Below are 56,959 nucleotides of genomic sequence, written 5' to 3'. Positions count from 1 at the left end.
TGCTCGACCTGCCGCCCGATCTCCTGGACCGTGGCCCCGAGCTCCTCGGCCGCCGCGGCGACGGTGTTGACGTTCCGGGCAGTCTCGTGGGCGGTGCTCGCGACGCTGCTCGACCGCTGCGAGGTGCCCGCGACCGCATCGCGCATGCCGCCCGAGGCGACCTGCAGGCCGGCCACCGAGCCGGCGACCCGCGCGACGATGCCGCCGACCGACCGCTCGAAGCGCTCGGCGAGGTCGCCGAGGAGGGCGCGGCGCGCCTGCGCCTCGCGCAGGCGCGCCGCCTCGGTGGTCTTCAATTGCTGCGCGGCTTCCTCGAGGGAGACGTCGCGGATCGTCACCACCGCCCGGGCGATGTCGCCGATCTCGTCGCGCCGGCCGCTGCCGGGCACCTGCTCCAGCGCCTGCCGGGCGGCCAGGGCCTTGAGCGCGGCGGTGAGCGCGCCGAGGGGCCGCGCGATCGACCGGGCCAGCAGCAGGCCGAGGATGGCGGTGCCGGCCAGCACCCCGAGCCCGACCAGCGCCAGCGTCCGCGACAGGGTCGAGACGGCGCCGATCGCCTCGTCGAGGCTCTGCTCCGCGATCACCGTCCAGGGCGCGCCGAGCACCGACACGACCGAGGACGCCGCCAGGTGTCGGCCGTCCGCGCCCGAAAAGTCGAACGGCCGCCCCTCCGCGAGGCGGGCCGGGGCGATCCCGAGCGCATCGAGGGGGCTGCCGGCCTTGGCGTCCGGGTTCAGCGGCGGCCGGGTGCGCAGCAGGCCGTCGGCGCCGGTCGAGAGCGTCTGCCCGGTCTCGCCGAGGCCGGTGCGCTTCGACAGGGTGGGGTCGAACAGGGCCGGCCCGACCCGCATCACGACGTAGCCGATGCGCTCGGCCGCCTGCGCCGTGCCCATGGCGACGTTGGCGCGCTTCGTCACCGCGCGGCCGATGAAGGCGGAGGGCCCGGCATCGACCGGATAGGCCGCGAAATCCTCGAACAGGGCGGCCTCGGGGTCGGCGGCCTTCAGGCGCTCGAACAGCCGCGCCAGCCCGGTTCCCCGCAGCGCCGGATCGGAGACAGGCCGCGCGAAATCCTCGCCCTTGGTGGTGGTGTAGACGATGCGCCCGCCCTCATCGAGCACCATCAGGTCGGCGTAGCCCGCCTGCGCCAGCAGCTTGCGGGCGACCTCCTGCACCTTCGCGTGCCGGCGCCCGTACATCGTGTTGGTCGCCGTGCCGTCGAGCGCGATGCGCGCCGCCGCCGTCTCCGGCGCCCGGAAGGCGGCCAGGAGGCCGGCATAGTCGGGCTTGGACGGGTCGAGGGTCTCGATCAGGTCGGCGACGTTCGACACCACCTGCGGGTGCGCCGCCACCGTGAGGAAGTCGGCCTGCATCCGGTCGGCGACCAGCTCGACCCCGTCGCGCCGCGCGTCGGCGGCAAGCTGCAGCCGCTCGCGCGCCGCCTCCATCAGCCCGGCGCGGGCCTGGTGCCAGCTGAAGCCGCCCATCGCCGTGGCGCTGAGGAGCGCGAGCCCGATGGTCATGGCGGGCAGGCGCGCCTCGAGACGTGAGAATGCCGACATCGATCCGTCTCGAAAATGCTCGGAGAGCTTGAGCCGGTCCTTAGGCAGGCGCGAGTTAAGATTCCCTGCTCGTGCGAGCCGCACGAGACAAGACGACGATCCTATAAAACCGTATCGATTGGGATTATCGGCGGTCTTCGCAGCCGCATCCGCCCGCGCTCGACTGCCCGGGCCCGGCCCGCGCCGCGCGAATGCAGGCGGGCGGGCGCTCGATACGGCGGGCGATTCAGGCCCGCACGCGCTCGATCCGCGCGCCGCAGCGGGCGAGCTTGGCCTCCAGCGCCTCGAAGCCGCGGTCGAGGTGGTAGACCCGGTTGATCTGGGTCTCGCCCTCGGCCGCCAGCCCCGCGATCACCAGCGACACCGAGGCGCGCAGGTCGGTCGCCATCACGGGCGCGCCCTTGAGGCGGTCGACGCCCTCGACGATGGCGAGGTCGCCCTCGAGGCGGATCCGGGCGCCCAGGCGCGCCAGCTCCTGCACGTGCATGAAGCGGTTCTCGAAGATGGTCTCGCGGATCTGCGACTGGCCGTTGGCCAGGGTCATCAGCGCCATGAACTGCGCCTGCAGGTCGGTGGGGAAGCCCGGGAACGGGTCGGTGGTCACGTCGACCGCCGCGATTCCCGCCCCGTTGCGCCGCACCCGGATGCCGCCGGGAACCTGGGTGATCTCGGCGCCGGTGGTGGAGAGGATGTCGAGGGCCGAATGCAGCAGGTCGGCGCGGGTGTTCTCCAAGACCACGTCGCCGCCGGTCATCGCCACCGCCATGGCGTAGGTGCCGGTCTCGATCCGGTCGGGCAGCACCTCGTGGCGGGCGCCGTTCATGCGGGCGACGCCCTCGATCACGATGCGCGGGGTGCCGGCGCCCTGGATGCGGGCGCCCATCTTGGTGAGGCACTCGGCGAGATCCACCACCTCCGGCTCGCGGGCGGCGTTGGAGATCACCGTGGTGCCGTAGGCGAGGGAGGCCGCCATCAGCGCCACGTGGGTGCCGCCGACGGTTACCTTCGGGAAGTCGATCTCGGCGCCGCGCAGGCCGTTCTTGGTCTTGGCGACGACGTAGCCGGCATCGATCTCGATCTGCGCGCCGAGCCTCTCCAGCGCCATGATCAGGAGGTCGACCGGCCGGGTGCCGATGGCGCAGCCGCCGGGGAGCGAGACCTTGGCCTCGCCGAAGCGCGCCAGCAGCGGCGCGACCACCCAGAAGCTCGCCCGCATGGTCGAAACCAGCTCGTAGGGCGCCGTGGTGTCGATGACGTTGGAGGCGGTGAGCCGGATGGTCTGGCCGGTCTCGGTGGTCTGCCCCGGGCGCTTGCCGACCACCATGTGGTCGACGCCGTGGTTGCCGAGGATCCGCGTCAGCGCGGCGATGTCGGCGAGCCGCGGCACGTTGGCGAGCTCCAGCGTGTCGCCGGTGAGAAGGCTCGCGATCATCAGCGGCAGGGCGGCGTTCTTCGCCCCCGAGATCGGGATCGTGCCGTTGAGCGGCACGCCGCCGGTGATGTGGATGCGGTCCATGGTCTCGTGATCCTCACGCGCCGCGCTTCGTCCCGCGCGCCGCCGGCCCTGCCCCTCGGGCGCTCGCCGCCCATGCTCGAGCGCAGCCTATAGGCGAGTTTTGTCCGAAAGGGGACCGCGCCGGCGCGCCGGGTCTTTGCTCGGTTCGCAGGCCGGCCTCGGAGGCGGGAGCATCGCGGCGCCGATCCGCGCCGCCCCTTCCGCTTCGCCCCGGACGATCCGGGAAGGACCCGGCCCGGCGACGGGACGCAGGCCCCTGCCGAGCCCGGCGAAACGCGTCCCGCCTCATCCAAGTGACGTCGCGGAGGAGCCGGCTCGACGGGCTCGGGCTGCGGACGCAGCGCCGATGCCTCGCGTGCCGCCTACGACGACGGCGCGTCCGACGGGGCCGGGTCGCGGTCGTCCGGCGGCTCGGCGGCGTCCTCCGCCGCGACCTGCCCCTCCTCCTGCGCCGCCTCTTGCCCCGCCGCCGGCTCGCCCCGGCCGCGGACCTGGCGCTTGCGCCGCCGCAGGTTCTCGCGCAGGGCCGCCTTGAGGCGGGCGGCCCGGGCCTCGTCGTTCTTCGTCGTCATGCGTCACGCGACCCATCGTCGCCTTCGACTCCTAGATCGTCCGCCGGCACCTCACAATCCATCCGTCGGGGCGATGGCCCCGGCGGCGTTCAAAGGGTCGCTCGAATGCCGGCGGCGGCCCCCCGTCGGCCTGCAAGGCAGGGATGACGCCCCGTCACCTTGAACCGATTCCAGATCCGGCTGTATCTTCCGGTCCGACGGCGCCACGCGACGCCGCCGGATTCCTCTCCACCCGATGCGCGATCGGGCGCGCCGGACCGTACCGGTCCTCGGCCGCGCCTTCCCGCATCCCGAACAGGCCCGGCCGACGACGATCCCGCGCCTCGGCGCATCCGACGCCCGGCCAGCCCCCAAGGACATCCATGCCCGAGACCCGGCCCGCCTCCACACCGGCCCCCACGCACGCGCACGGTTCCGAACGCGGCCCGGGCTCCGTGCAGGGCCAGATCGCGGCGCGGCGGGTGGACTACGAGGCGCATTTCCGCGGCGCGCTGGAGCGCCTGCACGGCGAGCGCCGCTACCGGGTGTTCGCCGACATCGAGCGCATCGCGGGCCGCTTCCCGATCGCGAACTGGCGCCGGCCGGACGGGGCGACCTCGGAGATCACCGTGTGGTGCTCGAACGACTACCTCGGCATGGGCCAGCACCCGGAGGTGGTCTCCGCGCTCACCGACACGGCCAAGCGCTGCGGCGTCGGCGCCGGCGGTACCCGCAACATCGCCGGCAACAACTCGCCGCTGGTCGACCTCGAGCGCGAGCTCGCCGACCTGCACGGCAAGGAGGCGGGCCTGGTCTTCACCTCGGGCTACGTCTCGAACCAGGCCGGCATCTCCACCATCGCCAAGCTGATCCCGGACTGCCTGATCCTGTCGGACGCGTTCAACCACAACTCGATGATCGAAGGCGTGCGCCACGCGGGCTGCGAGAAGCGGATCTTCCGCCACAACGACCTCGCGCACCTGGAAGCGCTGCTGGTCGAGGCGGCCGGCCGCAACGTGCTGATCGCCTTCGAGAGCGTCTACTCGATGGACGGCGACGTGGCGCCGATCGGCGCGATCTGCGACCTCGCCGAGCGGTACGGCGCGATGACCTACCTCGACGAGGTCCACGCGGTCGGCCTCTACGGGCCGCGCGGCGGCGGCATGGCCGAGCGCGAGGGCGTGATGCACCGGGTCGACGTGATCGAGGGCACGCTGGCCAAGGGGTTCGGCTGCGTCGGCGGCTACATCACCGGCTCGGCCGCGCTCTGCGACGCGGTGCGGAGCTTCGCCCCCGGCTTCATCTTCACCACGGCGATCCCGCCGGCGATCGCCGCCGCCGCGCGCGCCTCGGTGCGCTACCTCAAGCGCTCGACGGCCGAGCGCGAGGCGCACCAGCGCCAGGCCGCCGCGACCAAGCGCGCGCTGGAGGAGGCCGGCCTGCCGGTGCTCGCCACCGAGACGCACATCGTGCCGGTGATGGTGGGCGACGCCGAGCTGTGCAAGGCAGCCGCCGACCACCTGCTCGAGCGCCACGCGATCTACATCCAGCCGATCAACTACCCGACGGTGCCGCGCGGCACCGAGCGCCTGCGCATCACCCCCTCGCCGTTCCACGACGCCGCCCGCATCGCCACCCTGACGGCGGCGCTGGTCGAGACCTGGGACACCCTCGACCTGCCGCGCGCCGGCACGGTGTTCGCGCAGGCGGCGGAGTAGGCGGGCGCCGCCGGAAGAGCCGGAGGCTCAGTTCGGCTTCGGCTTGTTCCCGCCCGGCACCCAGCCGTGCGCCTCGGCGGTCGCGGCGAGCTTCGCCTGCATCTCGCCGGCCAGGCTGCCGATCCAGTGCTGCATGCCCGTCAGCTGCGCCTGGGCCAGCTGCGGCTGCGCCTTGGCCATGTTGCGGCCGGCCGGCGTGTCGTAGAACGCGGCGATGGCCTCCAGGTCCGCCTTCGACAGCACGGCCGCGAACGAGATCGCCTGCAGGTTGAGCAGCTCGTCGTAATGCTCGGAGAGGATCGGCATGATCACCTCCTGCACCATGACCTTGGCCCGATCGGGCTGCTTGAGCCCCATCTGCTGGACCATCGCCGTCATCGGCGCGGTCATCGCCTGGAGCGTGGTGTCGCGATCGCCCTGGGCGCGGGCGACCACCGCCTTTGCCGCCGCCAGGCGGGCCGGATCGAGGGTGACTTGAGGCGTGACCTGGGAAGGGACTTGGGGAGCGACTTGGGGAACCGCCTTCTGCGGCGCCTGGGCGCGGGCGGGTCCCGCCAGCCCGAGGGCGAGGGCCATGAAGGTGAGGCTGGCGATGCGCATCACGCGTCCTCCGGAGACGAAAACCGCCGGCCGCGAATCGGGCCGCGCCGAAGCATAGGCGGTGCCGGCGGATCGGCCTAAAAGCTCGGCCGCGTTGCATCCGCGCGCCGGATGCGCTGTGACTGCGCCCGCACGAATCGAACGGGGAGCGTTGAGCGGATGTCGGGTGGTCACGGAGCGGGCGGGACGTCGAACAAGCGCGTCGCGCTGCTGATCTCGGTGCTGGCGCTGTTCCTCGCGTTCAGCGAGACGCTGGGCAAGGCGGCGCAGACCGACGCGATCGGCGCCAACGTCGAGGCGGCCAACCAGTGGGCGTTCTTCCAGGCGCGCACCATCCGCGCCACGGTGCTCAAGACCGCCGACGAGGCGGTGGCCCTGGTGCCGCCGGGGCCGAACCAGGACGCGATCGCGGCCAAGCGCGCCGAGTGGGCGAAGACGATGGCGCGCTGGGATTCCGAGCCCGCCACCGGCGAGGGGCGCAAGGAACTCGCCGAGAAGGCGAAGACCGCGCAGAACAACCGCGACCTCTCGCTGCTGCGCTACCACCATTACGAGCTGGCCTCGGCCGCCTTCCAGATCGGCATCGTGCTGGCCTCGGCCGAGGTGATCACCGGCATCGTCGCCCTGGTCTTCGCCGGCGGCCTGCTCGGCGCGGCCGGCGCGGTGCTGCTCGGCTTCGGCTACCTCGCGCCGCACGCCCTGCCGTTCCTCCACTGAGGGGACGGCCTCACCGGTCGCCGAACCAGTCGTCGAACCCCGGCTCGATGCACCGGTAGCCGACGAAGCAGCTCGGGTCGGTGCGTGTCGGCGCGTAGGCGGATCGCGTCACCTCCGTCGCCTCGCAGAAGCTGCGGTCGCGGACGAAGCGGTCGTAGGTCGGGCCGCCGGTGCCGAGCACGATGCCGCCGGCGCGGGCGACGGCGCCGCGGGCCTGCGCGCAGGTGAGCGTCGTGGTGTCGACGCGCTGCGCCTGAGCCGGGCCGGCGGCGGCCAGCAGGCCTGCGGCGAGCAGCAGGGGGACGGCGAGAAGCAGGGGAGCGGCGATCGGCGGGCGGGTTGCGATCGGGCGGCGCACGGGCGGTCTCCTTCGGTGTGCCGGAGGAACGCCGCGGGCCGCCGCGCGGTTCAGGCCGCCCGGCGCGCGGGGTCGGCGAGGCTCGGCTCCGGCGGCCGGCCGGACGGGGCGAGCAGGCGCCGGCGCAGCCGGGCGCAGGGGCGCTCCACCGCGACCTGCATCAGCGCGCAGAGGGCGAGCGTCGGCACCAGGCCGGCGGCGATCAGCACGAGCGGGCCCGAGCCCGGCCGCAGGTGCAGCAGCAGCGCGATCACCGTCGGGTGCACCAGGTAGAAGCTGTAGGAGTACAGCCCGAGCCGGCGCATCGGCGCGGAGCCCAGGGCCCGCACGACCCATCCGCGCCCCTGAAGCGCCGCCGAGAACGGCACGAGCAGCGCCGCGCTCTGCAGGGTGTAGCGCAGGGTCTCGCGGAAGGCGGGGTCGCGCACCGCGAGGGTGGCGAGGATCACGGCGCCCGCCGCCGCCACGTGCCAGGGTTTCGGCCGCCAGGCGCGGTCGGCCGGGATCACCGGGTTGTTCCACAGGCCGAGGCAGCAGCCGAACAGGATCGCGTCGATGCGGGTGTGGGTCCAGGAGTAGTTCAGGCTGTAGTCGGCGAGCCGCCACACGTTGAGGCCGCGGATCGCCAGCACCGCGCCGCACAGCGCCAGGCACGCCACGGCCGCCCGCCGCGGCGACAGGCGCCCGAGCCACGCGAGGTAGGCCAGCGGGAACAGCAGGTAGAAGTGCTCCTCGATGGCGAGGCTCCACAGCGGCACCGGCAGCACCCGCTCGGTGCCGAGAAGGTCGGGATAGTTCGTCAGGAACGTCGCCTGCCCGAGCACCGCCGCCGCGTCGACCGGCATCCAGTCGAGCAGCCCGAGCCCGTGGAGCAGGCCGGACAACGCCAGCGCCAGGTACATCGGCGGCAGGATGCGCAAGCTTCGGCGCAGGTAGAACGCCGGCAGCGAGACCGTCCCGGTCCGCCCCCGCTCGATCCGCAGCAGCGTGGTGATCAGGTAGCCCGACAGGAAGAAGAACACCGTGACGCCGAAGCCGCCGGGCACGACGTGGCTCAGCCCGCAATGGGCGACGTAGACGACGGCGATCGCCAGCGCCCGAACCCCGTCGAGCTGCGGCAGGTAGGGCATCGCGGGCGGGACCGGGGCGGTGGGGCTCGGGATGGCAGGCTCCTCGCGGATCTTTCGACGATCGCCGGACAGGACAAGCAGGAAACCGGAAATTTTCCGTCCGCGCCATCCGCGCCGGCGCCGGAGGCGGGCGCCGCATCGTCCCTCCCCTTTCGTGGGGGAAGGGTGGGCCTCGGCTCACGCCAGGGTCGGGAAAGGAGGGACGAGGCGCGCGAATCTCCGCGAGGCTATCGCACCGTCCGCACGGGGATCGGGCCAATACATCGGCCGGTTCGTGCGCCGCCGCCGCATGCGACACTCGCGCGGTTGCCGTCCCGGTCGGGATGTATACGATTCTGCCATCGCGGCCCCAGTATTCGGCGCTCCGCGCCTGAGAGACGGATGCGCTCCCGCCTTCCACGCGTGGACAGCCTGTGCCCCGCTACTTCTTCGACATCCACGACGGCTTCCACCAGCGCGACGACGTGGGCACCTTGTGCGAGGACGTGCAGGCCGCCGCGCTCCAGGCCAAGCGCCTGCTGCCCGCCATCGCCGTCGACGAGAGCCCGGCCGAGGGCGAGCGCCAGACCATCACCGTGGTCGTGACGGACGAGGACGGATACGCCGTCTACTCGGCCGCCCTCGCCTTCGTCGGCACCTGGCTCCTGCGCTGACCGCGGCGCCTGCGCTGACCAAAGACCTGCGCGCGCAGCTTGACCCTGTGAAAGGCCGCGAAGGGCGGTGAACGGAAGTCGGCTTGGCGCTGGAAAGCCGACGTTCGATTTCCTCCCCCGCTCGCTCGGCTCGCGCCGGCGGGCGCGGCGCAGGTCGCTCACGGCCCGAACCCTCTCGGATGCCCTGCGCCTCGGCCTCGACGAGGGGCATTCGCCCACTTTGAATTTAGAAGATTTTCAGATTTGAACCGTTTTAAGTGTGTGATCTATAACACGTTTTTGGCTTGCTCGCGGATCCGTGAAGGACGATCACACGGGTACTGCGCTCGTCCGAGCGCGCGCCAGCGTGATCCATGTCCCACCGCTCCTCGCTCCTCCCCGTCCTTCTCACCACCACAATCCTCGCCGGTCCCGTGGTGGCACAAGATGGCACCGTTCAGCTCAACGAGATCTCGGTCGAGGCGGTGGGACCCGGCAACGCCGCGCCGGCATCGGCCGGCTCCGGCGGCCTCAACGTCAGCGCCGGCGACGGCGGCACGGCCGCCACCAGCGGCGGCGGTGGCGGCCCCTCCGGGATCACCGGCTACACCGCGCGCGTCGCCACGGCCGCCACCAAAACCAACACCCCGCTGATCGAGGCCCCGCAATCGGTCTCGGTGGTCACCCGAGAGCAGCTGAACGACCGCAACGTCCAGACGTTCACCGACGCGGTCAACTACGTCCCGGGCGCCATTTCCGCCCGGTCGGGCTTCGACCCGCGCTTCGATCAGATCTTCATCCGCGGCTTCGACGTGCTCACCAACCAGGGCATCTATCGTGACGGCCTGCGCGTGATCGGCAGCGGCTTCGCCTTTCCCAAAAGCGAGCCCTACGGCGCCGAGGCGCTGACCATCCTCCGCGGCCCGGCCTCCGGCCTCTACGGCCTCGGATCGCCCGGCGGCATCCTCGATATCACGAGCAAGCGCCCCGTCTTCGTGCCGTTCGGCGAGGTGCAGTTCCAAGCCGGCAGCTTCGGACGCTTCCAGGGCAATTTCGACGTCGGCGGCCCGGTCGAGGGTTCGGACGGCACCATGGCCTACCGCCTCACCGGCGTACGCCGCGAGGCCGGCACCTTCATCGGCCTCGGCACGAACGACGACCAGCTCAACATCGCGCCCGCCTTCACCTGGAAGCCGTCGGCCGACACGACGTTCACGTTCCTGAGCGAGTTCCAGGTCACCAACACGCCGGCGGCGACGTTCTTCTACAACGACCCGGGCTTCCGGGTATCCAACTTCTACCAGGGTGATCCGCGCTTCATCGGCCTCGACCAGACTCAGTATCGGGTCGGTTACGCCTTCGAGCATTTCTTCACGCCGGACCTGGTTTTCCGCCAGAACTTCCGGCATTACGGGCTGTTCCTCAGCGCGAAGTACGTCGATATCAACAACGTCAACGACGCGCGCACGATCGGCACCCGCGACACCGGCTATATCCGCGAGGGCCTGGTGCAGCAGACGCTGGACAACCAGCTGGAGGCGCGCTTCGCCACCGGCCCGGTCGCTCACACCGTGGTCGGCGGCGTCGACTACGCCCGGTACAGCCTGAGCGCGCGCTTCGGCTTCGGCCTCGCCCCGGACCTGAACCTCACCACCCGGAACTACGGCCAGCAGTTCATCGCGACGCCGCCTCTTGGGTCCGCCTCGCGCCAGACCCAGGATCAGGTCGGCGTCTACCTGCAGGATCAGGCCAAGTTCGGCGACTTCATCCTGACCGTGAACGGGCGCCACGATTGGGTCTTCCAGGACAACTACGCCACGCCCGACAGCGCGGTCTCGCGCCAGGACAACAGCGCCTTCACCGGCCGGGTCGGCCTGGGCTACGTTCTGGCGCCAGGGCTGGTTCCGTACGCGAGCTATGCCACGACCTTCACCCCGCAGGTCGGCCAGGACCGAAACGGACAGGCGTTCAAGCCGGCCACGGGCGACCAGATCGAGGCGGGGGTGAAGTACCTGATTCCCGGGACCAACATCCAGACGGCGTTTGCCGGCTTCGACATCAACCAGTCGAGCATCCTGATCCCCGACGCGAGCAACATCGCGTTCCAGACCGCTGGCGGTGCCGTACGCTCGAAGGGCTTCGAGGCCGAGGCGACCGCCAACCTCGCGCCGGGCACGAACCTGACCATCGCCTACACGCATGTCGACATCCGGTTCGTGAACTCGACCTCGTTTGCCGGCGAGTCCCTCAACGGGAACCGCGTCTCCGGCATCCCCAGCGACACCTACGCGTCGTTCCTGACTTATGCCTTCCCGCCCGCCTCGGCCTTGCGCGGGCTGCAGATCGGCGGCGGCATCCGCTACATCGGCTCAAGCTACGCGGATGATCAGAACACCGTGCGCAATACCGCCGTGACGCTCTACGACGCCCTCGTTGCCTACGACTTCGCCGCGCTCGACCCGAAGTACAAAGGCTTCCGCGCGCAGATCAACGGCTACAACATCTTCAACCGAAACTACACGACCTGTTCGTTCGGTTTCTGCAACTTCAATCAGCCGGCAACGGTCATCGGCAGCCTGATCTATCGGTGGTGAGAAGGCTCGCCTCCGGCGGTCGGGGATCGAGACGCCGCGCGCAGCGCCGACACGACGACCGAAGTCCGCATGGTGGCCTGCACTCGAAACGACGTGTGGGCGAGGCCGTGACGCGCCCGAGATCGGCCTGACCCCGAGCCACCACGCCCCCTTTGCCTCGCTCGACTCCCGAAGCGCGCAGCGTCTCGGCCTGAAACCGTCGCGGTCGCGTCGGCATCGGCCGTATGTCCGCAACCGTGGCGGCCTGATCCTTCCCGGTCGCCAGGACCTCGGTCGCCAGGACGAAGTGCTCGCTTGGGACGGCGACAGCCTCGATCTCGCTCCTGTCGAGCGACTTCTGCCCGTCATGGCCGATCGGCACGCTTCGATGCCGCGAACGATGGAACGTATGAGCGGTGGAGAGAGGGTCGCATCGGGCGCCGACCATACGGGCGGTCGGCAGATCTTCCGCGGATCTGAAACGCATCGAACGTGACCCTCGCGCAGCCAAGCCGATGGGGGCCGAACCCTCGGGCGGCCACAAGGGATCGGTAACCATCGGGCCGGCATGATCCGGCTCGGAACCGCCCGGTCGCGGGACCGAGATCGGGGTTGCGTGATGTTCTCTGCCGCCTTCCTGCGCGCGGGCCTGTCGCCGCTGGCGCTCGCCGCCGCGCTGAGCGCCGCGGCCGCGCAAGGCGCGCCGCCGCCCGCCGCGATGCCCGCCCCGGCGCAGCCCGCGCCCGCCCTGCCCGCCGTGCCGCCATCCGCGCCGCAGGGCGTGCCGGCGTCGGCACCGCTCGCGGCCGCCGCCCCGGAGGCGGCGTCCCGCGAGGCGGGGAAGCGCAGGCCCGAGCCGGAGCTGGTCTACGCCACCGTCTCGGCCGACCCGCGCCCGACGCTGACGCAGAAGACCTTCACCGACACCCTGCGCGCGGCCGACCTGTACCAGGCCTTCGCCGATGCCGGCGGCTGGGCGCCGGTGCCCGAGAGCACGGTGTTCAAGCCGGGCGCGTCGAACCCGGCGATCCCGGCGCTGCGCCACCACCTCACGCTCACCGGCGACCTGCCCGCCGACGCGCCCCCGAGCGACCGGCTCGATCCGCCGCTGGTCGCGGCGGTGACGGCGTTCCAGGCCCGCCACGGCCTGCCGGAATCCGGGCTGATCGGCCGGCTGACGATCGCCGCGCTCAACGTGCCGGCCTCCGTCCGCCAGCGCCAGCTCGCGGCCTCGGCGGCGCGGCTGATGGGCTCGAAGTTCCCGTTCGGCGAGCGCTACGTCGTCGTCAACATCCCGGCGGCCACCGTCGAGGCGGTGGAGAACGGCCAGGTCGCGCGCCGCTACGTCGCCGTGGTCGGCAAGCCCGACAAGGCGACCCCCAGCGTCGAGACCCGGATCACCGACATCAACTTCAACCCGACCTGGACGGTGCCGGTCTCGGTGGTGAAGAACGAGATCATCCCGCGGATGCGCAAGGAGCCGGGCTATCTCGCCAAGAACCACATCCGCATCCTCGGCCCCGGCGGCGTCGAGGTCGACCCGACGGCGGTGAACTGGAACACCGAGAAGGCGGTCGCCTACACGCTGCGCCAGGATTCCGGCTTCGATAACTCGCTCGGCCAGGTGCGGATCGACATGCCGAACCGCTTCGCGGTCTACATGCACGACACGCCCTCGAAATCGCTGTTTTCCCGCAACGTCCGCTTCCACAGCCACGGCTGCGTCCGCGTCGGCGGGGTCAAGGAGCTGGTCGGCTGGCTGCTCCAGGGCGTCGAGGGGCCGAACGGGCCGGGCTCGGCCTGGGGCCCGATCGAGATCGAGACCGGCATCGCCGACGGGGAGCGCCGCGACCTCAAGCTGGTCAAGCCCGTCCCCGTCACCTTCGTCTACCTCACCGGCTACGCCACGCCGGACGGCCGCGTCCATTTCCGCGACGACATCTACGGGTTGGATACGCCGGGCGGACCGGTGCCCTCGGCGGCGACCGAGCCGGCCGCCACCGGCGCGATCGCGCCGCGCGCCACGATCCGCCCGGCCAAGCCCGACCAGCGCCCGCCGGTGGCCGCCGACCTCAAGCCGGCGGTCGCGCCCCGGGCTGCCGTACCCGCGCCCGCGCGGCCGGCGCCGCGACCGCAGGCGACGCAGCTCGGCGACGGGCCGGCCCCGCGGCCGCCGGGCGCGATCCCGAACTGAGCGGACCCGCGCCGCCGCCTGGAATGGTTCCAGCCTGTGCACCGGCGGCACCCCTGCCCCGCGCCGCGGACCGGCCCTGGAACAATCGCCGCCACCGCTCATTCTGCCGGGTGAGGGATGCCGGGGCCGTCGCGGCGGCCGCCCGGCGTTCGCCCCCGACAGACCCAAACGGAGCGACCACCATGGCGAAGGCCAAGCCCATCACCCGCATCGAGAGCGATCGCCTCAACACCCCGACCGACCTCGACCCGGCCGACACCAAGAAGATCGCCGAGGGCCTCGCGGTCCTGACCTCGGACCTGTTCGCGCTCTACATCAAGACCAAGAACTTCCACTGGCACATGAGCGGCCCGAACTTTCGCGACTACCACCTGCTGCTCGACGAGCAGGGCGAGCAGATCTTCGCGATCATCGACGACGTGGCCGAGCGCGCCCGCAAGATCGGCGGCACCGCGCTGAAGTCGCTCGGCCAGGCGAAGTCCCTGACCCGCGTCGCCGACAACGACGCGGAGTACGTCTCGCCGCTCGACATGCTGCGCGAGCTGCGCGACGACAACAAGACGCTCACCGCCAACATGCGCGAGCTGCACGAGGTCACCGACGAGGCCAACGACGTCTCGACCACCTCGCTGCTCGAGGAGTGGATCGACCAGTCGGAGGAGCGCACCTGGTTCCTCTACGAGTCGACCCGCAACGCCACCGAGGGCGGCCACTGAGCCGTATCGCGTGACGCGAGACGCGGCCCCGCTTCCGATGAGGAGGCGGGGCTTTTTTCATGGCGCCCGCGGCGTCCCGAGCACCCGCAGCGCATGGGCGGGATCTGCGGCCACCAGGGTCAGCAGCGTGCGCGCCGCGGGATCGGGCGGCGTGCGGCCCTGTTCCCAGTTCCGCACCGTCCCGATCGGAACCCGGAGCAGGGCGGCGAAAGCGGCCTGCGTCAGGCCCAGGGTCCGCCGCAGGTCGTGGAGAGGCGGAACCAGCCGGTAGCCCTCGGCCTCCGTATCGGGGTCGTCGCCGTCGGCGACGGCCTGCGCGCGGATCTCCGCTTCCGTCGTCGCCAGGATGCGCGCGCGGTCGATGTCCGGCGGCGACGCGAGGAGGTCCGTCAGCGATGTCCGAGCTGATGTGCGAGTCATGGCCGTCTCCCCTCACCCCCGCAACCCCAGCCGCACCTTCACCACGCCGACGTCGTCCGGGTCGCGGCTCTGCGCGAAGCCGAGGCGGCGGCACACGGCGAGCATCGCGCGGTTCTCGGCGAGCACCGTGCCCTCGACGGTGCCGATGCCCTCCGAGCGCGCCCAGTCGAGCATGAGCCGCATCAGGGCGAGCGCGAGGCCGGTGCCGCGGGCCTCGGAGCGGACGAGGATCGCGTACTCGCCGCTGGTGCCGTCGGCGTTGGCGTGCAGGCGCACCGCCCCGAGCATGCGCTTCGCCCCCTCGCCGGCGCCCGCCTCGGTCTCGTCGAGGGCGACGAAGGCGATGGCGCGGGCGTAGTCGAGCTGGGTCAGGCGGGCGAGGAAGGCGTGGCTGAAGTCGCGCACCGGGGCGAAGAAGCGCAGCCGCACGTCCTCCGGGTCGATCGTGGCGAAGAAGGCCCGGAACAGCGGCTCGTCCTCGGGCCGCACCGGGCGCACGGCGATCGCCCGGCCCTTCAGCGTCAGCGCCCGCACCCATTCGGCGGGATAGGGCCGGATCGCGAAGCGCGGATGGCCGCCGGCCCGGCGCGGGCTGGCGCGCAGGCGCACCCGGGCGTCGAGGGCGACGACGCCGTCGGCGTCGGCGAGCAGCGGGTTGATGTCGAGCTCGCGCACGTCCGGCAGGTCGGCGGCGAGCTGGGCGAGCTTCACCAGCGTCAGCGCGATCGCGCCGCGGTCGACCGCCGGCACGTCGCGATAGGCGGCGAGCCGCCGGGCGACGCGGGTGCGGCCGATGAGGTCGTCGGCGAGCGCGAGGTCGAGGGGCGGCAGGCCGAGGGCCCGGTCGTCGATCACCTCCACCGCCGTGCCGCCGCGGCCGAACACCACCACGGGCCCGAAGACCGGATCCTCGGCGAGCCCCGCGATCAGCTCGCGGCGCTGGCCCTTGCGCACCATCGGCTGCACGGCGAACCCCGTGACCCGGGCATCGGGCCGCTCGCGCCGGGCGCGCACCAGGATCTTCCGCGCGGCGTCGCGGACGTCCTGCTCGCTGGTGAGGTCGAGGTGGACGCCGCCGATGTCGGACTTGTGCACCACGTCGGGCGAGACGACCTTCAGCGCCACCGTGCCGCCGGCGGCGATGATCGTCCAGGCGGCCGCCGCCGCCGCGTCGATGTCGGGGGCGAGCGTCAGCGGCACGGTCTCGATGCCGTAGGCCGCGAGCAGGCCGGCGACCGCGACCGGATCGAGCCACGCCGCCCCCTGCCGCAGGGCGGCGGCGACGATCGCCTCGGCGGCCGCGGTGTCGGGCGAGAAGTCGCGCGGCAGCGAATCCGGCGTGCGCATCAGGTCGTCCTGCGCCTCGCGGTAGCGCACCAGGTGCAGGAAGCCCTCGATCGCCTCGGAATCGGTGGCGAAGTGCGGGATGCCGGCGCCGGCCAGGATCGCCGCGGCCGCCTCGCCGTGGGACACCGCGAAGACCGGCTTCTTGCGCGCCTGCCCGCGCCGCGCCCGCGTCACCGTGTCGGCGACGGCCTGCGCCACCGCGGCCGCGTCCGAGCGGGCGGTGGGGACGTGGACGGTCAGCACCGCATCGCCGGCATGGTCGGCCAGCATCGGCGCGAGGGCGGCGGCGTAGGCCGGCCCGTCGGCGGTGATGCCGAGATCGACCACCGGCCCGTCCGCCGGGACGCCGCCGCGGTCGGCGAGCCGGTCGGCGGCGAGCAGGCCGATGCCGCGGCCGTTGGTGAGGATCGCGAGGCGCTTGCCCGCGAACGGGCGCTGGTGCGACAGGCTCTCGGCGGCCGAGAACATCGCGTCGAGATCCTCGACCGCGAGCAGGCCCGCCCGGCGGAACGCGGCGGCGTAGACCGCGTCGGGCCGGGCCAGGGCGCCGGTATGGGTCTCGGGGTTCCGCCCGTCGCGGGCATGGCGGCCGGCGCGCAGGATCACCACCGGCTTGGTGCGCGCGGCGGCGCGGGCGGCGGACATGAAGCGGCGGGCGTCCGACACCCCGTCGAGGCACAGCAGGATCGCCCGGGTGCGCAGGCAGTTGGCGAAGTGGTCGAGGCAGTCGGCGATGTCGACGTCGCAGGCGCTGCCGAGCGCCATCACCGCCGAGAACCCGGCTCCGTGCCGGGCGCCCCACTCGACGATCGCCCCGGCGACCGTGCCCGATTGCGAGACCAGGGCGAGGTCGCCCGCCCGCGGCGCGCGGGCGAGCAGGCTGGCGTCGAGCCGGTGGCCCGGCACCGCGAGGCCGGCGCTGTCGGGCCCGAGCAGGCGCAGGCCGTGCTCCCGCGCGATCCGCGCCGCGCGCGGGCCGGGATCGTCCGGCTCGGTGCCGAGGCCGGCGGTGAGCAGGATCGCGGCGCGCACGCCCGCCCGCCCGGCCTCCGCGACGATCCCGGGGATGCTCTCGGGCGGGCTCGCCACCACGGCGAGGTCGGGCACCGCCGGCAGGTCGGCGATCCGCGCCACGCAGGGCACGCCGTCGGCCTCGGCATCCTGCGGGTGGACCGGGTGGACCGACCCGGGAAAGCCGCCCGCGCGGATCTTGTCGAACACCGCGCGCCCGAGCGAGCCGGCGCGGGCGCCGGCGCCGACCACGGCGACCGAGCGCGGGGTGAGCAGGGCCTCGAAGCGGTAGGTGCTCACGCGGGGCCTCCGAGCGGGGGGCCGGCCGCCCGGCGGAAGGCGGTCACGGCCGGTCCATCGGCATCATGCGATCCTTCTCGTCTGCCCGCCCGGTCGCGAATCGACGGGGGCGGGCCGATCGTCCGGTGCGCCCGCCTCTTCAACAGAGCAACCCGCGCCAGGGCAAGTCCTCATGTCGGCGCGCGCGGCGGCACGACCGGTCGCGCGGGTGCGGCCGCGCGGACCGGCGGCTCGGGAGCACCGGCAGGCCCTGGCCGCTCCGCCGCGGCCCGCGCAGGATCGCTCGCGATCTCGTTGCGGACACAACGAAGTTTTCGCGCCCGAGGCCGGAATCGAACGAGGGTATTGGCGCGCCGGGACGGAAAAGCAGGCGACTAATACCGAATCCGCGAAGGCTCCGGCCGTCTCGACGACCGGCTCCGCCATTGGACACCAGCGCCGCAGGGGGTCGGACTGGACTCCGGGTGCGGCGCTACACTCGTTTTTTTGTGTTGGAAGCCTTTCTATCAAGTTTAATCGAACGGAAACAGACCTTGCGCATTGCGTTGAGATGTTAGACATCATAGCCGCCTTGCCTGAACAAGCTGGCGTCAGCTGAAAATTTCCCAACCCTTGGGCTGCGTTGACGTCGGACGTGTCGAGGGAAGTCGGACCGGGGAACGATCGATGATGAACGACAACGGCATGGAACCGGATTACATCGCTCTGGCGGCAGAGATCGTGTCGGCCTTCGTGAGCAAGAATTCCGTTCCGGTCCCGGAATTGAACGGGCTCATCGTCTCGGTGCACACGACGCTGGCCCAGCTGGGGAACGGCGCCGCCGCCGAGAAGGTCGAGCCGCCGACGCCCGCGGTCTCGATCAAGCGCTCGGTCACGCCGGACTTCATCATCTGCCTGGAGGACGGGAAGAAGTTCAAGTCGCTGAAGCGCCACCTGCGCACGCGCTACGACATGACCCCCGACGCGTATCGCACCAAGTGGAACTTGGCGGCCGACTACCCGATGGTCGCGCCGAACTACGCCGCCGCCCGCTCCGAGCTCGCCAAGACGATGGGCCTCGGCCAGCAGCGTCGCAAGACCCGCGGCAAGGCCGCGCCCGAGGCGGCCGCCGCTCCGGCCCCGCGCCGCAGCCGAGGCCGCAGCGCCGCCGAGGGCTGATCGCTGGGTTCTTCCGATCGCCCGACCGGGCCCGGCAGAACCCGCGTCCCGTCCCCTATGGGAGACGGGCGGGTTGCGGGGCACGACCCGTCCGGGTGGGTCATGCCCCTCGCCCCGGCCCTCTCCCCGCGAGGGGGAGCCGGACAAAGCGACGCGATCCGCTCGCGGGCGCCCGCCCCCGGGAAATCCACAGCTTTCCGCGGCGCTCGCCGGGCCGATTCAGGGATCGGGCATCGCCGGGTGCGATGGCTGTCGGCGAGGAGCCGGCCGGTGGGGCCGGCCGCGTGAGGCGTCGTTCATGCCCGGCCAGCCCAGCCTCGTCGCCCGCCTGTTCTGGATCGCGGTGGTCGGCGGCGGCCTGTCGCTCCGGTACGGGCGCGGCGGCCTCCTGCTCTCGGGCGCGGCGCTCGGCCTCGTCCTGCTGCGCCATCTCGCGCGGCCCCGGCGCTTCCGCGCCCGGGTGCGCAAGCTCGCCCGCCGCCACGCCCGGACGCTCGCCCTGCGCCGCCGGCAGGAAAGCTTCGTCGACGCCTACGGCAACCGCATCGTCGACGGCTGGCTGCGCGAGCGCGACTACTTCGTCGCGCGCACCGTGGTGCCGGACCTGACCGCGCGCGGCTTCGCGGACCTGTGCGCGGCGCGGGCGGACACGATCCTGTCCATCGTCGAGGCGGTGGCCGAGGCGGTGGACCTGCCCGAGGACGACGCGGCGCCCGAGGAGGGCGTGCCCTACGAGCGGTTCTGCGCCGCGCGGCTCGAGCGCGCCGGCTGGCGCACGCACCCGACCCCGGCGAGCGGCGACCAGGGCGCCGACATCGTCGCCGAGCAGGGCCGCACCCGCCTCGTCGTGCAGTGCAAGCGCTACGGCCGCCCGGTCGGCAACGCCGCGGTGCAGGAGGCGGCCGCCGCCGCCCGCTACTGGTCCGGCGACATGGCCGCCGTGGTCACGAATGCCGGCTTCACCCCCGCCGCCCGCAAGCTCGCCGCCGCCACCGACGTGCTGCTGCTGCACCACGACGATCTCGACGACCTGCGCCCGATGCGGACCGTCCTGGCCGCGCGGGGCTGACGGCTCTTCTCCTCTTCCCTCCCCCGACGGATCTCGGGCTTGCCCGAGGTCCGCACCCCGTGTGCCCAAGTCGGGCAGGCCCGACTTGGGTGCGGGGGAGGGAAAGACGCGGCGCGTGCGCCCCTAGAACAGCCCGTCGATCTGGCCGTTCGCGTCGAGGCGGATCGTGTCGGCGGCCGGCACCCGCGGCAGGCCCGGCATGGTCATGATCTCTCCGCAGATCACCACGACGAAGCCGGCCCCGGCCGAGAGGCGCACGTCGCGCACCGCGACCACGTGGCCCTCGGGGGCGCCGATCAGGGTCGGGTCGGTCGAGAACGAGTATTGGGTCTTGGCCATGCAGACCGGCAGGTGGCCGTAGCCGTCCTTCTCGAAGGTGGCGAGCTTGCCCGCCGCCTTGGACTCGATCTGGATGTCGGCGGCGCCGTAGAGCTTGGTCGCGATCGCCTTGACCTTGTCCGACAGCTTGGCCTCGGCCTCGTAGGTGTAGGCGATCGGCTTCGGCGCGCCCTGGGAGAGCGCCACCACCGCATGGGCCAGGGCCTCGGCGCCGGCGCCGCCCTCCGCCCAGTGCTTGCAGGTGATCGCCTCGACGTCGAGGCGTTCGCGACAGAGGTCGCGCAGCTTGGCGTGCTCGGCATCGGTGTCGGCGTGGAAGTGGTTGACCGCCACCACCACCGGCAGGCCGAAGCCGCGCACGTTGGCGACGTGGCGCGCCAGGTTGGCGAACCCCTTCTCGAGGGCGTCGACGTTCTCGGCCCCGAGGTCCTTCTTGTTGACCCCGCCGTGCATCTTCAGCGCCCGCACCGTGGCGACGATGACCACCGCGGACGGCGACAGGCCGGCCTGCCGGCACTTGATGTCCAGGAACTTCTCCGCGCCGAGGTCGGCGCCGAAGCCGGCTTCCGTCACGGTGTAGTCGGCGAGCCTGAGGCCGGCGCGGGTGGCGATCACCGAGTTGCAGCCGTGGGCGATGTTGGCGAAGGGGCCGCCGTGGATCAGCGCCGGGTTGCCCTCCAGCGTCTGCACCAGGTTCGGCTGCAGCGCGTCCTTCAGCAGCACCGTCATCGCGCCGGTGGCCTTGACGTCCTTCAGGGTCACGAGCTTGCGGTCGCGGGTCTCGGCGACGACGATGCGGCCGAGGCGCTCCTCGAGGTCGGCGAGGTCCTTGGCGAGGCAGAACACCGCCATGACCTCGGAGGCCACGGTGATGTCGAAGCCGTCTTCCCGCGGAAACCCGTTGGCGACGCCGCCGAGCGACTGGGTGATCGCGCGCAGCGCCCGGTCGTTCATGTCGACGACCCGGCGCCAGTGGATGCGGCGCACGTCGATGTTGAGCTCGTTGGCCCAGTAGACGTGGTTGTCGATCAGCGCCGCGGCGAGCGCGTGCGCCGAGGTGATGGCGTGGAAGTCGCCGGTGAAGTGCAGGTTGATCTGCTCCATCGGCACGACCTGGGCCTTGCCGCCGCCGGCCGCGCCGCCCTTCATGCCGAAGCAGGGCCCGAGCGAGGGCTCGCGCAGGCAGATCATGGTCTTCCGGCCGATGCGGTTCAGCGCGTCGCCGAGGCCGACCGTCGTCGTGGTCTTGCCCTCGCCCGCCGGGGTCGGCGAGATCGCGGTGACGAGGATCAGCTTGCCCTCGGGCTTGCCCTCGAGCCCGCCGATGAAGCCGTGATCGAGCTTGGCGATGTGCTTGCCGTAATTGTGCAGGGCGTCGTCGGGGATGCCGAGCTTCTCGGCGACCTGCGCGATCGGCTGCAACGTCGCCGCGCGGGCGATCTCGATGTCGGAGGGCATGGTTTCCTCAACCTTTGGCACGAGGGCGTCGTGTGGCGTCCGGTTTTGTCCGCGACGTCCGTTCAAGCCGGCGTTGTGCCGTGCGACGGGCGCAAGACCAAGCGCAACGCCCGGCCGATTCCGACATTTTGCGTCAGCTCCGGTCGAAAAGCGCGTCGAAATTATTCGCTGCGCCGACAAATTCGATTTGGCGCGCCTTCAGCCGGTCATCGCGGTGGCGGTGTAGCCGGCCTTGGTCAGCGCCTCGGCCAGCACGAGGCTCTGGGCCGAGGTCCGGATCGCGACGCGCTCGTGCGCCCGGTCGACCGCGACCTCCGCCGCCGGATCGATCCGCTGGACGATGCGGCGCACCGACGCCTCGCACCCGCCGCAGGTCATGCCCTCGACCCGCATCAGAAGTTCGCCCTGCGCGTCCATGCCGTCGCTCCGTCGATCGATCGCCTGCCACCGATCTCGGGCGCCGGGCCGGGCGCGGCAAGGGCGGAGCAGGGCGAGGATTGGGCGCGCGAGGCCGCAAGCGGGCGAAGAAACTTCCGGATGTCACACTCGCGGAAAACCGCCGCGCCGGCTCACCTGCGCGCTTGCGGCCCCGCGGGCCCTCGGCGACAAAAGGGCTCCGCGGCCCCGATCAGGCAGGCCCGGGCTCCCCCCCGAATCCAGGCAAGAAGGCACCCGTGGCGAACCGACCCACAGCCCGGAGGATCGGCCGGCATGCGGGCCTGTGGTCGATGGGTCTGCTCGGCCTCGTTGCGCTCGCGCCGCTCGCCGCCCTGATGCCCACGGTCGGCGCGCTCGCGCTCGGGGGGCTCGCCGCGTTCGGCGCGCTCGCGGCCCATGCCCGTGCGAGCGGGCTGAAGGCGCGCTGCGACAAGCTCTCGGCCGAGCTCGACACCCTGTCGAAGCGCCTGCTCAAGGCCGAGGCGGCCGGCCGGGCCGATCCGGCGCAGGCCGGGCTGCCGCGCGACGTCGAGGAGCTGACCGTCGAGATCGGCCTGCTCAGCGGCATCGTGCGCGACCTCGCGGCCGTGGTCGGCACGCAGGACGGCGAGGTCGCGCGGCTGAAGCAGCAGGCCGCCGACCTGGCCGCCTCGAAGCCGGCGCCCGCCCCGGAACCGCCGCCGGCCCCAACCTTCGCGCCGGCCCAAGTCTTCGCATCGGCCCCCGCCTACGCGCCGCCGCCCGCCTCGGTTCAGCCGCCGGCCTACGTGCCGCCCGCGGCGCCGGAGCCCGAGCCGGCGCCGATGCCGGTGCCGCGCCTCTTCCCGCCGCGCGCCCTGCCCCGGGCGGACGCGGCCGCCCGGGGCTCGACCGAGGACGAGGCGGTGATCGCGGCCTTCGACGGCGACGGCCTCGAGGTCCACCTCCAGCCGCTGGTGACGCTGCCGCAGCGCAAGGTCGCGTCCTACGAGGCCCTGGCCCGCCTGAGGCTCGCCGGCGCGGTGCTGACGCCGGAAGCGTTCCTGCCGGTGCTGGAGCGGCACGGCCGCTCGACCGAGCTCGACCGGCGCATGCTGCAGCGGGTCGCCACCATCGCCCGCCACCTCGTCGGCCGCGGCAGCGAGGCGGCGGTGGCCTACGGCCTGTCGCCGCTCTCGCTCTACGAGCCCGGGTTCCTGCGCGGGATCGCGCGGCTGGTCGCGGCCGAGCCGGCCCTGGCCGGCCGCCTCGTCGTCGCCCTGCCGCAGGCGAGCTGGCGCAACCTCGACGCCGAGCAGGCCGGCGCCGTCGCCGCGCTCAAGGGCCGGGTCGGCTTCACCCTCGACCGGCCGGCGGACCTGCGCTTCGACGCCGCGGCGCTGGCGGGCTACGGCGTCGGCCAGGTCAAGGTCCCCGCCGGCCTGCTGCTGCGCCCCGGCCCGGCCCGGCGCAGCCTGTCGGACATCGCGATCGAGGACCTCGTCACCGCGCTCGCGCGGGCCGGCATCCGCCTGGTCGCGACCGACGTCGCGGCCGAATCCGACGTGCCCGACCTGATCGACCTCGACGTGCCGTTCGCGCAAGGGGCGGTCTTCGCCCCGCCGCGCCCGGTGCGGGCCGACGTGCTCGCCGCGCAGGCCCCGCCGGTCCCCTCCGCCCCCCCGACCCCGGACGACCCGCCCGAGCCGACGCCGGAGCGCCGCCCGTTCCGGGCCTTCCTGCGCCGGGCGAGCTAGAGGGGTCGTACCCGATCCGGAGGGTCCCTTCGGGATGGCAGATCGGGGGGAAGCCGTGCCAGGGGCGAGGATGCCGGGCGAGCAGGGCCTCGAACAGCGCCGGGCGGCAGCGGAAATTGGTCGCCCGGAGCCGTGAGACGGCGTCGTGCACATCGAGGAGGCCGCGCCGCACGGCGAGGTCGACGATGCCGAGCGTGCCCGTGACGGCGCCCCCCCTGGCCCGGGCGGCGGCGACGCCGGCACGGCCATCCATGAGGATCAGGTCCGCCCCGAGCGCCGTCGCCAGCCGGATGGCTTCCCGTTCCCCGGCATCCAGTGGCCCGAGCGACGGGTCCGACCCGACCGGATCGGGCTCGACCGCGAGCCAGGCCGGCGGCGCCGACATCCAGCGTCGCACGGCCGCGGGAGCTTCGGGATGGCGCAACTCCCGGCATACCGTATCGGGGATCGCGACCCCGGCCAGCAGCGTCGGCAGCACCGCGATCCGGTCGATCAGCACGAGATGATGGATCGGCCCGGCATCGGCGACGGCACGCAACGGATCACAGGCCGAGGCGGTCGAGATCGCGGCGGTCGTCGTCCAGGTCGGTGAGGTCGTAGTCGACGAAGACGTTGCGGGCCTTGAGGAAGGCGTCGAGCGCCGCACGGGTGCCGAACCCGAGCAGCGTGCGCAACTCGGGGGGCGTCAGCCGCCCGGCGCGAAACTCCTCGACCGCGAAGGCCTCCAGCGCGCGGCGCGCGAGGTCGCCGCCATCCGCGGCGAGGCGGCGGGCGAGGTCGTCGGGAATCGGGACCGTCACGTTCATGCCGCGAGGCTACGCCGGGTCGCCCGATCCCGCAAAGCCCCGCGCGATTGCCAACCCCGGCCGGCGCGCCTAACCCGGCCGGCGCCTTCCCCGACAGATCCGCCCGAGACCGCCGATGCCCGATCCGATCCCGACGCTGCCCGGCCTGTCCGGCATCGCGGATGCCTACGACCTGATCCTGTGCGACGTCTGGGGCGTGCTGCACGACGGCACCCGCGCCCACACCGCCGCCGGCGCGGCGCTGATCGCCTTCCGCGAGCGGCCCGGCCCGCGCCCGCGCCGGGTGGTGCTGGTCTCGAACGCGCCCCGCCCCTGGGCCGGCGTGCAGCGCATCCTCGACGGCTACGGCGTGCCGCGCGCCGCCTACGACGCGATCCTGACCTCGGGCGACCTCACCCGCGGGCTGATCGCCCGGCGGCCGGGCGCGCGGATCCACCATCTCGGCCCGGAGCGCGACGGCCCGATCTTCGAGGGGCTCGACCTCACGCTGGTGCCGGCCGACGCCTGCGATCTCGTGGTCAACACCGGCCTGTTCGACGACGCCACCGAGACGGCCGAGGATTACCGGGCGACGCTGGCCGCGCTGAGGGCCCGCGACGTGCCGATGATCTGCGCCAACCCCGACCTCGTGGTCGAGCGCGACGGCCTGCTCATCCCCTGCGCCGGCCTGCTGGCCGAGGCCTATGCCGCGATCGGCGGCGCGGTGACCTATGCCGGCAAGCCGCACCGGCCGGTCTACGAGGCCGCGCTCGCGCTCGCCGCCGGCCTCGACGCGGGCGCCGCGCCCGATCCCGCCCGCGTCCTGGCGGTGGGCGACGCGATCCGCACCGACATCGCCGGCGCGCGCGGGTTCGGCATCGCCAGCCTGCTCGTCGCCCGCGGCATCCACGCCGAGGAGCTCGGCGTCTCGGCCGCCCACCACACCCTCGGCGACGTCGCCGCCTGGCTCGCGCGCCAGCCGGTGCAGCCCGACGCGGTGATCGAGCGGCTCGCCTGGTAGCCCGCCGGCCGCGGCACGGCCCTCGCACGGCGGCGCGCGGTTTCGGGGCGGTCGATCGCCCCGGCGGCACAGCCGATCCCCACTTCGAGTTGCCCGACGATGCGCCGCCCCGCTTCCACGCCGCCCCGATCGGTCAGGCCCCTCGGATGAGCGGTCTCGCCCAGCGCGATCCGGCGGCCTGGCGCTCCCAGGACCGCATCGTCGCGCGCATCGGCTCGCTGCGGCAGCTCCAGCTGTTCAACGATCGCGGCGGCATCGCCGTCAACTTCGACATCCTGCGCTCGGCGGCGCCCGACATCCGCATCGCCGGCAGCCAGAGCGAGACCTTCAGCCTGTGGGAGACCGCCTCGGCGAGCGGATTCGTCACCAAGCCGAAATTCGACGCCGACCTCGTCACCATCCGCTTCGTCACGAGCGGCAGCATCGCCTACCGCTACCGGGCCGGCGAGGCCATCGGCCTGCCCTCCCACGCCACGCTGGTCGGCTTCGAGGACCTGCGCGAGGTCCAGGCCTCGAGCGGGTTCGGCGCCATCGGCGGGACGATCCCGGTCGCGGCCCTGACGGCCGCCAACGCGGCGCTGACGGGCGGCGGCGACCGCGGCTTCGCGCCGCTCGCGCCGATCGCCGCGATGACGACCCCCGGCGTGCAGATGCTGTTCTGCACCCTGCGGCAGATCCATGCGCACAGCCACGGACCGAGCCGGCGCGGGAACCTGATCGTCCCGTTGATCCAGGAGATCCTGAGCTACCAGCTGCTCTCGGTCTGGCCGAAGCGGGACATGCCGGCGCCGCAGGAGAGCCAGGACGTGCCGCTCCGGCGCATCCGCGCCGCCCTCGACTACATCGAGGCGCACCTGTCCGACCCGCTGACGCTGGCCGACATCGCGGCCGCGGCCGGGATCAGCGTCCGCTCGCTGCAGGACAGGTTCCGGCAGGCGATCGGGCAGACGCCGGTGCAGTTCATCATCGATCGCCGCCTGCGGAAGGTCCACCACGACCTGACCGCGCGCGGCGGCGCGACGCTCTCGATCGCCGAGGTCGCGGCGCGGTGGGGGTTCGTCCACATGAGCGATTTCGGGCAGCGCTACCGGCGGCTGTACGGCTGCGCGCCGTCCGAGACGCGGCGCGACGCCGGCCGGCCGCGCTGAATGCGCCCCGGGCGGTGAGGGGCCCGCGGCGCTTCGGGGCCGCGGGCCCGGATGCGGAGGCCTGCCGGACGAGCGCCGGGGCCCTATCGGGGCTGGCTATCAATATAGCGCAAGACAGTATAAATATCGCGCGAATTTGACACTTATAGTTTAAAATTGGATACCAACGTATGTGAGTGCAACTTCGATCCCATTTTGGATTCGATATCCGGTCTCTCATCGATCGGCGGTCTCGAGGGCAGGTCCAAATCCTGCATCGTCGCCGGATCGGAGCTGCCGAATATATAGCGAACGGTCTTCGTAAGGTATTTATTCAAAATAGACTGTAACTCATAGATCGATTATCCTACGCACCTTGAGCGCGTCGCACGGGAACCCGCATGCTGGATCTTGCGAACAACGATGCCTGCACCCGCAAGACGATCCCGGCTCGTCCGCCGGCGGATCGCGATGCGGCCGTGACGACGCCCGGTCCGGCCGCGCGCGCCGCCATGGCCCCCCGCGGCCGGCGCACGATGCAACCCGCGCACCGGCCGGGTCGCCCGGGCGCGGGCCGGCGCCCGGCCCGGCCTGCCGCATGCCGGCCTTCCGCGCCGTCCCGCGCACGCCGGGCCGCGTGATGCCGATGCCCCATCGAGATCGACGCATGACAGAACTCCTGCCGTCGGAGCGCACCGCTCAGACGCTGAAGCGCATCGCCACGGCCCTGGGCTGCACCGTCGAGGAGCTGGTGAGCACCCGGGAGGGCGGCTGCCCGGCCCAGGAAACCCGGGAGCTGCTGACGCTGTGGGACGCGATCCGCAGCGACGCGGACCGCCGGATCGTGCTCGACACCGCCCGCGAGGTCGTGCGGGCGCAGGAGGCCTCCGCCGCGCCCTGAGGCCGGCGGCGGCTCCCGCGGCCAAGCCGCCACCTTATGATCGAGCGGCCGACTCGGGGCCAAGCGGCCAGGTTACGGCCAAGCTGCCATCTTGCGGCCCAGCCCGCCCCGGATGCTGTCGCCGACGGTCGCCGTCCGGACGAGGGCGGGACCACGAGGGGGCATCCCGATGACCGAATCCGTGCCGGCCCGCGCCGTGAAGGCCCACGACGAGCAGCGCCTGGAGCGCTCCGTCGCCGCGACGCTGCGGGTGATCGCCGCCGCCCATGCCGAGCGCGAGGCGCCTCCCGTCCACGCCGCCCGCCGGCGCCTCGGCGAGGTCTACGGCGCGACCCGCCTCGCCCGCCGGCTGGAGCGGGCGCAGCGCGCCTGACGGGAGGTTGCCGGGTCGGCGCCGCGGCGCTAACCCGATCCGCGATGCGGTATTATCTCGGCCTCGCCACCACCTTCCACGACCCGGCGCTCGCGCTGATCGGGCCCGACGGCACGGTCCTGTTCGCCGAGGGCGCCGAGCGCTTCCTGCAATACAAGCGCGCCCCGAACTGCGAGCCGGACCCGGCCACCCGCATGGTCGGGCTGCTCGCCGAGCTCGTGCCGGAAGGCTCCGAGCTCGTCGTCGCCTCGACCTGGGGCCAGCAATTCACCGAGTTCCTCGAGGGGCAGGGGCGCACCGGCGCCTTCACCCTCGAAGCCCTGGGCCGGCACGCGCCGGTGCTCAACCGCTCGTTCGTGCCCGAGCGCGCCGAGCGCATCTTCGTGGCCGAGATGGCGATCGCCCAGGCGCGCGCCGGCTATGGCACGCTGCTGGCCCTCGACCAGGAGACGCGGGGCCGCGGCGGCGCGGCGCGCGCGCGGATCGTGCGGCAGGACCGCTTCCCCCACCACCTCACCCACGCCGCCTACGCCCTGTGGGGCAGCCCGTTCTCGGACGCGACCGCGGTGATCGTCGACGGCATGGGCGAGACCGGCGCGGCCGCGCTCTACCGGATGGAGGCGGGCCGCATCGCCGAGGTGCGGCGCCACCGCGGCCGCGGCTCGGTCGGCTTCCTCTACGGGCTCGTCACGGACCTCGCCGGCTTCGACCAGCTCAAGGGCGAGGAATGGAAGATCATGGGGCTCGCGCCCTACGGCCGCTCCGATCCCGCGCTCGTCGCGCAGCTGCGCCGCCTGTACACGGCGGAGGGCGGCCGCCTGAAGTTCACCGACGACGCCACCGTGCGCGACGTGGTCGCGACGATCCTGAGCCGCCGCCCGGCCGATCTCGGCGAGGCCGGCTGGGCCGATCTCGCCAGGAGCGGCCAAGAGGTGTTTTCGGAGTTGATGGACATCCTCGTCGCCGAGGCCTGGGCGCTCAGCCCGCACGAGAACCTGGTGATCGCCGGCGGCTGCGGCCTCAACTCCTCCTACAACGGGCGGGTGCTCGAGCGCTCGAGCTTTTCCCGCCTGCACGTGCCGTCCGCGCCGGGCGACGACGGCAACGCCGTCGGCGCGGCCTGGCTCGCCTACGCCGCCGACAACCCGGGCTGGACCGGGCCGGCGCCGGAGGCGCGCCCGCTCACCCCCTATCTCGGCTCGCGCGTCTCGACCGCGCCGATGGAGCGGCTGGCCGAGTGGGAGCCGCGCGCGCGCAAGGTCGGCCATGCGGCGGCGACCCGGGAGGCGGCGCGGATCCTCGCGGCCGGCGGCCTCGTCGGCTGGGTCCAGGGCCGGGCCGAGTTCGGCCCGCGCTCGCTCGGCAACCGCTCGATCCTCGCCGACCCGCGGCCGGCGGGCGCGAAGGACGCGCTCAACGCCAAGGTGAAGTACCGCGAGGCCTTCCGGCCCTTCGCCCCCTCGATCCTGGCCGAGGCCGGCCCCGACTGGTTCGAGGCCTACGCCGACAGCCCGTACATGGAGCGCACCCTGGTCTGGCGCGAATCCAAGCGCGACCAGGTCCCGGCGGTGGTGCACGCCGACGGCACCGGCCGGCTCCAGAGCGTGACACCGGCGCGCAACCCGGCCTACGCCGCGCTGATCGCCGCCTTCGCCGAGATCACCGGCGTGCCGATCCTGCTCAACACCAGCTTCAACGTGATGGGCAAGCCGATCCTCCACACGGCGGAGGACGCGATCCTGATGTTCACCACCACCGGCCTCGACGCCCTGGTGGTGGAGGACTGGATCGTGGTGAAGTGAGGGGTCGGGAGGCGCGCGGGAGCCTTACAGGACCATGGCGGTGCGCCCCGCGCGCATCCCCTCGCCCCGCACGCGGGGAGAGGGCCGCGACGACCCCGTCGTCGGCGCGGCGAGGCGGCAGCCGACGGTGAGGGGGCTTCGACGGCGGAGCCTCGTCCGGTGCCTTCCCCTCACCATCGCTCTGGCTTCGCCTGTGCTTCCCGGCTGCACGACGAGGTGCGGCCGGGCCTCTTCCCGCGTGCGGGGAGAGGGGAACCCGCACCCCATGCGATCCAGGTGAGATGGGGGAGCCGACGCCCCGCCTCAGAACAAGCCCGCGAGATCCGACAGCACCGCCACCGGCGCGAGGTCGGCGTACTCGTCCGGCTTCCCCGTGCGGTTGATCCAGGCGCAGGCGAAGCCGAAGGCGGTGGCGCCGGCGATGTCCCAGCGGTTCGAGGAGCAGAACAGCACCGCCTCGGCGGGCACGCCGAGGGCGTCGAGCGCCACGGCGTAGGCGCGCGGATGGGTCTTGAAGACGCCGGCCGCGTCGGCCGAGAGCACTGCGTCGAGGCCGGACGCGAGGCCGGCCGAGGCGACCGAGCGGCCGAGCATGGCGTCGTCGCCGTTGGAGAGGATGGCGGTGGACAGGCCGCGCGCGCGCAGGCGCTCCAGCACGCCCGGCACCTCCCCGTAGGCGTCGAGGTCGCGATAGGCGTCGAGCAGCCGGTCGCGCAGGCCCGCGTCGACGTCCGGGTGGCTCGCCAGGGCGAAGTCCAGGGCCCGCTCGGTGAGCTGCCAGAACGGGGCGGTGCGGCCGATCAGCGACAGGGTCCAGCTGTATTCGAGCTGCTTCACCCGCCACAGCTCCGACAGCCGCGCCGCCGCCGGCCCGACGGCGTCGGCATGGCGCTGCACCGCCGAATGCACGTCGAACAGGGTGCCGTAGGCGTCGAACACCACGGCGCGGCGGCCGGCGAGAAGCGGTCTTTCCGACATCGCGGGCGCTACTTCTTCTCGAGCACCTCGATCGGGTTGGTGCGCTGGCTCGCGGCCGGCTCGCGCGTGAGGTTCTGGCTTCCCGCTTCCTGCGGGGCCGCCTTGCCGCCCGGCGCGCCGGGACCGCCAGTGGCGGTGCCTCCGGAATTCGCCTGGGTCGGCACCGTGCCGCTGGCGAGCTCGAGGCAGGTCACCATCTCGACGTAGGATGGGTAGCCGCCGGCCTTGTACTGGTCCTCGCACTGGCGCTTGGCCGAGGGCGTGTAGTCGCCCCAGCGGCGCTCGGCCTCCTTCTTCGCGTCCCGCTCGGAGCGCAGGCAGCCCTCGATGTTGGCGTTGTCGCTGACGCTGACGTTGGCCCGGCTCGCCGACTGGCAGGTCTTCTTGATGTCGAGGTTCGGGACCGTGTCGGCCCGCGCGGCGGTGGAAGCCGCCGGTGCGGCGAGGAGGGCGAGCGCCAGGGCCCCGGTGAGCGCGGCGCCGGCAAGGATGCGTGTCGTCATGGTCCGCTCGTCGTCTCTCGGCGTGGGATGCTCGGAAGCTGTGAGGCACAACGCGCGGCACGCCGGAGGGTCCCGCCCGCGGGACAGGAATCCGAGCCCGCCGCGCTCAGAGGCCGGCGTGGGCGGCCCGGAGCGCCGCGTCGAGGTCGGCGAACAGGTCGTCGGGGTCCTCGAGCCCGGTCGAGAGGCGCAGCAGGTCGGGCGGGCACGGCGTGCCCGGTCCCTCGACCGAGGCGCGGTGCTCGATCAGGCTCTCGACGCCGCCGAGCGAGGTCGCGCGCTTCCACAGGCGCACGCGCGCGGCGGTGGCGATCGCCGCGGCCTCGCCCCCGGCCACCCGGATCGACAGCATCGCCCCGAACCCCTGGTCCATCTGCCGCGCGGCGACCGCGTGGCCCGGATCCTCGGGGAGCCCCGGATAGAGCACCCGGGCGACGTGGGCGTGCCGGGCGAGGCGGCCCGCGAGGTCGAGGGCGCCGGCCGATTGCGCGGCGGCGCGCAGGGGGAAGGTGCGCAGGCTCCGCATCAAGAGGTAGGCCTCGAACGGCCCGAGGATCGCGCCGCCGCTCGCGCGGATCGCGCCGATCCGGGTCCAGGCGGCGTCGCGGGCGGCGGTGGCGAGCACGCCGGCGATCACGTCGGAATGGCCGTTCAGGATCTTGGTGCCGGAATGCATGACGAGGTCGGCGCCGAGCCGCAGCGGCCGGGTGTGGAACGGCGAGGCGACGGTGGAGTCGACCGCCAGCCGCGCCCCGGCCGCATGGGCGATCTCGGCCGCGGCGGCGATGTCGGTGACCGTCCAGAGCGGGTTGCCGGGCGTCTCGATCCAGACGAGCTTGGTCCGGCCCGGCCGCATCGCGGCGCGCAGGGCGTCGAGGTCGTCCATCGCCACGAAATCGAGGTCGAGCCGGCGCCGCGGCGCCTCCTCGCGCAGCCAGCGCTTGAGGGCCCAGTACATCACCGCCGGCGCGACCACGTGGTCGCCGGGCTCCAGCGCGCCGAACACCGCCGTCGCCGCCGCCATGCCGGAGCCGAACAGCATCGCGGCCGGCGCCTCCTCCAGCATCGCCAGCACGGCTTCCGCCTCGCGTACCGTCGCGTTGTCGGGCCGCGCGTAGGAGAAGCCGGAGGAATAGCCGTTGTCGGGGTCGCGGATGAAGGTGGTCGAGACGTGCAGCGGCGCCACCACCGCGCGGGTCACCGGCTCGACATGCCCCATCGCCTGGGCGGCGAGCGTCCGCTTCGACCATCCGGCGGCGCGAGGGTCGGCGTCGTCCGTCGGGTTGCGTGAGGTCATGGCCGCGTCCGATGTTGCGTGGCGGGAGATCGTTCGACGGTCCGGATGCGGCTCGCGCCGCGTCCCTTCCCTTCATCGTCCCTTCCCCGCACGAGGGGAGGAAGACGCGCGGGTTTCCTATAGCCTCCGAACGCCGCGGCTGCCACGATCCGGGCCGGGGCCGCCTCCGAGGCCCCGTCGGGTTTCGTCCATGCAGACCGCCAGCCGCGCCGCGTCCACGCAAGCCTCGTCCACGCAAGCCTCGCCGACGCGGGTTCCGATCCGCCCGGCCCTTCCCTGGTGGCTGCGCCTGCCCGCCGCGATCCTGCCGGTGGGGGCGACCTCGCTCATCGGCGGGCTGTCGACGGCCCCCGAGATCGACGGGTGGTACGCCGGCCTCGCCAAGCCCGCCTTCAACCCGCCGAACGCGGCCTTCCCGATCGCCTGGACGATCCTCGACGTGCTGATGGTCGTCTCAGCTTGGCGCCTGCTCGGCGCCCGCCCGGCCACCGGCCCGTCGCGCCGGGGCTGGTGGCTGGCGATCGCCGCCTTCGGCGTGCAGCTCGCGCTCAACGCCGCCTGGACGCCGGTGTTCTTCGCCCGCCACGCGCTGGGTGCCGGCCTGGTGGTGGTGGTGGCCCTCCTCGTGATGATCCTGTGGACGATCCGCCTGAGCTGGCGGATCGACCGGATCGCGGCGGCCCTGCTGCTGCCCTACGCCGCCTGGGTCGCCTTCGCGTCCCTGCTCAACGCGGCGATCTGGCGGCTGAACTGACGCGGCGCGCCGGCACCCCACGCCCCGGACCGTGGGGCCAAAAAATCCTCGCCGTCCGGCGTGGCGCCCGGGCCCGGCCCGATGCTGCCGCGCGCCCATGCCCGCCGGTGACCGGCCCCGGTTCGTCGCCGTCGGCGCCTCCGGGGCCGAGGGCCTTCGCGACATCCGGGCGCTCCTCGTCGCCCTCCCGGCACCGCTCCGGGCCGTCCTCCTCGTGCTGCTCCGCCCCTGGGACCGGCCGAGCCACCTCCGCGCGATCCTGGCGCAGGCCTGCCCGCACCCGGTCCTGATCGCGGACGCGGGCGAACGCTTCGGGCCGGGCCGCATCGACATCGGCGAGCCGGCCCGGCACCCGATCCTGGCCGACCGCAGCTTCGGCGAGATCGTCGCCGACCCGATGCGGCTGCACGGCAACCGCACGGTCGACCTGCTCTTCCATTCCGTGGCCCGGCACGGCCGCGGGCGGATGATCGGCGTGGTGCTGTCCGGCTCCCTCGACGGCGGCGCCCGCGGGCTCGCCGCGATCCATCGCACCGGCGGGCTCACCATGGTGCTCACGCCCGAGCCGCCGCCCCGCCACGGCATGCCCGAGAGCGCGATCGCCCACGACGGCCCGATCGCCACGATCGGCAACCCGAGGACGATCGCCGCGGACGATCCTCCGGGGATCGCGGGGGAGGGGGCGCCGCAGGCGGAGCCCGCCCACGTGCCGGCCCCGCCCGCTCTGGCCCCCCTCCCCCATCCGGGTTAGACACCGCGCCCCACGCCATCTGCAGGACGCGACCGGATGATCGGCATCACGCAGCGCATCGCCACCGAGCTCGGCGTCGCCGAGGCGCAGGTGAGGGCGGCGGTCGACCTCCTCGACGGCGGCGCGACGGTGCCGTTCGTCGCCCGCTACCGCAAGGAGGCGACCGGGGCGCTGGACGACGCGCAGCTGCGCACCCTGGAGGAGCGCCTCGGCTACCTGCGCGACCTCGAGGAGCGCCGCGCCGCCGTGCAGGACGCGATCCGGGCCCTCGGCAAGCTCGATGCGGACCTCGCCCGGAAGATCGCGGCGGCCGAGACCAAGGCACGGCTCGAGGACCTCTACGCGCCGTTCAAGGTCAAGCGCCGCACCAAGGCGCAGATCGCCCGCGAGGCCGGGCTCGGGCCGCTCGCCGAGGTGCTGCTGGCGCGGCCGGACCAGGCCCCCGAGCAAGCGGCGAAGAGCTTTTCGGGCAAGGACGGCTTCCCCGACGTCGAGGCGACCCTGGAGGGCGCCCGCGCGATCCTGATCGAGCGCTTCGGCGAGGATGCCGAGCTGGTCGGCGGCCTGCGCGAGGAGACCTGGCGGCGCGGGCGGATGCGCGCCTCGGTGCGCAAGGGCAAGGCCGAGGCCGGGCAGAAGTTTGCCGACTACTTTTCGTTCGACGAGCCGCTCGCCCGCCTGCCCTCGCACCGGATCCTGGCGCTATTCCGCGGCGAGAAGGAGGAGGTGCTCGACCTCGACCTCGACCTCACCGACGCCGAGACGCCGCCGCCCGGCCGGCCGGCCTGGCAGGAGGCGCGGATCGCCCAGACCTTCGGCATCGCCGAGGCCTTCGGGATCGCCGAGCGCGGACGGCCGGGCGACCGCTTCCTCGCCGAGACGGTGCGAAAGACCTGGCGGACCAAGCTGAAGCCGGCGATCGACACGGACCTGCGGGCCCGGCTCTGGGCGGTGGCGGAGGCCGGCGCGATCTCGGTCTTCGCCGGCAACCTGCGCGACCTGCTGCTGGCCGCGCCCGCCGGCGCGCGGCCGACGCTCGGGCTCGATCCGGGCTTCCGCAGCGGCGTGAAGGTCGCGGTGGTCGACGCCACCGGCAAGGTCGTGGCCACCGACGCGATCTTCCCGCACGAGCCGCGGCGCGACTGGAACGGCGCCCTGGCGACGCTGGCCAAGCTGTGCCGCGCGCATCGGGTCGAGCTGATCGCCATCGGCAACGGCACCGCCTCGCGCGAGACCGACAGGCTGGCCGCCGAGCTGCTGGGCAAGCACCCGGAGCTGACGCTGGCCAAGGTGATGGTCTCGGAGGCCGGCGCCTCGGTCTACTCGGCCTCGGCCTACGCCTCGGCCGAGCTGCCGGGCCTCGACGTGACCCTGCGCGGCGCGGTCTCGATCGCGCGGCGGCTGCAGGACCCGCTGGCCGAGCTGGTGAAGATCGAGCCGCGGGCGATCGGCGTCGGGCAGTACCAGCACGATCTTGCCGAGGGGAAGCTGTCGCGCTCGCTCGACGCGGTGGTGGAGGATTGCGTCAACGGCGTCGGCGTCGACGTCAACGTGGCCTCCGCGCCGCTGCTCGCCCGCGTCTCGGGGCTGAGCGAGCGGGTGGCGGCCAACATCGTCGTGCACCGCGACGCCAACGGCCCGTTCCGCTCGCGCGCCGCGCTGAGGAAGGTCGCCGGCCTCGGGCCGAAGGCCTACGAGCTCGCCGCCGGCTTCCTGCGGATTCGCGGCGGCAGCGATCCGCTCGACGCCTCGGGCGTGCACCCGGAGGCCTATCCGGTGGTGAAGAAGATCCTGGCCGCCACCGGCCAGCCGATCGGCGCCCTGATCGGCAATGGGGGCGTGCTCAGGGCGCTGAACCCGCGGGCATTCGTCGACGCCACCTTCGGCCTGCCGACGATCGGCGACATCATCGCCGAGCTCGAGAAGCCCGGCCGCGACCCGCGCCCGGCCTTCCGCACCGCGACCTTCCAGGACGGCGTCGAGACGATCGCGGACCTGAAGCCCGGCATGCGGCTCGAGGGCGTCGTCACCAACGTGGCCGCGTTCGGCGCCTTCGTCGACGTCGGGGTGCATCAGGACGGGCTGGTGCACATCTCGGTGCTCGCCGACCGCTTCGTGAAGGACCCGCGCGAGGTGGTGAAGCCCGGCGACGTGGTGCAGGTCCGCGTCGTCGAGGTCGACCCGGCGCGCAAGCGCATCGCCCTGAGCATGCGCGCGGAGGACGGCGAGCGGCCGGCGCGCCGCGAGCAGGGGCGCCAGGACCAGGCACGCCAGGAGCGCGCGGCGTCGACGCGCGGGCCCGCGCCGCGATCCGCCGCCGCGCCGGCGCCGGAATCGGGGGGGGCCCTCGCCGACGCGTTGCGCCGGGCGGCGACCGCGCAGGGACGCGGACGTTCCTGAGGTGGAAGGCCCGCACGGGATGGGAGGCCCGCGGGACGCCGGCCCCGCGAAACCGTTGCCGCGGCAACGGAATTCTCGTAGAGCGGATCGAAGAACGCCCGAGCTTGGCCGGCGGTGCGATCGCGGCGGCATCCATGCAGGCGGATACCGCTGGAGAGCCAACGGGTTATGAGGGTGACAAGCCGTGCGCCGGCAGCTAAGCTTGCGCAGGGCGAGGTCGCGGATGGTCGACGATTCCGCGTCCTTGGGGGCGCGCACGCGAGACGAGTGATGGCAGGCCAGAAGACGGATCAACGGGACGTTTATGTCGGGCAACGCATCGCGGAACAACGGCGCAAGGCGTCGTTGACCCAGCGCCGCGTCGCCCAGAGCTTCGGCATGTCCGCGGCGCAGCTGCAGAAGTACGAGAAGGGCACCAACCGCATCAGCGCGATCCATCTCGACATCTTCTCGCGCATGACCGGCGTGCCGCTGGACCACTTCTTCAACGGGATGCCCCGGGACGAGGACCACGCCGTCGAGGGTTTCGGCGACACGCCGCAGCGCCCGCTCGACGCCGGCTGGCAGGGCGTGGCCGAGATGGTCGCCCGCCACGTCTCCGAGAACTGCTCGGCCGACACGCGGCGCGACCTCGCCGCCGCGGTCCAGGCCCTCGAGCGCAAGTTGAGCGGCTGAGGCCACCGCGTCCCTGTGGTAGCACCTTCGGACCGATTGGCCGTCCGCTTCGTACGGTATAACGGATCCGTTCGGCATTCCACCTTGACCCTGCCGGGAGCCGGTGCCAGAACTCCGGCCCTCACAACCGGGTCAAGCGCCGCGATCAGGAAGGCGCACCCGTCAACCGGGGTGCTCTCACGATGCCGCGTTCGGACTTCCTGTTCACCAGCGAATCCGTCTCCGAGGGCCACCCCGACAAGGTGAGCGACCGGATCTCCGACACCGTGGTCGATGCCTACATCGCCGCGATGCCGGAAGCCCGCCTCGGCGTCGAGACGCTGACCACGACCAACCGCGTCGTGATCGCCGGCGAGGTCCGCGGCCCCGATTCGGTGACCTTCAAGGACCTCGAGGCGCTGTCCCGCGAGGCGGTGAAGGACATCGGCTACGAGCAGTCCGGGTTCCACTGGAAGAACAACGACGTGCAGATCTACCTGCACGCCCAGTCGGCCGACATCGCCCAGGGCGTGGACGCGGCCGGCAACAAGGACGAGGGCGCGGGCGACCAGGGCATCATGTTCGGCTACGCCGCCGACGAGACCCCGGAGCTGATGCCGGCCCCGATCTTCTACGCCCACAAGATCCTCAAGGACCTCGCCGACGCCCGCAAGGCCAAGCAGGGCGACGCGGCCAAGCTCGGCCCCGACGCCAAGAGCCAGGTCACGGTGCGCTACGCCAACGGCCGCCCGGTCGAGGCGACGCAGATCGTGCTCTCGACCCAGCATCTGGACGAGTCGCTCGATTCGGCCGACGTGCGCGCCATCGTCGAGCCCTACATCCGCGCAGCCTTGCCCGAGGGCTGGATCAACGAGGGCACGGTCTGGCACGTGAACCCGACCGGCAAGTTCGTCATCGGCGGCCCCGACGGCGATGCCGGCCTCACCGGCCGCAAGATCATCGTCGACACCTACGGCGGCGCGGCGCCCCACGGCGGCGGCGCCTTCTCGGGCAAGGACCCGACCAAGGTCGACCGCTCGGCGGCCTATGCCGCGCGCTACCTGGCCAAGAACGTCGTCGCCGCCGGCCTCGCCTCGCGCGCCACGATCCAGCTCGCCTACGCCATCGGCGTGGCCAAGCCGCTGTCGATCTACGTCGACCTGCACGGCACCGGCAAGGTCGACGAGGCCAAGCTGGAGGGCGTGCTGATGGACGCCCTCGACCTCTCGCCCCGCGGCATCCGCCTGGCGCTCGGCCTCAACAAGCCGATCTACGCCCGCACCTCGGCCTACGGCCATTTCGGCCGCGCCCCGGACGCCGACGGCGGCTTCTCCTGGGAGCGCACCGACCTCGCCGACAAGCTGAGGTCGGCCCTGGCGTAAGGGTTTCGACCCCGCGCCGGCGGCCCCCTCTCCCGAACGGGAGAGGGGGCCTGCGCCCGATCCGGTCGCCGATCGAGGCGTGAGCCTCCCAACGAGTTTCCCCGTGACCGACACCAGCCCCCCGGCCGACGCCTCCGAGCGGGCCTTCTTCGGCCGACGCAAGGGCAAGCGCCTGCGCGGGCTGCAGGAGCAGCGCCTGTCGGACTTGCTGCCGCGCCTGCGCGTCGCCCCGTTCGCCGACGGCCGCCCCCTCGACCCGGCGACGCTGTTTCCCGGCCTCGCCCGAGGCCCGTCGGAGGTCTGGCTCGAGATCGGCTTCGGCGGCGGCGAGCACCTGGCGGCGCAGGCGGCGGCCCATCCCGAGATCGGCATCATCGGCGCCGAGCCCTTCGTCAACGGCGTCGCCAAGCTGCTGCGCGCCGTCGACGAGCGGGCCTTGCGCAACGTCCGCATCCGCGACGAGGACGTGTCGCCGCTGCTCGCCGCCCTGCCGGATGCCAGCCTCGCGCGGGTCTACCTGCTCTACCCCGATCCCTGGCCGAAGCGGCGCCAGCGCAAGCGCCGCTTCGTCTCGGACGAGTCGCTCGCCGAGATCGCCCGGGTGCTGCGGCCCGGCGGCCTGTTCCGCTTCGCCAGCGACATCGACGACTACGTCGGCTGGACCCTGGTCCGCACCGCCCGCTGCCCGCACCTGCGCTGGACGGCGCGCACGGCCGCCGACTGGACGCAGCCCTATCCCGGCTGGCCCGGCACCCGCTACGAGGCGAAGGCGATCGCGGCCGGGCGCCGCCCGACCTACCTCGAGTTCGCGCGCGTCGCGCCGGGCTGAGGCCCCGTCCGCAGGCGACGATGCGTGAGGTCGCGGGGCCGGCCACCGGGTGCCGGAGGAAAGCGCCGGCGGGCCCGGCGCAGGCGACCCGCACGATCCTCGCGGCGGCCTCGGGCGGCGTTCGGCGGCTTTCTTCGAGGATCGGCCGGGGCGACGGGGTCAACTAAGCTGTTGTCGAAGCCGCAGGCGCCGCCGGGCGACTTGCCCCGCTTCGGCCCCGGCCCCATCTTGGGCGCGCTCCTGTCGGGCGCCCGCTCGGTGCCTCCGTCGGGGCGACGCTTTTCGAGACGGCGCGACCGCGCGTTCGAGGGGACGGTGTGACCGACAGGGACGATCACGGCCCGGCGGACGACCCGCGGCGCGCGGCCTTCGAGGAGGCCGCCATCGGGCTGGCCGTGCTGTCGCAGGACGGCGCGCGCCTGCGCGACGCCAACCCCGCGCTCTGCGCCCTGCTCGGCCACCCACCCGGCGCGCTCGCGGGGCGGCCGGCCGCCGACCTCGTCGGCGGCGGCCGGATCGCCGACGGCATCCATCCCTGGCTCCATGCCGACGGCGGCTTCGAGGTGCGGGTGCGCCGCTCCGGCGCCGGCGGGACCGTCCTCGTCGTCGAGGCGGTGGATGCCGACGAGGCGGCCCGCTCCGAGGAGAACCGCCAGGACCTCGCCGCGGCGGGCCTCGGCGAGTGGCGCTGGGAGCGGAGCACCGGCCGCCTCGTGCTGTCGCGCCGCGCCGCGCAGATCCTCGGCCATCCCCCCGGCTCCTCCGCGACCTGGGACATCCTGCGCGCCGGCCTCTCCGCGGGCGAGCCCGACCGGATCCAGGCCGTGGTCCGGGATGCGATGGCGCGCGACGGCGCCTACCGCTTCGAGACCCGCCTGACGCGGGAGGCGGACGGGCGCGAGATCATCGTCGACGTGCGCGGCCGCCCGGTCCACGCCGAAGACGGGCGCCGCACCGGCATGGTCGGCGTGGTGCAGGACGTGACCACGCGGGTCGAGGCCCGCGACGGGCTCGCCGCCCGCGACCAGCGCCTGCGGGTCGCGACCACGGTCGCCCGGCTCGGGATCTTCGAGTGGCACATGCTCGAGGACCACGCGATCTGGGAGAACGAACGGATGTTCGAGATCTTCGGGCACGCGCCCGAGGACGGCACCATCGGCAAGACCGAGTTCCTTCGCGATACGCTGCACCCGGACGATCGCGCCGCGGTGCGGCTGGCGATCTCGCAGGCGCTGCGCGACGACGCGATCCTGCACACCACGGGCCGCATCCGCCGCCGCAGCGACGGCGCGTGGCGCACCATCGACCTCGCCGGCCGCTTCGAGCGCGACGCCCCGAACCGGCTGCCGCGGCGGCTGATCGGCCTCGTCGCCGACGTCACCGACCAGCGCCTGGCCGAGGAGCGGCAGGCGCTGCTGATCCGCGAGCTGCACCACCGGGTGAAGAACACCCTGGCGACGGTGCAGGCGATCGTCGGCTCGACCGCGCGGACGGCGTCCAGCATCGAGAGCTTCTATGAAGCCTTCGTCGGCCGCATCAAATCGCTCGCCCACACCCATTCGGTGCTCACCGAGGCGACCTGGCAGACGGCGGACCTGCGCACGCTGCTGCTGAGCGAGCTGCGCCCCTACGCCGAGGCGCAGGCGGGCGAGGGCGAGGCCGCCGATGCGGACGGGGCCCTCGACGGCCGCATCGTGCTCGACGGGCCGGACACGGCGCTGCCCTCCGAGATCGCGGTGCCGATCGGCATGGCGATCCACGAGCTCACCACCAACGCCGCCAAGTACGGCGCGCTCTCCAACCGGCGCGGGCGGATCTCGGTCGCCTGGGCGGTCCTGCCGGGCGGCCCGGCCGGGATGCTGCGCTTCGCCTGGCGCGAGAGCGGCGGCCCGGCGGTGGAGCCGCCCCGCCGCCAGGGCTTCGGCTCGCGTCTTCTGCAGCGGGTGCTGACGACGCAGGTGCAGGCCGAGGTCGAGACCCTCTACGCCCCCGGCGGCTTCGCCCTCACGATGCTGGCCCCGCTTCCGGTGCGGAACGCCAGCCTCGACCCGCCGGGCTGACGCACGGGCACGTGCCCCTTCCCCCTCTGCGGGGGAGGGAGAGCGCGCGAAACGCCTTCAGGCGGCGCCGCGGCTGCCGGCTTCGCCGCCGCCCTCGACGAAGGCCTTCAGCTCGTCGAGGGAGGCGAAGGTGAAGCGGCCCTGCGGCGTGTCCGCCTCGATCGCGCCGTCGGCGTACATCACGTAGGTGTTGCCGCCCGAGGCGTAGCGGCCGACGACCTCGCGGGTGTCCGGCTCGGGCTCGGGGGCCTCCCGCGCGGGCTCGGCATCGAGGCTCCGGCGCAGGGCCGGCGGCTCGGTCGGGGCGAACAGGTCGTCCTCCGGCTCTGGGGCGGGCGGAGGCGGGGGCGGCGGGACGTGCGCGGCCGGCTCCGGCTCCGGCGGCGTGAGGCCGGGGAGCGGCAGCTCCGGCTCGGCCTGCGCCTCGGCCGGCATCGGGGCGGCGGGCTCCGGCTCGTGCGCCGCGGGGTGCGGGACCGCCGGTTCGGGGTGCGGGACCGCCGGCTCGGCATGGGCCTCGGCCGGCTCCGGCATCGAAGGCTCGGGGATCGACGGCTCGGCGTAGCCCTCCGTGAAGACCGGATCGGTCCGGCTCTGGCCGCCGAGCAGGCCGGCGCCGGCGGCCGGCACCAGCACGTTGGGCAGCATCGGGCGGGTCGGCGCCGGGTCGGTCGGCGCAGGCGCGGCCGGGACCGCGAGGGACGCCGGCGCGGGGGCCGCCGGGGGCAGGCGGACCCCGTCCTGCATCGTGCTGACGGCGTCGACGATGCGGCGGGCGTCGAAGGCGTGCGCGACCCGGCGCAGGCCCATCGCCACCACCGCGAGGCCGGAGAGCACCGCCCCGGCCGAGGCGACGGTCGCGCCCGCGATCACCATGGAGAGCCCGCTCTCCAGGCGGACGAAGGGGAACCCCTGGATCACGGCGACGACGCCGCCGATCACCATCGCGGCACTGAGCGCGAACAGCGCAATGATCATGGAACTCTCGAAGTCGGGGCCGGATACGCCAGGATCGTAGTAAGACCTTGCCGGCGTTTTGCAAAACGCCGGCGACCCGGAGTCGGCCCCGCGGCGTGGCGGTTTCCACGGGCTTCGTGCCGGTTCCGGCGTTGCCGCGGCGGGGGCACCGACTTACCTTCCGGTCGTTACCCCGTCGAGCGCGGCGCGCGGCGCGATTCCGCACGCCCGTCCAGAAGACCTCGACAAGACGGAGAATCTGATGACCTTCACCCTGCCGGAACTGCCCTACGCCTACGACGCGCTGGCCCCGTACATGTCGAAGGAAACCCTCGAGTTCCACCACGACAAGCACCACAAGGCCTACGTCGACACCGGCAACAAGCTGCTCGAGGGCACCGGTCTCGAGGGCAAGAGCGTCGAGGAGATCGTCACGGCGAGCTACGGCAACAACCAGCCGCTGTTCAACAATGCCGGCCAGCACTTCAACCACCTGCACTTCTGGCAGTGGATGAAGCCCAACGGCGGCGGCGCGATCCCGGGCAGCCTCGCCAAGAAGATCGACGAGGATCTCGGCGGCGCGGAGAAGTTCAAGGCGGACTTCATCCAGGCCGGCATCGGCCAGTTCGGCTCGGGCTGGGCCTGGCTCGCGGTCAAGGACGGCAAGCTCGCCATCATGAAGACCCCGAACGGCGAGAACCCGCTGGTGCACGGCGCCAAGCCGATCCTCGGCGTCGACGTGTGGGAGCACTCCTACTACATCGACTACCGCAACCGCCGCCCCGACTACCTCAAGGCGTTCCTGGAGAACCTCGTGAACTGGGAACACGTCGAGACGCTGTACGGCGAAGCCACCGCCTGAGGCGGCGTGGCGGAGGTCGCCGCTTGGCGGGCCGGGCGTCGCACCTCGCGGCGCCACGTCCCGGATCGGCGACGGCCTTCACCCATCTCTTGGACGATCACGCCACCGCCTCTTCCCTCCCCCCGACGGATCTCGGGCTTGCCCGAGATCCGCAACCCCGTGTGCCCAAGTCGGGCAGGCCCGACTTGGGCGCGGGGGAGGGAAGCCACCCCTGACAGGCGTCGTCCCGCCCCGAGGCGTCCAGCACCGGCCGTTTTCGTGGCGTTCGATCGCACGGCCGGTGCAGGTCGACCAACGGGCCGCGTCCAAGCTTGGCGACGGCGGCGTCCATCCGCCTACGACGCACATTGTCCCGCCGGTCGGGAGCGCCCGTTTCCCGGCGCAGGTCTCCGAGGGGAAATCGATGCCCGGCGACCTCGCAGGTCTCCTCGACGGCTCGGCCAACTGGATCGCCGACCGAACCGGAACCAGGCTGGCCCTTCCCCTTCTCGGCGCCCTGGCCGGTTTTGCGGCCGCGGCTCTGCGACTGTACTTCTCGCATCGGCGGAGGCGGATCGAACTCGAGCCCGATCTCAGGAAGCTCGAGGCCAAGCGTTGGAATGAGCACATCAAGCTCTATGGCAGCTTCTCGAACATGCTGGGGATCGCTATCGTAGGTGCCGCCTTCATCGTACCCTACGTCAAGGATCACAACTGGCCGCAGGGCGAAGCCATCTGGTGGATGCTCCTCGGCGCCGCGCTGCCCGCCTCCGGGCAGTTCGTCATTCGGTTCATCCAGAGCGAGAGTTGAGCGATGCCCGACACGAATCTCCTCCTTCTGCTGGTCGGCGTCGTCATCGGCGGGGCCGTGGGTTTCTTCGCTCTCGGCAGCCGGGCGTTCCGCCCGCGCGGCGCGGAACAGGGCTCGGCCAGCAAACCCGTCTCTGCGCATCGCTGATCCGCCCCCCGGCTCAGACGGGCAACAGCCTTCATCCATCCAGGCGACGGTGAATACACCCCAACTTCCCTCCCCCCTCTGCGGGGGAGGGTGAGCCTCGCGTCAGCGAGGGTCGGGTGAGGGGAGCGCCATATCCGGACAGCGCGCTCCCCTCTCCCGACCAGCTTCGCGGGCCACCCTCCCCCGCACCCAGGTCGGGCCCGCCCGATTTGGGCACACGGGGTACGGATCTCGGCCAGGCCCGAGATCCGTCGGGGGGAGGGAGAGGCGCTTCCGCTTCGGTCGCGGCGCATGACGTCGGCTTGCTGAGCCGCCGGCTCGCATCCGATCCGGTGAAAACCGCGCCCTGTGCGCCACCTCACACCGGCCCCGATCACCGCGCTTGACGCAGACCATGATGGTCATCATGTCCACTTATACATGATGATCATCATGTTCGAGCAGGAGAGATCGGCCATGTCCACCAAGCCCGCAGTTCTCGTCACCGGCGCCTCGTCCGGGATCGGTGCCACCTATGCCGACCGCTTCGCGCGGCGCGGCCACGACCTCGTGCTGGTCGCCCGCGACGGGCAGCGCCTCGAAGCCCTCGCCGACCGGCTGCGGCGCGAGGCCGGAATCGCCGTGGACGTGGTCCAGGCCGACCTGACCGTGGAGGCCGACCTCGCCCGCGTCGAGGCGCGCCTGCGTGAGGACGCGCGCATCGGCGTGCTCGTCAACAATGCCGGCGCGGCGGTGCTGGGGCCCTTCGTCGATCAGAATCCCGGTCCGCTCGCCGCCCTCATCGCCCTCAACGTCACCGCGCTGACGCGGCTCGCCAACGCCGCGGCGCCGCGCTTCGTCCGGGCCGGCACCGGCGCGATCATCAACATCGGCTCGGTCGTCGGCCTCGCTCCGGAACTCGGCATGTCGGTGTACGGGGCGACCAAGGCCTTCGTGCTCTATCTCAGCCAGGGGCTGCATCTCGAGCTCGGGCCCAAGGGGGTGCACGTCCAGGCGGTGCTGCCGGCCGCCACCCGCACCGAGATCTGGGAGCGCTCCGGCGCCGACGTGAACACCCTCGACAACGTCATGGAGGTCGGCGAGCTGGTGGACGCCGCCCTCGTCGGCTTCGACCGGCGCGAGACCGTGACGATCCCGCCGCTGCCCGATGCCGGGCAGTGGAGCGCCTACGAGGCCGGGCGCCAGGCGATGCTGCCCAATCTCGGGCGGCCGCATGCGGCGGAGCGCTACCGCGCGGCCTGAGCCGCCGGCGGCTCAAGCCAGCGCGGCGGCGGCGAGACCGGCCTCGGTCAGGTAGGGCCGGAACAGGCTCGCCACCTGGGCCGCGCCCCAATCCAGGTGCTCGCGCCGGACCTCGCCGAGGCCGCGGCGCGAGCGCAGGTAGTCGATCCAGTAGGTCGAGACGATCCAGGCGTTGACGATCAGGTGCTCGGTCTCCGCCGGGCCGGCCCTGAGCAGGCCCGCCGCCTTCATCCCGGCGAGCGCCTGCCGGACGTGGTCCTGGCCGGAATCGCTGACCGTCTTCAGCCGCGGCCGCAGGGCCGGCGCGAGCCGGAAGATCGTGCCGCCGTCGCGGTAGAAGAAGCGCCACTCCCACATCAGCGTGAACCAGCCGGCGAGGTAGGGGGCGTAGCGCGCCTCGCCCGCCTGCGTCGCGTAGGCCGTCGCCACCGCCTCGAGCCGTTGCTCGAAGGCCGAGAACAGCGCCTCCAGGATCTGCTCCTTGCGCTGGAAGTGATAGTAGAGATTGCCCTCGTTGATGCCGACCGCGGCGGCGATCTCGGCGGTGGTGACGGCGGCCGGACCGCGCTCGTTGAACAGGTCGCGGCAGGCCGCGAGCACGCGGTCGCGCGTGCCGGGCTTCGCGACGCGCGTCGCGCCGCTCCTGCCCGCGGCCCCGGCAACGCCCTTCGGCAGATCCTTCGCGCGCGCCGCAGGGCCCGTCCTCATCGCCCCGCCCTCATCGCCTCAGGCCCGCCGTCCGACTTGGCCGCCCCATCGATCCACCCGCACCCTGATCCGGCCTGCGATCCGCCGAGCGCGGGGCGCGCCCGGCACCATCACGTTTCGCGCCAGATGCATTTTACGGTGGTAGCCCGTTGACGTCTATAAGGTGTCCACCTTAAATCGGGGCGACGCGCGAAACCGCCGGAGCCCGACGCCATGAACGACGCCTCGCCCCCTACGAGTCCGCTTCGGGCGCCCGCCTCCGCCGCGGACGCCGCCCGGCATTTCGACGTGCTGGTCGTCGGCGCCGGGCTCTCCGGCATCGTCATGGGGCACTACCTGCAGACCGAGTGCCCGCGGAAGACCTACGCCATCCTGGAAAGCCGCGACGCGATCGGCGGCACCTGGGACCTGTTCCGCTATCCCGGCCTGCGCTCGGATTCCGACCTCTACACCTTCGGCTTCAGCTTCCGCCCCTGGCGCAGCGACCGGGCGATCGCCGACGGCGCCTCGATCCTGAGCTACGTCCGCGAGACCGCGCAGGCCGAGGGCATCGACCAAAAGATCCGCTTCGGCACCCGGGTGGTGCGGGCGGCCTGGGATTCGGCCGCGGCCCTGTGGACCCTCGACGCCGAGGTCGGCGAAGCCGCCGAGCCGGTGCGCTACACCTGCGCGGTCCTGTCGGTGTGCAGCGGCTACTACGCCTACGACCACGGCTACAGCCCGGACTTTCCCGGGCGCGAGCGCTTCGCCGGGCCGGTGGTGCACCCGCAGGCCTGGCCCGAGCACCTGTCCTGGGACGGCAAGCGCGTGGTGGTGATCGGCTCGGGCGCCACCGCGGTGACGCTGGTGCCGGCGATGGCCAAGACCGCGCAGCACGTCACGATGCTGCAGCGCTCGCCGACCTACATCGTCGCCCTGCCGAGCCGGGACAGGATCGCGCATTGGCTGCGCGAAAAGCTGCCGGCCGGCCTCGCCCACCGGCTGACGCGGGCGAAGAACGTCGCGCTCGGCATCTTCTTCTACCAGTTCGCGCGCAAGAAGCCGGCGGCGATGACCAAGCGCATCCTCGACGGCGTGCGCGCGCAGCTCGGCCCCGACTACGACGTCGCCAAGCACTTCACCCCGAGCTACAAGCCGTGGGACCAGCGCCTCTGCCTCGTGCCGGACGGCGACCTGTTCAAGGCGATCCGCTCCGGCGCCGCCTCGGTCGAGACCGACACGATCGCCAGCTTCACCGAGGACGGGGTCCGGCTCGCCTCCGGCAAGACGCTGCCGGCCGACATCGTCGTCACCGCCACGGGCCTCCGGATGAAGATGATCGGCGGGATGACGCTTTCCGTCGACGGCCGTGCGGTCGAGCCGGAGAACACGTTCCTGTACAAGGGCATGATGCTGTCGGGCGTGCCGAACTTCGCGGTGACGATCGGCTACACCAACGCTTCGTGGACCTTGAAGAGCGAGCTGACGGCGCGCTACCTTTGCCGGCTCATCAACCACATGGACGCCAACGGCTTCGCGCGCTGCGAGCCCCTGGCGGATACCGGCCGGCTCAACACCGAGCCGACCCTGCCGCTGACCTCCGGCTACGTCACCCGCGCCGCGCACCTGCTGCCGAAGCAGGCCGACACCAAGCCGTGGAAGCTGCACCAGAACTACATCCTCGACACCGCCGCCCTGAAGTTCGGCCGCCTCGACGACGGCACGATGCGGTTCTCGCGCCGCGAGGCGGCCAAGCGCGCGGCGTGAGCCTCCCTTCCCTCCCCCGACGGATCTCGGGCTTGCCCGAGATCCGCACCCTGTGTGCCCAAGTCGGGCAGGCCCGACTTGGGTGCGGGGGAGGGTGGGCCTCGGCTCACGCGAGGGTCGGGAGAGGGGAGCGACAGTGCCGGATGCGGCGCTCCCCTCTCCCGACCCGCTTCGCGGGCCACCCTCCCCCGCAGAGGGGGGAGGGGAAGTGGACCGCGCGTTTCATCCACCAAACATGCAGCGAGCCCCCATGCCGAACTGGAACCTCGAGAACCGCACGGCCCTGATCACCGGCGCGGCGAGCGGCATCGGCCGTGCGCTGGCGGTGGGGCTGGCCGCGCGCGGCTGCAACCTGGCGCTGGCCGACCGCAACGTCGCCGGGCTGGAGGAGACCGAGCGGCTGATCGCGACGAACCGGGTCCGCATCAGCCGCCACCCCCTCGACGTCGCCGACCGCGACGCCATCGCCGCGCTGCCGGCCGCGGTCGAGGCGGCCCATGGCGGCCTCGACGTGCTGATCAACAATGCCGGCGTGGCGCTCGGCGGCACCTTCGAGGACGTGACGGAGGCCGATTTCGAATGGCTGTTCGAGATCAACTTCTGGGGCATGGTTCGGATGACCCGCGCCTTCCTGCCGCTGCTGCGGGCGCAGCCGGAAGCGCGGATCGTCAACCTGTCGAGCCTCTACGGGCTGATCGCGCCGCCGGGCCAGACCGCCTATTCCGCGAGCAAGTTCGCGGTGCGCGGCTTCTCGCAGGCGCTGCGGCACGAGCTCGCCGGCACCGCGATCGGCGTCACCGTGGTGCATCCGGGCGGCGTCGCCACCTCGGTCGCCGACAGCGCCCGCCTGCCCGCGCACATGACCGCCGAGGAGGCCGCCCGCGGCCGGGCCGCCGCCAACAGGATGCTGAAGCTCGCCCCGGAGCGGGCGGCCGAGATCATCCTGGCGGCGGTGGAGCGCCGGCAGGGCCGGGTGCTCGTCGGCTCGGACGCCAAGCTGATCGCGCTGATCGAGCGCCTCGTGCCGGTCTCGTACTGGAACGTCATCCAGAAGCTGCTGCCGCGCGACCGCGCCGCGACCTGAGCGCGGATCGCCGCGGGCCACGGCGAAAGCCTTGCCGGCCGGCGCGCGCGGCACACCTCTTCCCGAACGGTCCCGGACCGAAGCGAAGTGGAGCGCGCCGATGGACCACCCGATCGCCGACCCGGCCCAGGCCGGTGCCGAGGAAGGCCTGCTCGGGCGCCCGCAGGTGCGGGTCGACGGCCCGGCCAAGGTGACGGGCCGGGCGCGGTTCTCCTCCGACGTCGCCCTGCCGGGGCGCGCCCACGCCGCGCTCGTCACCAGCACGATCGTGCGCGGGCGCATCCGCGGCTTCGACCTGGCCGCCGCCGCGGCGACGCCGGGCTGCCTGCGGATCTTCACCCATCGCGACCTCGCCGGGCGGATCGCGCCGGTGAAGCACCTGATGGCCGGCGGCTACGCCAACAGCGCGCACCTGCCGCTCGGCTCGGACGAGGTCGCCTATGCCGGCCAGATCGTCGCCCTCGTCGTCGCCGAGACGCAGGGCGCGGCCGAGGAGGCCGCCGCCCGCGTCCGCGTCGCCTACGCGGAGGCGCCGTTCGCGGCCACCTTCGACGAGGCCGGCGCCGAGACCGTGCGGCTGGCCGACCTGAAGCCCGAGCACGCGGATCCGCGCCGGGGCGATGCCGACGCCGCGCTCGCCCGGGCCGATATGCGGATCGCGGCGCGCTACGAGACGCCGGTGCAGCACCACAACCCGATGGAGCTGTTCACCACCGCCTGCGCCTGGGACGGCGGCCGGCTCACCGTGCACGAGCCCTCGCGCTACGTCGGCGCGCTCCAGCACGGGCTCGCCGCGCAGCTCGGCATGGACCCGGCCGACATCCGCGTCGTGTCGGGGCCGATCGGCGGCCATTTCGGCTCGAAGCTCGCGCTGTCGCAGCACACGGCTCTGGTCGCCCTCGCCGCCCGCGACCTCGGCCGCCCGGTCGCGCTGGTGCCGACCCGGCGGCAGGGCTTCACCATCGCGAACCACCGCCCGGAGACGCGCCACGACCTCCGCCTGGGCGCCGACCGCACCGGGCGCTTCACCGCCCTGGTGCACGAGGCGGCGATGACGACCTCGCGCTTCGACGCCTTCGCGATGGAGGGCACCGACGTGACGGCGAGCCTCTACGCCTGCCCCGACATCCGCACCGACGAGCGCGCCGTGCGGGTCGACCGCAACACGCCCGGCCCGATGCGGGCGCCGCCCGAGGTGCCCTACCTGTTCGCCCTAGAGAGCGCGGTCGACGAGATGGCCTGGGCGCTCGGCCTCGACCCGATCGCGCTGCGCCGGCGCAACGACACGGTGACCGACCCGGTCTCGGGCAAGCCGTTCTCGTCGCGTCCGCTGATGGCCTGCTTCGATGCCGGCGCCGAGGCCTTCGGCTGGTCGCGCCGCATCCCCCGCCCCGGCGCGATGCGGGACGGGGCCTGGCGGGTCGGGCTCGGCTGCGCCACTTCGGTGCGGCCGGTGAAGATCGCCCCCGCGACGATGCGCGTCGCGCTTCGACCCGACGGCCGCGTCGCCGTCGAGACCGCGCACCACGAGATCGGCAACGGCATCACCACGCTGCTGGCGATGGCCGCGGCCGACGGGCTCGGCGTGCCGATCGCGGCGGTGACGGTGCGGCTCGGCGACACCGCGCTGCCCCCGGCCGGCATCTCGGGAGGCTCCTCGACCACGACGAGCCTGCTCAGCACCCTGGCGCTCGCCTGCGAGCAGCTGCGCGCGCGGCTGGCCGCCGCCTGCACCGCCGCCGGCGCGCCGCTGGCCGGCGCCGACCCCGCGCGCCTGCGCCTCGTCGGCCGACGGCTGGCGCGGGCCGACGGCGGCGGCGTGGCGCTCGACGAGGCGGTCGCCCGGCTCGACCCCGCCGGGATCGAGACCTTGGCCGAGTTCGTCCCCGAGGGCGGCGGCGCGAAGCGCCTCGACGCGCTGCGGGCCGGCCACATCACCCTCAGCAGCGACGGCGAGCGCCTGTCCTGGGCCTTCGGCGCGCAGTTCGCCGAGGTCCGCGTCCACGCCGAGACCGGGGAGATCCGGGTTTCGCGCCTGCTCGGGGCGTTCGCGGCCGGGCGCATCCTCAACCCGCTGACCGCCCGCAGCCAGCTCGCCGGCGGCATGATCTGGGGCCTCGGCTCGGCGCTGCTGGAGGAGACGGTGCTCGACCGGGGCCACTACCGCAACGCGGATCTCGCCGAATACCTCGTCCCCACCGCGGCCGACACGCCCGAGATCGAAGTCCTGTTCGTCCCCGACGAGGACCGGAAGGTGAACCCGCTCGGCCTGAAAGGCTTGGGCGAGCTCGGCATCATCGGCGTCAACGCGGCGATCGCCAACGCGGTCTACCACGCCACCGGCCAGCGCCACCGCCGCCTGCCGATCCGCGGCGAGACCCTGGCGTGACGGGGCCCTAGCGGCCGCACGCTTGCGTTGCCGGCGGCCGCGACCGTAAGCCTCCGCCGGGCTTCAGCAACGGTGGGCGGCGTGACGGCACTCGCATTCGGGACGAACCGGTGATCCGCGCGATCCTCTCCGTCGGGGGCTGGACGCTGGTGTCGCGGGTCACGGGCTTCGGCCGCGACGTGGTGATGGCGGCGGTGATGGGGGCCGGGCCGATGGCCGACGCCTTCGTCGTCGCCTTCCGCCTGCCGAACCATTTCCGCGCGATCTTCGGCGAGGGCGCGTTCAACACCGCCTTCGTGCCGGCCTATGCCGGGCTGTCGGAGGCCGGCGCGGACGGCGCGGCGCAGCGTTTCGCCGACCGGATCTTCACGCTGATGCTGGCGGTGCAGATCGCGCTGCTGGCGCTCGCGCTGCCGCTGATGCCGTGGGTGGTGCGGGCGCTGGCGCCGGGCTTCTCGCAGGATCCGCAGCGCTTCGACCTCGCGGTGGCGCTCACCCGCATCACCTTCCCCTACCTGCTGTTCATGACGCTGGTGACGCTGCTCTCCGGCGTGCTCAACGCGCAGCGCCGCTTCGCCGTGGCGGCGGGCGCGCCGGTGCTGCTGAACCTCGCGATGCTGGCGGCGTTCGCGCTGGCCTTCCTGTTCCCCGACGCGGCGCACGCCGCCGCCTGGGGCGTCGCGGTCTCGGGCGTGCTGCAGTTCGGGCTGCTGTGGTGGGCCTGCCGGCGGGCCGGCGTCGCGCCGCGGCTCACCGCGCCGGCCGTCCGCGATCCGGCGATGCGCCGGTTCTTCACCGTGCTCGGGCCGGCGGTGATCGGCGCGGCCGGGTTCCAGATCGCGACGTTTGCCGACACCATCATCGCGAGCTGGCTGCCGACCGGCGCGGTCTCGGCCCTGTGGTACGCCGACCGGCTCTACCAGCTGCCCTTCGGCGTCATCGCCATCGCCGCCGGCACGGTGCTGCTGCCGGAGATGAGCCGGCGGATCGCGGCCGGCGACGTCGCCGGGGCGCACGCCGCCCAGAACCGCGCCGCCGGGTTCTCGCTCGCGCTCTCGGCCCCGTTCACGGTGGCCTTCCTGACGCTGCCCGGCCTGACCATGGCCGCCCTGTTCCAGCGCGGCGCCTTCTCGGCCGAGGATGCCGCGCGGGCCGCCTCGGTGCTGGCCGCCTACGGGCTGGCGCTGCCGGCGGTGGTGCTGGTGCGCTCGGCGGTGGCGAGCTTCTACAGCCGGCAGGACACGCGGACGCCGCTCTGGGCCTCGCTCACCGCCATCGCCGTCAACGTCGTGCTCAAGCTCTGGCTCACCGGCCCCTACGGCGTCGCCGGGCTCGCGCTCGCCACCGCGATCAGCCAGTGGGTCAACCTCGCGCTGCTCGTCGCCCTCGCCTGGCGCCGCGGCTGGACCGCGCCGGGGCGCACGCTCGGCCTCACGGTGCTCGGCGTCGCGCTCGCCTGCGCCGGCCTGGCGCTGGTGGCGGTCTACGGCCTGCCGCTGGCGGAATCCGTCGTGCCCGCCCTGCCGCGCGGCCGCGAGATCGCGGTGCTGGCGCTCCTCGGGATCGCCGGCGCGGCGATCTACGGCGCCCTGCTCGCGGGCCTGCTCCACCTGTTCGGGCTGCGCCTGCGACGCGCCTGAGATGGGCGGCGGCCGCGATCGCGGCGGTCGCGATCGCGGCAGTCTTGCAGCCCGGAAGATTGCACACCAGCAGTTGAGCTATCGTTCTCTATTTCACTCCTGAATTTAGATCTTACAGGAAACGAGGACAAACAATTGCACGCCTTCGAATTCAGCGTCATTTAAGTCCTTCGCACTAGGATGACCTCAGTCGCACAATCCGAGGACCGGCCCATCATGCGGTTGACCATCAAGGCCGCGCTGATCGCCGTCATCGGCATCCTCACCGTCAGCATCGCCGGGCAGGGCCTGTTCGCCGCCTCCAAGCTGCGCGCCGTCAACGCCAGCGCGACCGAGATCGCGACGAACTGGCTGCCGAGCGTGCGCTGGCTCGGCGAATTGAAATACGCCACCGCCCGCCTCCGCCTCGTCGACGCGCGCTACGTCCTGGCGGCCGAGCCGCCGGCGGAGCTCGACGCGGTCGGCGCCACCCGCCTCGCGGCGATCGCGAAGGCCGTGACGTCCTACGAGCCGCTGATCTCGAGCCCGGAGGAGGCCGCCCTGTGGGACGGCTTCAAGGGGCAGTGGGCCGCCTATCTCGACCTGCGCAGCCAGCTCGTCGCCGCCGCGCGGGACGGCGACAGGGCACGCATGGTCGCCGCCTTCGACCGCTCGCGGATGCCGTTGGACGCGGCCTTGAAGGTGCTCGACGCGGATTCCGCCCTGAACGACCGGGGCGGCGACGCCGCCTCCGCCGACGCCGCCCTCAGCTACGACTCCGCCCTGCGGCTCACGGTGGCGGTCTGCGCCGGCGCCCTGCTCTGCGCGCTCTGCGGCATCGCCTTCGTGATGCGCGGCATCGCCCGGCCGCTCGACCGCATCATCGCCGCGATGGGGCGGATCGCCGGGGGCGACGCCACCGTGGCGGTGCCCGGCCGGGGGCGCCGCGACGAGGTCGGCGCGATCGCCGCCGCGATCCAGGTGTTCAAGGACAACCTGATCCACGCCCGCACCCTCGAAGCGGAGAGCGAGGCGGCGCGGGCCAGCGCCGCGGTGCAGCGCGCCGCCGCGATGCGCGCCGTGGCCGACGGCTTCGAGCAAGCGGTCGGCGGGATCGTCGGCACGCTCGCCGCCTCCGCGACCGAGCTGCAGGCCACCGCCCGGACGATGACGGCGACCGCGTCGGAGACCGCCGACCGATCCGCCACCGTGGCGGCGGCGGCCGAGGAGGCGGCCTCGAACGTCAACACCGTCGCGGCGGCCGCCGAGGAGCTCGGCGCGTCGGTGGCCGAGATCGGGCGCCAGGTCAGCGGCTCGGCCGACCTCGCCCAGGCCGCCGTGGCGCAGGCGGACGACACCGTCCGGCTCGTCGACGCCCTCAGCCGGGCGGCCGGGCGGATCGGCGACGTCGTCGGCCTGATCGCCGACATCGCCGGCCAGACCAACCTGCTGGCGCTCAACGCCACCATCGAGGCGGCGCGCGCCGGCGAGGCCGGCCGCGGCTTCGCGGTGGTGGCCTCCGAGGTCAAGGCGCTCGCCGCCCAGACCGGCCGGGCGACGGAGGAGATCGCGGGCCAGGTCACGCAGATCCAGGGCGCGACCGGCCAGGCGGTGGAGGCGATCGCCGCGATCACCCGCCGCATCCGCGACATCGACGCGATGGCGACGACGATCGCGGCGGCGGTGGAGGAGCAGGGCGCGGCGACCCGGGAGATCGTGCGCAACGTCGGCCAGGCGGCGACGGGGACCGGCGCGGTGACGAGCATCATCGCCGGCGTGGCAAGCGCGGCCGAGGAGACCGGCGCCGCCGCCGCCCAGGTCCTGACCTCGGCCAGCGCGCTGTCGCGCCAATCCGGGCACCTGGGCGCGGAGGTCGACCGCTTCCTCGCCACGGTGCGCGCCGCCTGACGGCGTCAGGCCCGCGGCGCGTAAAATTCTCAGGCTCGCGGCGCGTCCTCAGGCTCGCGGCGCGTAAAATCTCAGGCTCGCGGCGCGTGCGCCACCATCTCGATCTCGACCCGCGCCGCCAGCGGCAGCGCCGCGACGCCGATGGTGGTGCGGGCCGGATAGGGCTCCGTGAAGTGCTCGGCGTAGACCCGGTTCATCGCGGCGAAATCGGCCATGTCGGTCAGGAAGACGGTGCACTTCACCACATCCTCGAAGCCGAGGCCGGCCGCCGCCAGCACGGCGCCGAGATTGACGAAGCATCGGCGCACCTGCGCCTCGATCCCGCCCGCGACCAAGCGCCCGGTCGCACCGTCGAGGGGCGTCTGGCCGGACAGGTACACCGTCCCGTCGGCCCGCACGCCGTGGGCGTAGGGGCCGACCGCCGCGGCGCCGGGCGCCGTCACCGCTTGCCTGCTCATCGAAGCGCCCTTCCTTGCTGCCGTCAGAATCGCGTTGGCCTCGCGACGGTTCGGTCATCGCAGCCGCGGGGCCGTCCGAACGGGCGCGGCGCAGGACCGCGACCGTTTTTTCCTGCGCCCGGCTCCGGTGCCGGCCGGCTACTCGTCCGGGTGCACCGCCGGCGACAGGTCGATCGGCAGGCGCGGGCCCTTCAGCTCGGCATCGCTCGGCAGCGCGCGCGCGTCCCAGCCGCCGCCGAGCGCCCGGATCAGGCCGACGGCGGTGGTGAAGCGGGCGAGCCGCACCTGCAGCGCCGCGACCTCGTTGTTGAGCTGCAGCGCCTGGGCGGTGACGACGGTGGTGAAGTTCTGGGTGCCGGCGCGGTACTCGTTCAGGGTGATCTCGACGGCGCGGCGGGCCAGCGTCACGGCCTCGTCCTGCGCCACCTGCTGGCGGGCGAGGATGCGCACGCCGACGAGGCCGTTCTCCACGTCGGCGAAGGCGGCGAGCACGGTCTGGCGGTAGTTCGCCACCGCCGCGTCGTAGGCCGCCCGCGCGGCGGTGATCGCGGCCGAGCGCGCGCCGCCGTCGAACAGCACCTCGCTGCCGGCCGCCGACACCGCCCAGACCTGGTTGGCCGCCGAGAGCAGGCCGTTGCTGGTGAGCCCCGAGATCCCGCCCGAGGCCGAGAGCGTCACGGTCGGATAGAGCGCGGCCACCGCGACGCCGATCTGCTCGCTCTGCGCCTGGACGGTGCGCTCGGCCTGGGCCACGTCCGGGCGGCGCTCGAGCAGGGCGGCCGGGATGCCGACCGGCACCGCGGGCGGCACCAGCGCCAGCGGCGCCACCGGCAGCGACAGCTCCGAGGGCGGGCGGCCGACGAGCGTGGCGATCGCGTTCTCGAACTGGGCGCGGGTGAGGGTCGCGGCGATCGCCGAGGCTTGGGTGGTCTGCACCTGCGTCTGCGCGGTGATCACGTCCGAGCGCGCGGCGACGCCGGCATTGTACTGGTTCTCGGTGATCGCCACCGTGCGCTTGAAGTTCTCGACGTTGGCGTTGAGCACCCGCACCAGCGAATCGGCGTAGCGCAGCGACAGGTAGTTGTTGGCCACCTCGGCCTGGATGGTCAGGCGCGTCAGCGCCAGCGTCGCGGCGTCGGCCTGGGCCAGGGCCGCCTCGGTCTCGATGGTCCGGCGGATGCGGCCGAACAGGTCGAGCTCCCAGCTCGCCTGCCCCTGGATCGACACGGAGGTGCGCTCGGAGCCGAGCGTGCGCGAGCGGGTGATGCTCGGGGCGCCGATGACCGTCGGGTAGAGCGCGGCCTGGGCCGACTCGACGATCGCCCGCGCCTGCCGGTAGTTCGCCACGGATTGGCGCAGGCTCTGGTTGTCGACGTCGACGAGGCGGATCAGCCGGTCGAGCGCCGGGTCCTTGAACACCCGCCACCAGTCGCCGCGCTCGGCCGCGTCGTTGGGGAGGCCGGGGCGCCAGTTCTTCCGCGACGCGACGAAGGCGACCGAATCCTCGCGGGCGCCGCCCTGCTTGAACGCCAGCGGCGTCTCGACGGACGGGCGCGCGTAGTCTGGGCCGACGACGCAGGCCGACAGGGCGGTGGTGAGGGCGACGAGACCGCCCGTCCTCAGGACATGGCGCCAAGCTGGGTGCGCATCCCCTCTCCCCGCACGCGGGGAGAGGGCGGCATGCACCGCCTCGTGCATGCGGCGCGCGGAAGCGAAGGTCAGGGGGCCGGGCAGGACGAGGCGCATCCGGATACGCCCCCACACCGGCGGCTGCCGCCTCTCCGGGCCGACGTCGAGGGCGTCACCGCCCTCTCCCCGCCCGCGGGGGGAGGGGGGTGCGCCGACCCCGTCCTGCACCTATCGAAACCGCATCACTCTCCCGCCGGCAGCGCCGAGATCGGCAGAGCACA

General features: G+C 73.1%; 48 protein-coding genes and 1 pseudogene (1 of these 49 cut by a window edge). 30 read left to right on the top strand and 19 right to left on the bottom strand.

The window, feature by feature from the left end:
• From MKK70_RS06110 to MKK70_RS06100, 3 genes are all read right to left on the bottom strand, one after another.
• On the bottom strand, positions 1–1,562 hold the 5' portion of the coding sequence (locus MKK70_RS06110) for a methyl-accepting chemotaxis protein (RefSeq protein WP_243946361.1). 595 nt of this gene lie to the left of the window's left edge; only the first 1,562 of its 2,157 coding nucleotides appear in the window; it begins with the start codon at positions 1,560–1,562; the stop codon falls past the left edge of the window.
• 226 nt (positions 1,563–1,788) lie between these two features.
• Positions 1,789–3,078: a UDP-N-acetylglucosamine 1-carboxyvinyltransferase gene (gene murA / locus MKK70_RS06105; RefSeq protein WP_147729280.1), complete on the bottom strand. Its 1,290-nt coding sequence runs from the start codon at positions 3,076–3,078 to the stop codon at positions 1,789–1,791.
• A 362-nt stretch (positions 3,079–3,440) separates the two neighbouring features.
• Complete coding sequence (locus MKK70_RS06100; RefSeq protein ID WP_147859898.1) at positions 3,441–3,650, bottom strand: hypothetical protein; 210 nt, start codon at positions 3,648–3,650, stop codon at positions 3,441–3,443.
• Positions 3,651–4,012: 362 nt separating this feature from the next.
• Between MKK70_RS06100 and hemA the strand changes: the two genes are divergently transcribed.
• Positions 4,013–5,347 (top strand): 5-aminolevulinate synthase, encoded by a 1,335-nt coding sequence (hemA, locus tag MKK70_RS06095; protein WP_147859897.1) that lies wholly within the window; start codon positions 4,013–4,015, stop codon positions 5,345–5,347.
• A 27-nt stretch (positions 5,348–5,374) separates the two neighbouring features.
• Here hemA and MKK70_RS06090 read toward each other — a convergent pair whose 3' ends face one another.
• Positions 5,375–5,947, bottom strand: a complete 573-nt coding sequence (locus tag MKK70_RS06090) for a DUF2059 domain-containing protein (protein ID WP_243946360.1) — start codon at positions 5,945–5,947, stop codon at positions 5,375–5,377.
• Positions 5,948–6,106: 159 nt separating this feature from the next.
• Here MKK70_RS06090 and MKK70_RS06085 point away from each other — a divergent pair, with 159 nt between their 5' ends.
• A complete protein-coding gene (locus MKK70_RS06085) occupies positions 6,107–6,664 on the top strand; it encodes a DUF4337 domain-containing protein (RefSeq protein WP_147729230.1) in 558 nt (185 codons plus the stop codon).
• A gap of 10 nt (positions 6,665–6,674) precedes the next feature.
• Here the strand turns inward: MKK70_RS06085 and MKK70_RS06080 are convergent, their stop codons facing one another.
• Positions 6,675–6,980 carry a hypothetical protein gene (locus MKK70_RS06080; RefSeq protein ID WP_243946376.1) on the bottom strand — a complete coding sequence of 102 codons (306 nt, stop codon included), beginning with the start codon at positions 6,978–6,980 and terminating at the stop codon, positions 6,675–6,677.
• A gap of 92 nt (positions 6,981–7,072) precedes the next feature.
• The gene (locus MKK70_RS06075; protein WP_243946359.1) at positions 7,073–8,152 is read right to left on the bottom strand and encodes an acyltransferase family protein; all 1,080 of its coding nucleotides are present in this window, start codon (positions 8,150–8,152) and stop codon (positions 7,073–7,075) included.
• Positions 8,153–8,565: 413 nt separating this feature from the next.
• Between MKK70_RS06075 and MKK70_RS06070 the strand changes: the two genes are divergently transcribed.
• The 4 genes from MKK70_RS06070 (at position 8,566) to MKK70_RS06055 (ending at position 14,267) form a co-directional block, all read left to right on the top strand.
• The gene (locus MKK70_RS06070) at positions 8,566–8,805 is read left to right on the top strand and encodes a DUF6894 family protein (RefSeq protein WP_147728815.1); all 240 of its coding nucleotides are present in this window, start codon (positions 8,566–8,568) and stop codon (positions 8,803–8,805) included.
• A 353-nt stretch (positions 8,806–9,158) separates the two neighbouring features.
• Positions 9,159–11,378 (top strand): TonB-dependent siderophore receptor, encoded by a 2,220-nt coding sequence (locus MKK70_RS06065; RefSeq protein WP_147728816.1) that lies wholly within the window; start codon positions 9,159–9,161, stop codon positions 11,376–11,378.
• Positions 11,379–11,976: 598 nt separating this feature from the next.
• A complete protein-coding gene (locus MKK70_RS06060; protein WP_243946375.1) occupies positions 11,977–13,551 on the top strand; it encodes a murein L,D-transpeptidase in 1,575 nt (524 codons plus the stop codon).
• A 182-nt stretch (positions 13,552–13,733) separates the two neighbouring features.
• Positions 13,734–14,267: a Dps family protein gene (locus MKK70_RS06055; protein WP_147729700.1), complete on the top strand. Its 534-nt coding sequence runs from the start codon at positions 13,734–13,736 to the stop codon at positions 14,265–14,267.
• 57 nt (positions 14,268–14,324) lie between these two features.
• Here the strand turns inward: MKK70_RS06055 and MKK70_RS06050 are convergent, their stop codons facing one another.
• Together MKK70_RS06050 and MKK70_RS06045 are read right to left on the bottom strand one after the other, a co-directional pair.
• On the bottom strand, positions 14,325–14,687 hold the full coding sequence (locus tag MKK70_RS06050; RefSeq protein ID WP_243946358.1) for a helix-turn-helix domain-containing protein: 363 nt from the start codon (positions 14,685–14,687) through the stop codon (positions 14,325–14,327).
• Between the two features lie 12 nt (positions 14,688–14,699).
• Positions 14,700–17,345, bottom strand: coding sequence for a bifunctional acetate--CoA ligase family protein/GNAT family N-acetyltransferase (locus tag MKK70_RS06045; protein WP_243946357.1), 2,646 nt, complete (start codon positions 17,343–17,345; stop codon positions 14,700–14,702).
• A gap of 666 nt (positions 17,346–18,011) precedes the next feature.
• Between MKK70_RS06045 and MKK70_RS06040 the strand changes: the two genes are divergently transcribed.
• Entirely contained in the window at positions 18,012–18,503 is a 492-nt protein-coding gene (locus tag MKK70_RS06040; protein WP_147844642.1) for a MucR family transcriptional regulator, read from the top strand.
• A gap of 298 nt (positions 18,504–18,801) precedes the next feature.
• Entirely contained in the window at positions 18,802–19,572 is a 771-nt protein-coding gene (locus MKK70_RS06035) for a restriction endonuclease (protein WP_243946355.1), read from the top strand.
• 123 nt (positions 19,573–19,695) lie between these two features.
• Here MKK70_RS06035 and MKK70_RS06030 read toward each other — a convergent pair whose 3' ends face one another.
• Complete coding sequence (locus tag MKK70_RS06030; protein ID WP_147729048.1) at positions 19,696–21,369, bottom strand: formate--tetrahydrofolate ligase; 1,674 nt, start codon at positions 21,367–21,369, stop codon at positions 19,696–19,698.
• Positions 21,370–21,567: 198 nt separating this feature from the next.
• Entirely contained in the window at positions 21,568–21,786 is a 219-nt protein-coding gene (locus MKK70_RS06025; protein ID WP_147729049.1) for a heavy-metal-associated domain-containing protein, read from the bottom strand.
• 311 nt (positions 21,787–22,097) lie between these two features.
• On the opposite strand from MKK70_RS06025, the gene MKK70_RS06020 reads away from it, so the two are divergent.
• Entirely contained in the window at positions 22,098–23,522 is a 1,425-nt protein-coding gene (locus MKK70_RS06020; protein WP_243946371.1) for an EAL domain-containing protein, read from the top strand.
• A gap of 88 nt (positions 23,523–23,610) precedes the next feature.
• Here the strand turns inward: MKK70_RS06020 and MKK70_RS06015 are convergent.
• Positions 23,611–23,775: pseudogene (locus tag MKK70_RS06015) on the bottom strand (DUF3368 domain-containing protein); the annotation flags it as partial.
• A 289-nt stretch (positions 23,776–24,064) separates the two neighbouring features.
• On the bottom strand, positions 24,065–24,328 hold the full coding sequence (locus tag MKK70_RS06010) for a UPF0175 family protein (protein ID WP_243938809.1): 264 nt from the start codon (positions 24,326–24,328) through the stop codon (positions 24,065–24,067).
• Positions 24,329–24,443: 115 nt separating this feature from the next.
• Here MKK70_RS06010 and MKK70_RS06005 point away from each other — a divergent pair, with 115 nt between their 5' ends.
• The 5 genes from MKK70_RS06005 to MKK70_RS05985 all read left to right on the top strand — a co-directional run bounded on the left by MKK70_RS06005 (position 24,444) and on the right by MKK70_RS05985 (position 29,531).
• Positions 24,444–25,328, top strand: a complete 885-nt coding sequence (locus MKK70_RS06005; protein WP_243938794.1) for a TIGR01459 family HAD-type hydrolase — start codon at positions 24,444–24,446, stop codon at positions 25,326–25,328.
• A 146-nt stretch (positions 25,329–25,474) separates the two neighbouring features.
• Positions 25,475–26,476 (top strand): helix-turn-helix domain-containing protein, encoded by a 1,002-nt coding sequence (locus MKK70_RS06000; RefSeq protein ID WP_243946354.1) that lies wholly within the window; start codon positions 25,475–25,477, stop codon positions 26,474–26,476.
• Positions 26,477–27,122: 646 nt separating this feature from the next.
• Entirely contained in the window at positions 27,123–27,356 is a 234-nt protein-coding gene (locus tag MKK70_RS05995; RefSeq protein WP_147730013.1) for a hypothetical protein, read from the top strand.
• A 169-nt stretch (positions 27,357–27,525) separates the two neighbouring features.
• The gene (locus MKK70_RS05990; protein WP_147844666.1) at positions 27,526–27,729 is read left to right on the top strand and encodes a hypothetical protein; all 204 of its coding nucleotides are present in this window, start codon (positions 27,526–27,528) and stop codon (positions 27,727–27,729) included.
• 44 nt (positions 27,730–27,773) lie between these two features.
• Positions 27,774–29,531, top strand: coding sequence for a carbamoyltransferase (locus tag MKK70_RS05985; RefSeq protein WP_147860266.1), 1,758 nt, complete (start codon positions 27,774–27,776; stop codon positions 29,529–29,531).
• Between the two features lie 303 nt (positions 29,532–29,834).
• Here the strand turns inward: MKK70_RS05985 and MKK70_RS05980 are convergent, their stop codons facing one another.
• From MKK70_RS05980 to MKK70_RS05970, 3 genes are all read right to left on the bottom strand, one after another.
• Positions 29,835–30,509 carry a haloacid dehalogenase type II gene (locus tag MKK70_RS05980; protein ID WP_243946353.1) on the bottom strand — a complete coding sequence of 225 codons (675 nt, stop codon included), beginning with the start codon at positions 30,507–30,509 and terminating at the stop codon, positions 29,835–29,837.
• An 8-nt stretch (positions 30,510–30,517) separates the two neighbouring features.
• Positions 30,518–31,012 (bottom strand): hypothetical protein, encoded by a 495-nt coding sequence (locus tag MKK70_RS05975; protein WP_243946352.1) that lies wholly within the window; start codon positions 31,010–31,012, stop codon positions 30,518–30,520.
• 106 nt (positions 31,013–31,118) lie between these two features.
• The gene (locus MKK70_RS05970; protein WP_243946351.1) at positions 31,119–32,309 is read right to left on the bottom strand and encodes a trans-sulfuration enzyme family protein; all 1,191 of its coding nucleotides are present in this window, start codon (positions 32,307–32,309) and stop codon (positions 31,119–31,121) included.
• 190 nt (positions 32,310–32,499) lie between these two features.
• On the opposite strand from MKK70_RS05970, the gene MKK70_RS05965 reads away from it, so the two are divergent.
• The 7 genes from MKK70_RS05965 to MKK70_RS05935 all read left to right on the top strand — a co-directional run bounded on the left by MKK70_RS05965 (position 32,500) and on the right by MKK70_RS05935 (position 41,139).
• Positions 32,500–33,063, top strand: a complete 564-nt coding sequence (locus tag MKK70_RS05965) for a TspO/MBR family protein (protein ID WP_243938802.1) — start codon at positions 32,500–32,502, stop codon at positions 33,061–33,063.
• 97 nt (positions 33,064–33,160) lie between these two features.
• A complete protein-coding gene (locus tag MKK70_RS05960; RefSeq protein ID WP_243946350.1) occupies positions 33,161–33,814 on the top strand; it encodes a chemotaxis protein CheB in 654 nt (217 codons plus the stop codon).
• Between the two features lie 36 nt (positions 33,815–33,850).
• Positions 33,851–36,214 (top strand): Tex family protein, encoded by a 2,364-nt coding sequence (locus MKK70_RS05955; RefSeq protein WP_243946349.1) that lies wholly within the window; start codon positions 33,851–33,853, stop codon positions 36,212–36,214.
• Between the two features lie 270 nt (positions 36,215–36,484).
• A complete protein-coding gene (locus MKK70_RS05950; protein ID WP_147729573.1) occupies positions 36,485–36,889 on the top strand; it encodes a helix-turn-helix domain-containing protein in 405 nt (134 codons plus the stop codon).
• A gap of 182 nt (positions 36,890–37,071) precedes the next feature.
• The gene (gene metK, locus MKK70_RS05945; protein WP_147844288.1) at positions 37,072–38,250 is read left to right on the top strand and encodes a methionine adenosyltransferase; all 1,179 of its coding nucleotides are present in this window, start codon (positions 37,072–37,074) and stop codon (positions 38,248–38,250) included.
• Between the two features lie 103 nt (positions 38,251–38,353).
• Complete coding sequence (locus MKK70_RS05940; RefSeq protein ID WP_243946348.1) at positions 38,354–39,079, top strand: tRNA (guanine(46)-N(7))-methyltransferase TrmB; 726 nt, start codon at positions 38,354–38,356, stop codon at positions 39,077–39,079.
• Between the two features lie 317 nt (positions 39,080–39,396).
• On the top strand, positions 39,397–41,139 hold the full coding sequence (locus MKK70_RS05935) for an HWE histidine kinase domain-containing protein (protein WP_243946347.1): 1,743 nt from the start codon (positions 39,397–39,399) through the stop codon (positions 41,137–41,139).
• A gap of 57 nt (positions 41,140–41,196) precedes the next feature.
• Here MKK70_RS05935 and MKK70_RS05930 read toward each other — a convergent pair whose 3' ends face one another.
• On the bottom strand, positions 41,197–42,117 hold the full coding sequence (locus MKK70_RS05930; RefSeq protein ID WP_243946346.1) for a hypothetical protein: 921 nt from the start codon (positions 42,115–42,117) through the stop codon (positions 41,197–41,199).
• Between the two features lie 241 nt (positions 42,118–42,358).
• Between MKK70_RS05930 and MKK70_RS05925 the strand changes: the two genes are divergently transcribed.
• From MKK70_RS05925 to MKK70_RS05910, 4 genes are all read left to right on the top strand, one after another.
• Positions 42,359–42,958, top strand: a complete 600-nt coding sequence (locus tag MKK70_RS05925) for a superoxide dismutase (RefSeq protein WP_147729591.1) — start codon at positions 42,359–42,361, stop codon at positions 42,956–42,958.
• A 280-nt stretch (positions 42,959–43,238) separates the two neighbouring features.
• Positions 43,239–43,748 (top strand): hypothetical protein, encoded by a 510-nt coding sequence (locus MKK70_RS05920; protein ID WP_243946344.1) that lies wholly within the window; start codon positions 43,239–43,241, stop codon positions 43,746–43,748.
• Between the two features lie 3 nt (positions 43,749–43,751).
• Positions 43,752–43,895 (top strand): hypothetical protein, encoded by a 144-nt coding sequence (locus MKK70_RS05915; protein WP_187274983.1) that lies wholly within the window; start codon positions 43,752–43,754, stop codon positions 43,893–43,895.
• Positions 43,896–44,351: 456 nt separating this feature from the next.
• Entirely contained in the window at positions 44,352–45,137 is a 786-nt protein-coding gene (locus tag MKK70_RS05910) for an SDR family NAD(P)-dependent oxidoreductase (protein ID WP_243938816.1), read from the top strand.
• Between the two features lie 12 nt (positions 45,138–45,149).
• On the opposite strand, the gene MKK70_RS05905 is transcribed toward MKK70_RS05910, so the two are convergent.
• Entirely contained in the window at positions 45,150–45,845 is a 696-nt protein-coding gene (locus MKK70_RS05905) for a TetR/AcrR family transcriptional regulator (protein ID WP_147844384.1), read from the bottom strand.
• A gap of 213 nt (positions 45,846–46,058) precedes the next feature.
• Between MKK70_RS05905 and MKK70_RS05900 the strand changes: the two genes are divergently transcribed.
• From MKK70_RS05900 to MKK70_RS05880, 5 genes are all read left to right on the top strand, one after another.
• Positions 46,059–47,591, top strand: a complete 1,533-nt coding sequence (locus MKK70_RS05900) for a flavin-containing monooxygenase (protein WP_279603543.1) — start codon at positions 46,059–46,061, stop codon at positions 47,589–47,591.
• 250 nt (positions 47,592–47,841) lie between these two features.
• Positions 47,842–48,675 carry an SDR family NAD(P)-dependent oxidoreductase gene (locus tag MKK70_RS05895; RefSeq protein WP_243946342.1) on the top strand — a complete coding sequence of 278 codons (834 nt, stop codon included), beginning with the start codon at positions 47,842–47,844 and terminating at the stop codon, positions 48,673–48,675.
• 100 nt (positions 48,676–48,775) lie between these two features.
• Complete coding sequence (locus MKK70_RS05890; RefSeq protein WP_243946340.1) at positions 48,776–51,064, top strand: xanthine dehydrogenase family protein molybdopterin-binding subunit; 2,289 nt, start codon at positions 48,776–48,778, stop codon at positions 51,062–51,064.
• Between the two features lie 110 nt (positions 51,065–51,174).
• Positions 51,175–52,704, top strand: coding sequence for a murein biosynthesis integral membrane protein MurJ (murJ, locus tag MKK70_RS05885; RefSeq protein ID WP_243935795.1), 1,530 nt, complete (start codon positions 51,175–51,177; stop codon positions 52,702–52,704).
• A 216-nt stretch (positions 52,705–52,920) separates the two neighbouring features.
• Positions 52,921–54,591 carry a methyl-accepting chemotaxis protein gene (locus MKK70_RS05880; RefSeq protein WP_243946338.1) on the top strand — a complete coding sequence of 557 codons (1,671 nt, stop codon included), beginning with the start codon at positions 52,921–52,923 and terminating at the stop codon, positions 54,589–54,591.
• 71 nt (positions 54,592–54,662) lie between these two features.
• Here the strand turns inward: MKK70_RS05880 and MKK70_RS05875 are convergent, their stop codons facing one another.
• Both MKK70_RS05875 and MKK70_RS05870 read right to left on the bottom strand, forming a co-directional pair.
• Positions 54,663–55,049: a RidA family protein gene (locus MKK70_RS05875; protein WP_243946336.1), complete on the bottom strand. Its 387-nt coding sequence runs from the start codon at positions 55,047–55,049 to the stop codon at positions 54,663–54,665.
• A 138-nt stretch (positions 55,050–55,187) separates the two neighbouring features.
• On the bottom strand, positions 55,188–56,747 hold the full coding sequence (locus tag MKK70_RS05870; RefSeq protein ID WP_279603544.1) for an efflux transporter outer membrane subunit: 1,560 nt from the start codon (positions 56,745–56,747) through the stop codon (positions 55,188–55,190).
• Positions 56,748–56,959 lie beyond the last annotated feature (212 nt).

Source organism: Methylobacterium sp. E-041, assembly GCF_022829665.1.
In the GTDB taxonomy this organism is placed as follows: Bacteria; Pseudomonadota; Alphaproteobacteria; order Rhizobiales; family Beijerinckiaceae; genus Methylobacterium.
Note: the sequence above shows the minus strand (reverse complement) of the source record. Positions and strands in the feature narration are given on the sequence as shown.

Bases quoted from the DNA above. Each gene is read 5' to 3' on its own strand.
- MKK70_RS05975 (WP_243946352.1), bottom strand. From the start codon at position 31,012: ATGACGACACGCATCCTTGCCGGCGCCGCGCTCACCGGGGCCCTGGCG.
- MKK70_RS06075 (WP_243946359.1), bottom strand. From the start codon at position 8,152: ATGCCCTACCTGCCGCAGCTCGACGGGGTTCGGGCGCTGGCGATCGCC.
- MKK70_RS05870 (WP_279603544.1), bottom strand. From the start codon at position 56,747: ATGCACGAGGCGGTGCATGCCGCCCTCTCCCCGCGTGCGGGGAGAGGG.
- MKK70_RS06025 (WP_147729049.1), bottom strand. From the start codon at position 21,786: ATGGACGCGCAGGGCGAACTTCTGATGCGGGTCGAGGGCATGACCTGC.
- MKK70_RS06085 (WP_147729230.1), top strand. From the start codon at position 6,107: ATGTCGGGTGGTCACGGAGCGGGCGGGACGTCGAACAAGCGCGTCGCG.
- MKK70_RS05930 (WP_243946346.1), bottom strand. From the start codon at position 42,117: ATGATCATTGCGCTGTTCGCGCTCAGTGCCGCGATGGTGATCGGCGGC.
- MKK70_RS05995 (WP_147730013.1), top strand. From the start codon at position 27,123: ATGACAGAACTCCTGCCGTCGGAGCGCACCGCTCAGACGCTGAAGCGC.
- metK (WP_147844288.1), top strand. From the start codon at position 37,072: ATGCCGCGTTCGGACTTCCTGTTCACCAGCGAATCCGTCTCCGAGGGC.
- MKK70_RS05960 (WP_243946350.1), top strand. From the start codon at position 33,161: ATGCCCGCCGGTGACCGGCCCCGGTTCGTCGCCGTCGGCGCCTCCGGG.
- MKK70_RS05980 (WP_243946353.1), bottom strand. From the start codon at position 30,509: ATGTCGGAAAGACCGCTTCTCGCCGGCCGCCGCGCCGTGGTGTTCGAC.
- MKK70_RS05985 (WP_147860266.1), top strand. From the start codon at position 27,774: ATGCGGTATTATCTCGGCCTCGCCACCACCTTCCACGACCCGGCGCTC.
- MKK70_RS05910 (WP_243938816.1), top strand. From the start codon at position 44,352: ATGTCCACCAAGCCCGCAGTTCTCGTCACCGGCGCCTCGTCCGGGATC.
- MKK70_RS05965 (WP_243938802.1), top strand. From the start codon at position 32,500: ATGCAGACCGCCAGCCGCGCCGCGTCCACGCAAGCCTCGTCCACGCAA.
- MKK70_RS06005 (WP_243938794.1), top strand. From the start codon at position 24,444: ATGCCCGATCCGATCCCGACGCTGCCCGGCCTGTCCGGCATCGCGGAT.
- MKK70_RS05990 (WP_147844666.1), top strand. From the start codon at position 27,526: ATGACCGAATCCGTGCCGGCCCGCGCCGTGAAGGCCCACGACGAGCAG.
- MKK70_RS05955 (WP_243946349.1), top strand. From the start codon at position 33,851: ATGATCGGCATCACGCAGCGCATCGCCACCGAGCTCGGCGTCGCCGAG.
- MKK70_RS05950 (WP_147729573.1), top strand. From the start codon at position 36,485: ATGGCAGGCCAGAAGACGGATCAACGGGACGTTTATGTCGGGCAACGC.
- MKK70_RS06020 (WP_243946371.1), top strand. From the start codon at position 22,098: ATGGGTCTGCTCGGCCTCGTTGCGCTCGCGCCGCTCGCCGCCCTGATG.
- hemA (WP_147859897.1), top strand. From the start codon at position 4,013: ATGCCCGAGACCCGGCCCGCCTCCACACCGGCCCCCACGCACGCGCAC.
- MKK70_RS06060 (WP_243946375.1), top strand. From the start codon at position 11,977: ATGTTCTCTGCCGCCTTCCTGCGCGCGGGCCTGTCGCCGCTGGCGCTC.
- MKK70_RS05925 (WP_147729591.1), top strand. From the start codon at position 42,359: ATGACCTTCACCCTGCCGGAACTGCCCTACGCCTACGACGCGCTGGCC.
- MKK70_RS06000 (WP_243946354.1), top strand. From the start codon at position 25,475: ATGAGCGGTCTCGCCCAGCGCGATCCGGCGGCCTGGCGCTCCCAGGAC.
- MKK70_RS05890 (WP_243946340.1), top strand. From the start codon at position 48,776: ATGGACCACCCGATCGCCGACCCGGCCCAGGCCGGTGCCGAGGAAGGC.
- MKK70_RS06030 (WP_147729048.1), bottom strand. From the start codon at position 21,369: ATGCCCTCCGACATCGAGATCGCCCGCGCGGCGACGTTGCAGCCGATC.
- MKK70_RS05905 (WP_147844384.1), bottom strand. From the start codon at position 45,845: ATGAGGACGGGCCCTGCGGCGCGCGCGAAGGATCTGCCGAAGGGCGTT.
- MKK70_RS05915 (WP_187274983.1), top strand. From the start codon at position 43,752: ATGCCCGACACGAATCTCCTCCTTCTGCTGGTCGGCGTCGTCATCGGC.
- murA (WP_147729280.1), bottom strand. From the start codon at position 3,078: ATGGACCGCATCCACATCACCGGCGGCGTGCCGCTCAACGGCACGATC.
- MKK70_RS05900 (WP_279603543.1), top strand. From the start codon at position 46,059: ATGAACGACGCCTCGCCCCCTACGAGTCCGCTTCGGGCGCCCGCCTCC.
- MKK70_RS06050 (WP_243946358.1), bottom strand. From the start codon at position 14,687: ATGACTCGCACATCAGCTCGGACATCGCTGACGGACCTCCTCGCGTCG.
- MKK70_RS06035 (WP_243946355.1), top strand. From the start codon at position 18,802: ATGCCCGGCCAGCCCAGCCTCGTCGCCCGCCTGTTCTGGATCGCGGTG.
- MKK70_RS06010 (WP_243938809.1), bottom strand. From the start codon at position 24,328: ATGAACGTGACGGTCCCGATTCCCGACGACCTCGCCCGCCGCCTCGCC.
- MKK70_RS06040 (WP_147844642.1), top strand. From the start codon at position 18,012: ATGATGAACGACAACGGCATGGAACCGGATTACATCGCTCTGGCGGCA.
- MKK70_RS05875 (WP_243946336.1), bottom strand. From the start codon at position 55,049: ATGAGCAGGCAAGCGGTGACGGCGCCCGGCGCCGCGGCGGTCGGCCCC.
- MKK70_RS05880 (WP_243946338.1), top strand. From the start codon at position 52,921: ATGCGGTTGACCATCAAGGCCGCGCTGATCGCCGTCATCGGCATCCTC.
- MKK70_RS05895 (WP_243946342.1), top strand. From the start codon at position 47,842: ATGCCGAACTGGAACCTCGAGAACCGCACGGCCCTGATCACCGGCGCG.
- MKK70_RS06090 (WP_243946360.1), bottom strand. From the start codon at position 5,947: ATGCGCATCGCCAGCCTCACCTTCATGGCCCTCGCCCTCGGGCTGGCG.
- MKK70_RS05970 (WP_243946351.1), bottom strand. From the start codon at position 32,309: ATGACCTCACGCAACCCGACGGACGACGCCGACCCTCGCGCCGCCGGA.
- MKK70_RS06100 (WP_147859898.1), bottom strand. From the start codon at position 3,650: ATGACGACGAAGAACGACGAGGCCCGGGCCGCCCGCCTCAAGGCGGCC.
- MKK70_RS06055 (WP_147729700.1), top strand. From the start codon at position 13,734: ATGGCGAAGGCCAAGCCCATCACCCGCATCGAGAGCGATCGCCTCAAC.
- MKK70_RS06065 (WP_147728816.1), top strand. From the start codon at position 9,159: ATGTCCCACCGCTCCTCGCTCCTCCCCGTCCTTCTCACCACCACAATC.